This window comes from Zhihengliuella alba, from assembly GCF_039538765.1.
Taxonomy (GTDB): Bacteria; Actinomycetota; Actinomycetes; order Actinomycetales; family Micrococcaceae; genus Zhihengliuella; species Zhihengliuella alba.
The window spans coordinates 688749-746419 of record NZ_BAABCJ010000001.1 but is presented as its reverse complement, the minus strand read 5'-3'; the positions used below and the strand labels follow the sequence as shown (position 1 = coordinate 746419).

The following is a 57671-nucleotide window of genomic DNA, read 5'->3' as shown; positions in this document are numbered from 1 at the left end:
GAGAAGAGCCGCCAGACGCTGAACGCGCTCGAGGTCCAGAAGACCGAGCTGCAGCAGAAGGTCGACTCGCTCCGCACCTTCGAGCGGGACTACCGCGGCCGTCTCAAGGCCTACATCGAGGGTCAGCTGCGCGACCTCGAGGCCAAGGGCTCGTCGGCCCCGGACAGCAACGACAAGGCGTAACGACGCTTCGACCCATCGGCGGCCGGTGATCCGGCCGCCGATGGTGCGTTAACCATCGCACCGGGGCGGCCCGCCGTCCCCCCATCCGAGGCGGAGGACCCGTGGAAACCCCCGAGCACACGACGGCGCGGCCAGGCCGCCCGGGAGCAGGACGCTTCGTCGTCCCCGCCGCGGCGGTCTTCGCCCTCGCCGTCGTTCTCGACCAGGCCACGAAGGCCCTCGTCGAGCACACCATGACCCTCGGGCAGAAGATCCCGGTGATCGACCCGATCCTGTCGTGGCACTACATCCTCAATCCGGGGGCGGCGTTCTCCATCGGCACGGAGGTGACCTGGGTGTTCGCCCTCCTGCAGGCCGCCGTGGTGGTCTATGTGGCGATCCTGCTGCGCAAGGTCCGCCATCTGCCGTGGGCGCTCGCGCTCGGCGGGGTCGCCGGGGGTGCGGCCGGGAACCTCATCGACCGACTCTTCAGGGAGCCCTCGTTCGGCATGGGCCACGTCGTCGACTTCATCGCTCTACCGAACTTCGCCGTGTTCAATGTCGCCGACTCCTTCGTCGTCTGCTCCATGGTCGCCGTCTGCCTGCTCATCTTCCGCGGCGTGAACCTCGACGGCTCGCGCGAGGGCGCCGGCGCGTCCGGCAGCGGCGCGGATCAGCCGGAGCGGGAGCACCCGTGAGCGGACAGGAGTTCCTCGAGGTCTTCGAGGAGGACGACGGCGTGCGGGTCGACGCCTTCGTGGCGGACTCCCTCGGCGAGTCGCGGACGCGGACCGCCCAGTGGTGCCGTGACGGGCTCGTCGCCGTGGAGGGGCGGCCCGCAGCCAAGTCCCGTCGGCTCGCCCGCGGGGAGATCGTCGAAGTATCGGTGCCGGACCGGGAAGACCCGCTGGCCGTGAAGGTGGAGGCCGTGGAGGACCTGAAGATCGTCGCAGAGGATCCCGACTTCGTCGTGATCGACAAGCCCGTGGGCGTCGCCGCGCACCCGTCGCCGGGCTGGGTCGGGCCCACCGTCGTCGGCGCCCTGGCCGCCGCCGGGTACCGCATCAGCACGTCGGGCGCGGCGGAGCGCCAGGGGATCGTCCACCGGCTGGACGTCGGTACCTCCGGGCTGATGGCCGTCGCGACGAGCGAGCGCGCCTACACCGCCCTGAAGCAGGCCTTCCGGGATAGGACCCCGACCAAGGTCTACCATGCGGTGGTGCAGGGCATCCCGGACCCCATGCGCGGGACGATCGACGCCGCGATCGGTCGCCACCCCGGCCACGAGTGGAAGTTCGCCGTCACTGAGGACGGGCGCCCCTCCATCACGCACTACGAGGTCGTCGAGGCGTTCGGACGCGCCTCCCTCGTCGAGGTCCACCTGGAGACGGGCCGCACCCACCAGATCCGCGTGCACTTCTCCGCGCTGCGCCATCCGTGCGCAGGCGACCTGACCTACGGCGCGGATCCGCGTCTGGCCTCGACGCTCGGTCTGACCCGACAGTGGCTCCACGCCCACCGCCTCGGCTTCCCGCACCCGGTCACGGGGGAGTGGGTCGACTTCGAGAGCGGTTACCCCGCGGACCTGCAGCAGGCCCTCGACCTCCTGCGTGACGGAGCCGACCTCGCCTGAGCGCCCCGCGCCGGGTCGATGGCGCCAACACGTCGGAGCTGGCTCCTAGACTGTACGGGTGGCTTCAACACGAGACGGTTTCGTTCATCTGCACACCCATACCGAGTACTCGATGCTCGACGGGGCGGCGCGCCTGCCGGAGCTCTTCAAGGAGGCGGACCGCCTGGGGATGGACGCCATCGCCACCACGGACCACGGCTATCTGTTCGGCGCGTTCGATTTCTGGAACAAGGCCCGCCAGGCGGGCATCAAGCCGATCATCGGCGTCGAGGCGTACGTCACCCCCGGCACGCACCGCACCGACAAGCAGCGCGTGAAGTGGCGCACCGACGAGTCCCAGAAGCGGGACGATCTCTCGGGTGGCGGCCTCTACACGCACATGACGCTGCTGAGCTACAACAACACCGGGATGCGGAACCTCTTCCAGGCGTCCTCCCGCGCCTCGCTCGACTCCCCGCTGGGCAAGTACCCGCGCTGGGACCGCGAGCTGTTGAACGAGTATGCCGAGGGCCTCATCGCCACCACCGGCTGCCCGTCGGGAGAGATCCAGACGCGACTGCGTCTGGGCCAGTACGACGAGGCGAAGAAGGCCGCGGCCGAGTTCCGGGAGATCTTCGGGGCCGAGAACTACTTCTGCGAGATCATGGACCACGGCCTCGAGATCGAGCGCCGGACCACGGCGGACCTCCTGCGACTGGCCAGGGAGCTGAAGCTGCCGCTCGTGGCGACGAACGACCTCCACTACACCCACGAGCACGATGCGAAGGCGCACGAGGCACTCCTCGCCATCAACTCCGGATCCACGCTCGACGAGCCGACCTACGACGAGGGCGGGTCCCGCTTCGCCTTCTCCGGCACGGGCTACTACGTGAAGAGCCCCCGCGAGATGCGCGAGCTCTTCAAGGAGCTGCCCGAGGCCTGCGACAACACCCTGCTCATCGCCGAGCGCGCCGACGTGTCGTTCGACATGGACGCCAACTACATGCCGAAGTTCCCCTGCCCCCCGGGGGAGGACGAGACGAGCTGGCTGATCAAGGAGGTCGACAAGGGGCTGCACTACCGGTACCCGGACGGCATCCCGGACGACGTCCGCCAGCAGGCGGACTACGAGCTGGACATCATCATCAAGATGGGCTTCCCCGGGTACTTCCTCGTCGTCGCCGACTTCATCAACTGGTCCAAGGACAATGGCATCCGCGTGGGGCCGGGCCGTGGCTCCGGTGCCGGCTCGATGGTCGCCTATGCCATGCGCATCACCGACCTGGACCCGCTGCGCCACGGACTCATCTTCGAACGCTTCCTCAACCCGGACCGCGTGTCCATGCCCGACTTCGACGTCGACTTCGATGATCGCCGCCGCTCCGAGGTGATCAAGTACGTCACCGAGAAGTACGGCGACGAGCGCGTGGCCATGATCGTCACGTACGGCTCCATCAAGACCAAGCAGGCGCTGAAGGACTCCTCGCGCGTGCTGGGATACCCGTTCTCCATGGGGGAGACGCTGACCAAGGCCCTGCCGCCGGCGGTCATGGCCAAGGACATCCCGTTGAAGGACATCGAGGACCCCTCCGCCAAGCGCTACGGCGAGGCGGCCGACTTCCGGGAGCTCGTCTCCACCGATCCCGAGGCCAAGCGCGTGTTCGAGACCGCCAAGGGCCTCGAGGGGCTGAAGCGGCAGTGGGGCGTCCACGCGGCCGGCGTCATCATGAGCTCGGACCCGATCATCGACGTCATCCCGATCATGCGGCGTCTCCAGGACGGCCAGGTCATCACCCAGTTCGACTACCCGACCTGCGAGGGCCTGGGCCTGATCAAGATGGACTTCCTCGGGCTCCGGAACCTGACCATCATCTCCGACGCCATCGAGAACATCCGGGCCAACCGGGACGAGACCCTCGATCTCGAGACCCTGGACGTGGGGGACCGAGAGGCGTACCAGCTGCTCGCCCGGGGCGACACCCTGGGCGTCTTCCAGCTCGACGGCGGCCCCATGCGCTCGCTGCTGCGCCTGCTGCGGCCGGACAACTTCGAGGACATCTCCGCCGTCATCGCCCTGTACCGTCCGGGCCCCATGGGCGCGAACTCGCACAACAACTACGCCCTGCGCAAGAACGGACTGCAGGACGTCACCCCGATCCACCCGGAGCTCGAGGAGCCGCTGAAAGAGATCCTCGACACCACCTACGGCCTGATCGTGTATCAGGAGCAGGTCATGGCCATCGCCCAGAAGGTGGCGGGCTACTCGCTGGGGCAGGCCGACATCCTCCGCCGCGCCATGGGCAAGAAGAAGAAGGAGGAACTGGACAAGCAGTACGCCGCCTTCCACCAGGGCATGGTGGACAACGGCTTCTCCGAGGCGGCCATCAAGTCCCTGTGGGACATCCTCCTCCCGTTCTCCGACTACGCCTTCAACAAGGCCCACTCGGCCGCTTACGGCCTCGTGTCCTACTGGACCGCCTACCTCAAGGCCCACTATCCGGCCGAGTACATGGCGGCACTGCTGACCTCGGTCGGCGACGACCGCGACAAGCTCGCGATGTACCTCAACGAGTGCCGGAGGATGGGCATCACCGTCCTGCCGCCGGACGTCAACGAGTCCGCCCTGAACTTCACCCCGGTCGGCGGCGACATCCGCTTCGGCATGGGAGCCATCCGCAACGTGGGCAGCAACGTCGTCAACGCGATGGTCGAGGCCCGCCGGGAGAAGGGGGCCTACCAGTCGTTCAGCGACTTCCTGCAGAAGGTCCCCGCCGTGGTCTGCAACAAACGAACCATCGAGTCGCTGATCAAGGCCGGGGCCTTCGACTCCATGGGACAGCCGCGCCGTGCGCTGGCGATGATCCACGAGGAGGCGGTCGACTCCGTGATCGTCCTCAAGCGGAACGAGGCCGCCAACCAGTTCGACCTCTTCAGCGGCATGGACGGCGTCGACGCCGGCTCGAGCCTGACCGTCGAGGTGCCGGATCTGCCCGAGTGGGAGAAGAAGGACAAGCTCGGCTTCGAGCGGGAGATGCTCGGCCTCTACGTCTCCGATCACCCGCTCCAGGGTCTCGGCGGCGTCCTGGAGCAGCACGCCGACATGCCCATCGACCGGCTGCTCGGGGATGACGGTCCCCACGACGGCCAGCCGGTCAAGATCGCGGGCATGATCACCTCGCTGCAGCGCCGGATCGCCAAGACCAGCGGCAACCCCTACGCGCGGTGCGAGATCGAGGACATGACCGGTTCCATCGAGGTGATGTTCTTCGGGCAGGCCTACGGGCCGATCGCCTCGGTCCTCGCAGAGGACCTCATCGTCGTCGTCAAGGGCCGCTTCCAGCGGCGGGACGACGGTGCGATCAGCATCTCGGCCCAGGAGATGACCATCCCCGAGATCAGCGAGGACGGGCTGGCCGGCCCCGTCGTCATCTCCCTGCAGCACCACAAGGCTACCGAGCCGGTCGTCAACGCACTGGGGCAGGTCCTGAAGACGCACCCCGGGAACACGGAGGTCCGGGTGAAGCTCGCCGGCACGAGGACGGTGCAGCTCATGCGGCTCGGCCCCGATTTCCGCGTCAACCCGAACCCGGCCCTGTTCGGCGATCTCAAGGTGCTGCTCGGCCCCGCCTGCCTCGACGTCTGATCGGCCCGCCCGGAGCGGCGGGACCGGGGCCGCGGCCCGGACGCGGCAGGTCGCGCGCGTCACAGTCGCGGGCACCGTCCGGGTGCCGCCGCGCAGGCGTCGTAAGCTGGTGGGGTGAGTGAGATGAACCTGAATGCCAGCCCCAGCAGTGCCGCCGACGCCCCGCTCGTCCGCCGCCTCGATCTGCGTCGCGCCGCCACCGGGCATCCGCTCACGCATGCCGAGCTGAAGGCCGTCATGCCCCGGCCGGAGCAGGACATCGCCGGCGCCACGGAGGCGGTCGAGGGCATCATCCGTCGCGTCCGCGCCGAGGGCTTCACCGCCCTCGCCGACCTCGCCCAGCAGTTCGACGGCGTCGTCCAGCAGACCACGCTGGTGCCGGCCGTTGAGCTGCGCCGGGCCGCCGAGCAGCTCGATCCGGAGATCCGGGCAGCGCTCGAGGAATCCATCCGGCGCGCGCGGATCTTCGCCCGCGCCCAGCGTCCGGAGGACACGGTCGTCGACTACGGCGACGGCGCCAGCGTCACCCAGCGCTGGGAGCCGGTCCGCCGCGTCGGCCTCTACGTGCCGGGCGGGCTGGCCGTCTACCCGAGCTCCGTGGTGATGAACGCCGTCCCCGCCCAGGCGGCCGGCGTCGGCTCGCTCGCCCTCGCCTCCCCGCCGCAGCGCGAGTTCGGCGGTCTTCCGCATCCGACCATCCTCGCGGCCGCCTACCTCCTCGGCATCCAGGAAGTGCACGCCATCGGCGGTGCGCAGGCGATCGCGGCGTTCGCCCACGGCATCGATCCCACCGGCGAGGCTGCCGAGATCGAGCCGGTCGACGTCGTCACCGGCCCGGGCAACGTGTACGTCGCGACGGCGAAGCGCCTCGTCAAGGGCCTCGTCGGCATCGACGCCGAGGCCGGACCGACCGAGATCGCGATCCTCGCCGACGACTCCGCCGACCCCGACTTCGTCGCCGCCGACATGATCAGCCAGGCCGAGCACGACCCCAACGCCGCCGCTGTCCTCATCACGGCGTCCGCGGCGCTCGCGGACCGCGTCCAGGAGGCGCTCCGGTGGCAGACGCTCCGGACGAAGCACAGTGACAGGGTCCGCACGGCGCTGACCGGCGAGCAGTCCGCCGTCATCCTCGTCGACGACCTCGCCGAGGGGATCCGGGTCGCGGACGTGTATGCGGCGGAGCACCTCGAGATCCTCACGGAGGAGGCGCGCAGCGTGGCCGCGCGCATCACCTCCGCCGGCGCCGTGTTCGTGGGCCCCTACAGCCCGGTGAGCCTGGGCGACTACGCCGCGGGATCGAACCACGTCCTGCCGACCAGCGGCACGGCCGCGTACGCCTCCGGGCTCAACGTGGCCACCTTCCTCAAGGCCATCCAGGTCATCGAGTACGGGCGGGCCGGCCTGGGGCAGGTGGCCGAGCACGTCGAGGTCCTGGCCCGGGCGGAGGACCTGCCCGCTCACGGGGACGCCGTCGCCATCCGCCGACGCGCCGAGGCCCGCTGACCCCCGGGCACTGCCCGGGCACAGCCCAGACCCCGGCGAGGCGACACCTGCGGCGGGCGGACTCCGCCGACGGACGGCTGCCGATCCCGTTGCGACTACACTGGATCCAGCTGTCCGCCGTACGAGTTGGAAGAAAGGTCCGCCGGTGCACTGTCCCTACTGCCGCCATTCCGACTCCCGCGTCGTCGACTCCCGTCTGACCGAGGACGGCTCCGCGATCCGCCGGCGGCGCCAGTGCGCCGAGTGCGGGCGCCGCTTCACCACGCTCGAGACCACCAGCCTGTCCGTGATCAAGCGCTCCGGCGTCGCCGAGCCGTTCAGCCGCGCGAAGGTCATCAACGGGGTGCGCAAGGCGTGCCAGGGCCGTCCGGTGACCGACGACGATCTCGCCGTCCTGGCCCAGGAGGTCGAGGAGCAGGTCCGTTCCTCCGGCGCCGCCGAGATCGATGCCCACCAGGTGGGACTCGCGATCCTCGGGCCGCTGCAGAAACTCGACCAGGTCGCCTACCTCCGGTTCGCGAGCGTCTACCAGGACTTCGAGTCCCTGGAGGACTTCGAGCAGTCCATCGCGGCGCTCCGCGCCGGAGCCGAGGACGGCCCGCAGGGCCGGCAGCGTCCTCTCACGGCCGACTGACGACGCCGGCAGGCCCTCTCCTCGTTCCGATACCGCAGCGCCCCGGCCTCCCGTGACACGGGAGGCCGGGGCGCCGTCGTCTGGGCCGGGGTCCGGAGTCTAGTCGACCAGGTCGAAGTGCAGGGCTGCCTGCAGGGCGGCCCCGACGATGCCCGCGTTGTTCTTCAGCTCCGCGACCACCGTGGGGGTCCGCAGGTCGAGATTCGGCAGGAAGTCCTCCGCGCGCTTCGAGATGCCGCCGCCGATGATGAACAGCTTCGGCGAGAAGAGGAACTCGACGTGGGAGAAGTAGCGCTGGAGCCGCTCGGAGTACTCCGGCCAGGGCAGATCCTCGCGCTCGCGAGCCGACGCCGAGGCGCGGCTCTCGGCGTCGTGCCCGTCCACCTCGAGGTGGCCGAGCTCGAAGTTCGGGATCAGCGTGCCGTTGTAGAGCATCGCGGAGCCGATGCCGGTGCCCAGCGTGATGGCCAGGACGGAGCCCTTGACGCCGCGACCGGCGCCGTAGCGGGCCTCGGCCAGCCCGGCCGCGTCGGCGTCGTTGATGATGTGGACTTCTCGGCCCAGACGGGCCGTGAAGATGCCGTCCACGTCCGCATCGATCCAGGTCTTGTCCACGTTCGCCGCCGAGCGGGCCACGCCGTCGTCGATGATCGCCGGGAAGGCGGCGCCGACCGGCGTGCTCGGATCCGGGGCAGCGTCCCGCTTCATGAGCTCCTCGACGATCTCGCCGACGACGTCCGCCACGGCCTCCGGAGTGGAGGGCTTCGGCGTGGGGATGCGGAAGCGCTCCCCGATGAGCTTGCCCTGCTGGAGGTCGACGATGCCGCCCTTCATCCCGGTGCCACCGATGTCGATGCCGATCGCGGTGGCCGGGCTGGCGGTCTTGTTGTCCTTGGCCATGTGGGTTCCTCTTGTTTTCTCGGGCGGAGTGGACTGAACAGGGCGGGGCTAGGGGAGCGTCAAGACATCGGCACCGGACTCGGTGACCACGAGGGTGTGCTCGAACTGGGCGGTACGCCGGCGGTCCCGGGTCACCGCGGTCCAGCCGTCGTCCCACATCTCCCACTCGTGCGTCCCGAGCGTGAGCATGGGCTCGATGGTGAAGACCATGCCCGGTTCCATCAGTTGGCTGTAGCCAGGGGCGGCATCGTAGTGGGGGATCACGAGACCCGTGTGAAAGGCCTTGCCCACGCCGTGGCCGGTGAAGTCGCGGACGACGCCGTAGCCGAAACGCTTGGCGTACGCCGAGATGGTGCGCCCGATGACGTTGAGCTCACGGCCGGGCGCGACGGCGCGGATCGCGCGGCGCAGGGACTCCTCGGTGCGCTCGACCAGCAGCCGGGACTCCTCGCCGACATCGCCGACGAGGAACGTGGCGTTGGTGTCGCCGTGGACGCCGTCGAGGTAGCCGGTGATGTCCACATTGACGATGTCGCCGTCCTCCAGCCGCGTGGTGTCCGGGATGCCGTGGCAGATGACCTCGTTGATCGAGGTGCAGACGCTCTTGGAGAAACCGCGGTAGCCCAGCGTCGAGGGATAGGCGCCGTGGTCGAGGAGGTACTCGTGGCCGACCCGGTCCAGCTCGTCCGTCGTGACGCCCGGCTGCGCCGCGCGACCGACCTCGACGAGTGCCTGGGCCGCGACGCGTCCCGCCCGCCGGATGCGCGCGACGGTCTCGGCATCGTGGACGTCCGACCCCTCGTAGGGGGCCGGTGCCGGCTTGCCGACGTACTCGGGGCGCGGGATCGACGCGGGGACGGTCCGGGAGGGCGTGGGGCGGCCGGGCTCGAGGCGCCCGGCAGGTGCGGTGGGTGCGGCCATGCTTTCGATCCTATCCGCGCGCCCAGAAGGCGTGCGAGTATGGTGGCTGACAACGGGTGACGCGAGCCCCATTGCACCGCGGATCCACATGGGAGGAGAAACCGATGAGCGAGCCCACCGGAGATTTCTGGTTCAACGTCGAAACACATCAGGTCGAGGACGGGCCCCAGTCGGACTGGACCAAGCTGCTCGGTCCGTACCCAACGCGGGCGGAGGCCGAGCAGGCCCTCGAGAAAGTGCGCCGCCGCAACGAGGCGTGGGACGCAGAGGACGAGTAGCCCGGGTCGGCACCCGTCCGTGATGCACCTTACATCATGGACGGGTGGCGCCGCATCCGGCCGCCGGGCGCCGCGGGGTGCGGCGACTCAGAACGATTGCCCCTGCGCGGGGAACGCGCCCGAGACGACGTCCTCGCGGTAGGCCGTGGCGGCGTCGTGCACCACGGACCGCAGGTCCGCGTACTGCTTCACGAAGCGCGGCAGGCGCCCACGGCGCAGGCCGAGCATGTCCTGCCAGACGAGGACCTGGCCCGTCGTCGCACTTCCGGCCCCGATGCCGATGGTGGGGACGTCCAGTGCGGCGTCGACCTCCGCCGCCACCTCGGCGGGGACCATCTCCATCAGGACGCAGAACGCGCCGGCGGCCTCGAGGGCGCGGGCGTCGTCGATCAGGGCCGTCGCCGCATCGCCACGCCCCTGCACCCGATAGCCGCCGAGCGCGTGCTCGCTCTGCGGGGTGAAGCCGATGTGGGCGATCACGGGCACGCCGGCGTTCACCAGGGCGCGGACGTGGTCCGCGTAGTAGGCGCCGCCCTCGATCTTCACCGCGTGCGCCCCGCCCTCCTTCATGAAGCGGACCCCGGTGCGAACCGCCTGCTCCACGGACTCCTCGTAGGAGCCGAACGGGAGGTCGCACACGACGAGCGCCCGTTGGGCGCCTGCCGCCACCGAGCGCGAGAAGACCAGCATCTCGTCCACCGTGATCGGCAGCGTCGTCGCGTGCCCCATCATGTTGTTCGCCGCCGAGTCCCCAACCAGCAGGGTGTCGATCCCGGCCGCATCGAAGACCTCGGCCATCAGGGCGTCGTAGGCGGTGAGCATCGTGAACTTCCGGCCTTCCTCCTTGGCGCGCGCGAGGTGGTGGATCCGGACCTTCGCGGGACGCTCGGAGGGGGTGCCTGAAGCGGGCGCGTTCTCCTCGTGTGTCATAGGGGCAAGGGTAGTTTGAAACCCGCCTGACATGTGAGCCGGTCATACTGGTCCGCGAGTAGAGTGACATCGGCGGCGCCCCGCGGCGCCGGTCGGCCGGACGGAAGGAGACGCACGTGGATCGTCAGCAGGAGTTCGTGCTGAGGACTATCGAGGAACGGGACGTCAGGTTCGTCAGACTGTGGTTCACCGACGTCGTCGGATCGCTCAAGTCCGTCGCACTCGCCCCGGCCGAGGTCGAGGGGGCCTTCGAGGAGGGCCTCGGCTTCGACGGCTCCTCCATCGAGGGGCTGTCCCGGATCTATGAGGCGGACATGCTGCTGCAGCCGGACCCCTCCACCTTCCAGATCCTGCCCTGGCGCGGTCAGACGGAGCCGACGTCGCGAATGTTCTGCGACATCCTCACGCCAGACGGCTCGCCGTCGCCGGCCGACCCGCGCCACGTGCTCAAGCGGCAGCTGGCCGCCGCCGCCGACATGGGCTTCACGTGCTACACCCACCCGGAGATCGAGTTCTACCTGCTCGAATCGGACGACCTCAATGCGGCCGGCGACCCCGTCCCCGTCGACCAGGGCGGATACTTCGACCACGTGACCGGCGGCGTCGCGCAGGATTTCCGGCGCAACGCCGTGACCATGCTCGAGGCCGTGGGCATCTCCGTGGAGTTCAGCCACCACGAGAACGGCCCGGGCCAGAACGAGATCGATCTGCGCTACGCGGACGCGCTGCAGACGGCCGACAACATCATGACCTTCCGGACCGTCGTGAAGGAGGTGGCGATCCAGCAGGGGATCTACGCGACGTTCATGCCCAAGCCGTTCTCCGAGCACCCCGGCTCCGGGATGCACACGCATTTCTCGCTCTTCGAGGGCGACACCAATGCCTTCTTCGAGGCCGGGCACGAGTACCAGCTCTCCCAGACCGCACGGCAGTTCATCGCCGGCGTGCTCAAGCACGCACCGGAGTTCACCGCCGTGACGAACCAGTTCGTGAATTCGTACAAGCGCCTCTGGGGCGGGGGAGAGGCGCCGAGCCACCTGTCCTGGGGGCACAACAACCGCTCCGCCCTGGTGCGGGTCCCGCTGTACAAGCCGAACAAGGGCCAGTCCGCGCGGATCGAATACCGCGGGATCGACTCCGCCGCCAACCCCTACCTCGCCTACGCCGTGCTGCTGGGCGCGGGCCTCAAGGGCATCCAGGAGGGCTACGAGCTCGCACCGGCGGCGGAGGAGGACGTCTGGAGCCTCTCCACGGCCGAGCGCCGCGCGCTGGGGCACAGCCCGCTGCCCGGCAGCCTGCACGACGCGATCCGGGTGATGGAGGAGTCCGAGCTCGTCGCCGACATCCTCGGCGAGCAGGTCTTCGAGTCGTTCCTGCGCAACAAGCGCGACGAGTGGGCGGACTACCGGCAGAACGTCTCGCCGTTCGAGATCAACCGGTACCTCGGCATCCTCTAGCCGTGTTCTCCACTCGCCAGTTCCTCGGCACGGGGTTCGACGACGTCGAACGGGCCCGGCGCTTCCTCGCGGCGCCGGAGCTCTCGGCCTGCGACCCGGCCGCTCTGCTCGACGGTTTCGCCCAGGCGCCCGATCCGGATCTGGCGCTGCTCTCCCTGGTGCGTATCGCCGAGCGCGCGCCGGAGGTGGCCGCGATGGTGGAGGCCCCGACGGTCCGCGTCCGCCTCTTCCGTCTGCTCGGCTCCTCGGAGGCACTCGCCGAATTCCTCCTGCGCAACCCGGGCCAGCTCGACCTGCTGCGCCTGGGCGGCACAGATCTCGCCCAGCAGGAACCGGCTGCTCTGCGCCGGAGGCTGCTCGCCTCGGTCGGTGCGGCCGGTCAGGACGGCGCCCCGGTCGCGCGGCTGGCCGGGCAGGAGGGCATGATCGCCCTGCGCGTGGCGTACCGCGCCGAAGTCCTGCGGATCGCCCTGCGAGACCTGACGGCCGAGGACCCCCTCCGGGCGATGCCCGGGGTCGGGGCCGAGCTCGCCGACGCCGCCGGGGCGGCACTCGACGCGGCGCTCGCCGTCGCCCGTGCCGATGCAGCCGACCGCTTCGACCCGACGGAGATCGCGGCTGTCTCCCTCGCCGTGATCGGCATGGGCAAGTGCGGCGCCCGCGAGCTGAACTACATCTCCGACGTGGACGTGGTGTACGTCCATGCCGGCGACGACCTCGACGAGGAGCGAGCCGGCGCCATCGCCGGCTACCTCGCCGGGCACCTGGCGCAGCTGGCCAACGCGCCGGCCCAGGAGCCGGGCCTGTGGGAGGTCGACCCGAATCTTCGGCCGGAGGGCCGCGACGGCGTCCTGTCCCGAACGCTCGAGTCCCACCTCGCGTACTACGAGCGCTGGGCGCAGAGCTGGGAGTTCCAGGCGCTGCTGAAGGCCCGGTGCATCGCGGGGGACACCGAGCTCGGGGCGGCCTACGAGGCCGGCGTGGCCCCGCTGATCTGGTCCTCGCCGGAACGCGACGGATTCGTCGAGTCGGTCCAGTCGATGCGCCGGCGGGTCAGCGACAACATCCCGGCCGCAGAGGTCGCCCGTCAGATCAAGCTCGGCCCCGGAGGGCTCCGCGACGTCGAGTTCACCGTCCAGCTCCTGCAGCTGGTGCACGGCAGGATCGACGAGACCCTCCGTGTCCGTGACACCACGACCGCCATCGACCGACTGGCCGAGGCGGGCTACATCGGGCGGGGCGACGCCGCGGACTTCGACAACGCGTACCGGTACCTGCGCGTCCTCGAGCACCGCATCCAGCTGGTCAGCCTCCGCCGGACGCATTTGATGCCGACCAGGGAGCCGGCCCTCCGCGCGCTGGCCTGCGCGGCCCAACCGGCGGGGGCGCCGAAACGGCAGCCGGCCAGTGCCCTCACCGAGCGCTGGCAGCAGACCAAACGGCAGGTACGGTCTCTGCACGAACGGATCTTCTATCGTCCGCTGCTCGCCACCGCGGCCAACCTGAGCACGGATGAGGTGCGGCTCAGCCCCGAGGCGGCCGCGGCCCGTCTCGCCGCACTCGGCTACCTCGACCCGCCCGGGGCGATGCGCCACATCGAGGCGCTCACGGCAGGCGTCAGTCGGCGCGCGTCCCTGCAACGGCAGCTCCTCCCCGTCCTGCTCGGCTGGTTCGCCGAGGGCGTCAGCCCGGATGCCGGCCTCCTGGGCTTCCGGCGGCTCAGCGAGCGGCTCGGCCAGAGCCCCTGGTATCTGGGCCTCCTGCGCGACTCGAACGCCGCAGCCGAGCGCCTCTGCCGCATCCTGTCCTCCTCGCGTCTCCTCACCGACTGGCTGGAGGTCTCGCCGGAGTCCGTCGCCTGGCTCGGCAACGACGACGAACTGGAGCCGCTCACCCATGGACAGCTCCTGCGCGAGAACGCGGCCAAACTCCGTCGCCAGGCCACGGCCGAGGCGGGCATGCGCCTCGTCCGGCTCAACCGGCGCCGGGAGATGCTGCGCACCGCACTCGCGGACGGCGCCGGGCTGCTCGACATCGACGGGGTGGGCGAGGCGCTGTCCAACGCCGACGCGGCCTGCATCCAGGCGGCTGTCGAGCTCGCCGAGAACGAGGTCGTCGGCGGCGAGGAGGCAGCCACCCGCGTGCTCGTCGTCGCCATGGGCCGCCAGGGCGGGAGCGAGATCGGCTACGGCTCCGACGCGGACGTCATGTACGTCCACCAGCCCCTCGACGGCGCGGACAACGCCCGCGCCCAGGAGCAGGCCACACGGATCGTCACCCGCGTCGGCCAGCTCCTCACGGCCAACCTCAAGCCTCCGGTGCCGGCCGAGCTCAAACTGACGGTGGACGCCGCGCTGCGGCCGGAGGGCAAGCAGGGTGCCCTCGTCCGGACCCTGGAGTCCTACCGTGAGTACTACGGCCGCTGGGCCTCCGTCTGGGAGCGGCAGGCCCTCCTCCGGGCCCGTCCGATGGCCGGCGATGCAACGCTGGGCCAGCAGTTCCTCGAGATGATCGATCCCATCCGCTACGACCGCGGGCTGGAGGAGACCGAGCTGCGCGAGATCCGGCGCATCAAGGCCCGCGTCGAGTCCGAGCGGCTGCCCCGGGGAGCGGACCCGGCCCTGCACGTCAAGCTCGGCCGCGGAGGCCTCAGCGATGTCGAGTGGCTCGTCCAGGTGCTGCAGCTCCAGCATGCGGCGAGCCATCCCGAACTGCGCACGCCGTCGACACGCCCGGCATTGGAGGCGATCGCCGGGGCCGAGTTGATCCCCTCGGAGGAGGTCGTCCTGCTGGACGACGCGTGGACGCTCGCGACCCGCATCCGCAGCGCAACCCTCATCACCACGGGACGTGCCTCTGACGTGGTGCCCCGCGGCTGGCAGGACCTGGAGATGGTCGCCCGCTGGTGCGGCTACGAGGCGGGGCAGGGGGCGCAGTTGGAATCCGAGTACCGCCGGGCAACGCGCCGGGCACGTCACGTCTTCGAGCACCGGTTCTACGGCATCGACTAGGCCGCGGGGCTCCGGGGGCGGCGTCGGGGCGGGTTGGACACCCCGCTCACAGGCTTCGGTAAGGTGGACATGTTCTGACCAAAGCTCGACCCCTAGTGGAAGGACCAGCGGGACAGCGCACGACCTCGGTTCGTGCCGGCTGCCCGCCCTAACTTATGAGCACACCTGAAACAACCAAAGACCTACTCCAGACGCTGCACAAGGCAACCAAACGCAAGCACCGGCCCCACCGCGAGACCGGGCTGGACAAGACCGTGTTCTACATCGCCGCGGTCCTCGCGGTGGGCTTTGTGGTCTGGGGGTTCGTGACCCCCTCGGGCCTCGGCTCCGTCGCGGAGACGCTCCTGAACGGGACGATCCAGAACTTCGGCTGGCTGTTCATCGTCGCGGCCTCCTTCTTCATGATCTTCGTGATCGTCGTCGCCGCCAGCAAGTTCGGCGGCATCAGGCTCGGCCGTGACGAGGAGTCACCCGAGTTCCGCACGTCCTCGTGGATCGCCATGATGTTCGCCTCGGGCATGGGCATCGGACTCGTCTTCTACGGCGTGGCCGAGCCGCTCTGGTACTACATGGCTCCTCCGCCCCGCACGGTCGACCCGCAGACGGCGGAGGCACTGCACACGGCCATGGGCACCACGCTGTTCCACTGGACTCTGTACCCGTGGGCGATGTACGCCATCGTCGGCCTGGGCATCGCCTACGGCACGTTCCGGCTGGGGCGCCGCCAGCTCTTCTCCTCGATGTTCATCCCGCTCTTCGGCCAGAAGGCCGCCGACGGCATCGGCGGCAAGATCATCAACATCCTGGCGATCCTCGCGACGCTCTTCGGCTCCGCCTGCTCGCTCGGACTGGGCGCGCTGCAGATCGGCGGCGGCATCCAGGCAGTCGGACTCCTGGAGTCCGTGACCACCACCATCCTGGTGGCCATCATCGCCGTCCTCACGGCAGGCTTCGTGGCCTCCGCGGCATCCGGTGTGGCCAAGGGCATCCAGTTGCTCTCCAACATCAACATGGTGCTGGCGATCGTCCTCGCCGTCCTCGTCTTCATCGGCGGGCCGACCCTGTTCATCCTCAACGTGCTGCCGAACGCGGTCGGCTCCTTCATCGGGGACCTGCCGGACATGGCCTCCCGCACGTCCGCCTCCGGCGGCGAGGCCCTCGAATCCTGGCTGTCCTCGTGGACCATCTTCTACTGGGCCTGGTGGGTCAGCTGGACGCCGTTCGTCGGTCTGTTCATCGCCCGCATCTCGCGGGGCCGCACCATTCGCCAGTTCGTGACCGGTGTCCTCGTCGTCCCCTCGGCGATCTCCCTCGTCTGGTTCTCCATCATGGGTGGCGGCGCCATCGGTCTCCAGCGTCGCGCCGAGGGCTCCGAGGGTGCCATCGACCCGATCACCAGGCTCGTCGACGGCGCTCCCGATCTGAACTTCGATACCGCGCTGTTCGACTTCCTGGGCCACCTCGCGGCCCCGGGCTGGCTCATCATGGTGATGACGATCATCGCCGTCGTGCTCATCGGCATCTTCTTCATCACGAGCGCCGACTCGGCCTCCATCGTCATGGGCACGCTGTCGGAGAACGGCGTCATCGAGCCCTCCAAGAAGATCGTTGTCTTCTGGGGTCTGGCCGTCGGCGCCGTCGCGGCCGTCATGCTCTTGGCCGGGGGCGACGATCCCGCGGCTGCTCTCACCGGGCTGAAGAACATCACGATCGTCTCGGCCCTGCCGTTCCTGGTCGTGATGATCATGCTGTGCGTGTCCCTCTGGAAGGACTTGTCCAAGGATCCCTACGTGCTCCAGGGTCAGCTGGCCCGCCAGGTGCTCGTAGAGTCCGTGGTCACGGCCGTCGACAAGTACGACGGCGAGGCCTTCGAGCTGCACACGCTCGAGACTCCGGAGGACGAATCGGCGGATTCGTCTGCGGCTGACAGTGCGCGCACTGGGGACGCGGACGCCGAGGCGTCCACGGACGGCCCGGCTCGCCGGGAAGACGCGTCAGACGACGAGCCCTCCCGGACCGGGGCCTAGCCAAGGTCACATTCCCAGAAGGGCATTGCCGACGGCCGGCGACCCCCGCGCGACGAGCAGTCGAGCGGGAGGTCGCCGGCCGTCGGCGCGTCTGGGGCAGCCGGAGCGGTTCGAGGCCCACCCGCACGTGGAGCACCGTTCACCGTCTCGTCCGCAGGGGCACCGTCCGCTGGCCCGCCGCGTTGATCAGGTGGGAGGGATGCTGGCGCGGCCGGCCCCACGCAGGCTCGCTCCGGAGGCGGAGGGCACACGAAGGGGCCCCGCCTCCTTCCGGCACAGTGGTGCGGGGAGGAGGCGGGGCCCTCGCTGTTCGCGGTGCGCGCCGGGCGTCCGGTCCCGGATCAACGGGCTCGGACGGCCGACGGCCGGGCTAGCAGCTGAAGTACAGCTCGAACTCGTAGGGGTTCGGGCGCAGGGACAGCGGCTCGATCTCGAATTCGCGCTTGTACGCGATCCACGCCTGGATGAGGTCCTCCGTGAAGACGTCACCGGCGAGCAGGAACTCGTAGTCGTTCTCCAGTGCCTCGAGTGCCTCGTCGAGTGAGCCGGGCGCGACCTGGATGTCCTTCGCCTCCTCGGCGGGGAGCTCGTAGAGGTCCTTGTCGATCGGAGCGGCGGGCTCGATGCGATTCTTGATCCCGTCCAGCCCGGCCATGAGCTGGGCGGAGAACGCCAGGTACGGGTTGCAGGAGGGGTCCGGCGCGCGGAACTCGATGCGCTTCGCCTTCGGGTTGGAGCCGGTGATCGGGATGCGGATGCCCGCGGAACGGTTGCCCTGCGAGTACACCATGTTGACCGGTGCCTCGTAGCCCTTGACCAGGCGGCGGTAGGAGTTCACCGTCGGGTTGGTGAATGCGAGGACGGCCGAGGCGTGCTTGAGCAGACCCCCGATGTACCAGCGGGCCAGATCCGAGAGTCCGGCGTAGCCCTTCTCGTCGTAGAAGAGAGGCTCGCCGTTCGCCCAGAGCGACTGGTGGCAGTGCATGCCGGAGCCGTTGTCGCCGAAGATCGGCTTGGGCATGAACGTGGCGGTCTGTCCGAAGGCCTGGGCCACGTTCTTGACGATGTACTTGAACTTCAGGATGTCGTCAGCGGCATGCGTGAGCGTGTCGAACCGGTAGTTGATCTCCGCCTGGCCGGCAGCACCGACCTCGTGGTGGCTGCGCTCGACCTCCAGACCGGCGGCGTCGAGCTCGACGCAGATCGCATCGCGCAGGTCCGCCTGCTTGTCGATCGGTGCGACCGGGAAGTAACCGCCCTTGACCGGGGTCTTGTGGCCGAGGTTGCCGCCCTCCTCCTTGCGACCCGTGTTCCACGGCGCCTCTTCGGAGTCGACCTTGTAGAAGGACCCCTGGGGCGTCGACGCGTACTGGACATTGTCGAAGATGAAGAACTCGGCCTCGGGAGCGAAGAAGGCGGTATCGGCGATGCCGGTCGAGGCGAGGTAGGCCTCGGCGCGCTCTGCAACGCCGCGCGGATCGCGGTGGTACGGATCTCCGGTGCGCGGGTTGATGATGGAGAAGTTGATGGCCAGGGTCTTCTCGACCCGGAAGGGGTCGATGAACGCCGTCGAGACGTCGGGGATCAGCTGCATGTCCGATTCGGCGATGCCCTGGAAGCCGCGGATCGAGGAGCCGTCGAAGAGCTGGCCGTTCACGAAGAAGTCGGCGTCCACGGACTTGGCCGGGACGTTGAAGTGCTGCTGGACACCCGGGAGATCGGTGAATCGGATGTCGACGAACTTCACTTCTTCGTCGGCAATGTACTTGAGGACTTCGTCCGGATTCTTGAACATCTAGAACTGCTCCTTGTGTGCAATCAGCGCACGTGTCTCGAACGGCATGCGCCTCGGGTGTCGGGCCCCGATGATGTAACGATCCTAACGAACCGGCGTTACCCGGCAGTGTCGCAATTGTTTCACCGGTGTAACACGCTGAAGGACCGACGGTGCGTCCGGGGCCGCTGCGGCCGCCGGATCGCGTCGCCCACGGTAGGCTGGGCCGGTGGAGAGAAGAGACCTCGGATCCTGGCTCGAAGGGCCGCCTCAGTTGAACAGCGAGGCCTGGCCGGGCCAGCGCCTCGGTCGCCCGGAGGCCGGCCCCGGCAGCGTCGCCCGCATCGGTCCGCGCGTCGTTGCCCTCTGCATCGACTGGGCTCTCGCCATGGTCATCTCGCACTTCTTCTTCGGCGGGGACGCGGTCGCCAACTTGCTCGTCTTCGCTGCCGCCACATTGGTGCTCGTCAGTCTCACGGGCCACACCATCGGGCACCGCCTCCTGGGTCTGCAGGTGCAGCGTCTGAACGGTGGGGCAGTACGCCCGCTCGACGGGGTGGTCCGCACGCTCCTGATGTGCCTTGTCGTGCCCGCATTCGTGACCGACGCCGATCAGCGCGGTCTCCACGACAGGGTGCGCGGGACCATCCTGGTCAGGATCCGCTGAACCGAACTGCCGGTGGCCGCGCCGGAGGTTCCTCGCGCAGTACAGAAAGGGCCGTCCCCGAGTGATTCGGAGACGGCCATTCAGTCATCGCGGGCGGATTCGCCTAGCGGCCGCGCATGGCGCGCCGGTCCGGGCGTGCACGGGTCGGGTCGATGCCCTTCGGCACCGGCATCTTGTTCATGTTCAGTGAGCTGATGCGACGGTCGACCGTCTGGACCTCGACCTTGTTGAGGGCCTTGGGCAGCTTCTTCATCTTCTTCGAGACGCCGCCGAGCTTCGTCTGGTCCTCAGCGGATCCTGCATTGATGATGTGGATCGGCACATTCGGCAGGACCCGCGCCAGACGCCGCTTCTCTCCCTCGACCAGCGGACGCACCCGGTTCGTCGGCCCCTCGGTCACGAGCACGACACCGGGTCGGCCCACGGCCATGAACACCAGGTCCTGGGTCCGGGGAGAGATCGCTACCGGTTCCTCCTTGATGATCCAGCCCCGGCGCAGGACGCTCATCGCCGCGCCGGCTGCTCCTTGACGACCCTCGATCTGAGCGAAGGCGGCCGTCTCAGCCCTGCGGGAGAGGATGATGGTGGCCAGGAGAAGGCCAACCGGAATCGCGATGAGCACGGCTGTGATCCAGTTGTTGATCAGCAGGCCGATGGCGAGCCCGATCGCAATGGTGCCGAGGAATGCCAGTAACATCCACCACACGACGCTGGGGTCGTGGCGGCGGGTCATCTGGAAGACCTGGCCCATCTGCTTCAGGCGGCCCGGCTCCTTGGCAGACTTCTCAGCCTTCGGTTTACGGGTGAAGAGGCGGCGCTTCTGCGGCTCCTCTGCGGATGCGTCGGTGGGGGTTTTGGCCATAATAGGTCAATTCTACGTGATCTGGAGTTCCTTCTTCCGCACGGCCTCGCTCCACAGAGTGCCTGCACGGTAGGAGGAGCGCACGAGCGGGCCGCTCATGACGCCCAGGTAGCCGATCTCCTCGGCTTCCTGCTTGAGCTCGATGAACTCCTGCGGCTTGACCCAGCGGTCCACCGGCAGGTGGCGCTCCGTGGGACGGAGATACTGCGTGATCGTGATGAGGTCGCATCCGGCCTCGTGGAGGTCACGGAGAGCCTCCGAGATCTCAGCGCGGGTCTCGCCCATGCCGAGGATCAGGTTCGACTTCGTGATCAGACCGCGCTCGCGGCCGTGCGTGATGACGTCGAGGGAGCGCTGATAGCGGAACGCGGGCCGAATGCGCTTGAAGATGCGGGGCACTGTCTCGACGTTGTGGGCGTACACCTCCGGCGCGGAGTCGCAGATCGCATCCAGGAACTCTGGGTTCCCCGAGAAATCAGGGATCAATAGCTCGACCCCGGTCTCGGGGTTCATGCGGTGGATCTGGCGGACCGTCTCCGCGTAGAGCCACGTTCCCTCGTCCTCGAGGTCATCGCGTGCCACGCCCGTCACTGTCGCGTACCGCAGCTCCATCTTCTTGACGCTCATCGCGACCTTGAACGGCTCGGCGCGGTCCAGGGCCGCTGGCTTGCCCGTGTCGATCTGGCAGAAATCGCAGCGCCGGGTGCATTCGGAGCCTCCGATGAGGAAAGTGGCCTCGCGGTCCTCCCAGCACTCGAAGATATTGGGGCAGCCAGCCTCCTGGCAGACCGTATGGAGACCCTCGGACTTCACCAGGTTCTTCAGCTCCACGTACTCGGGGCCGATATTCACTTTGGCCTTGATCCAGTCGGGCTTGCGCTCGACGGGCGTCTCGGCATTGCGCTGTTCGATCCTGAGGAGGCGACGGCCTTCGGGTGCCAGTGTCATGCATTTACTCCATGTGTCGGGTGCTGGGCGGGGGATGAACCGGACGCGGCGGTAGCCGGCGTGGGATCACCGAGTGCGGGCGGGAGGATGTTCTCGAACTCCCGTTGCACGCTGGGGAGGACGTCTGCGGGTGCGACCGCACGTCCGGCCTCTGCGCTGATGCTGGTCACGGAGGCATCCGTGATGCCACAGGGGATGATATTGCCGTAGGGGTCCAGGGAATTGGAGCAGTTCAGGGCGAATCCGTGCTGGGTCACGCCACGGAGAACCCTGATCCCGATGGCTGCGATCTTGCGGTCCTGCCGGATGCCGTCGCCGAGCACCCAGACACCGGCCCGGCCGTCGACGCGCGTCGCGTCGATGCCGTACTCGGCGACGACGCGGATGAGTACCTCCTCGAGGCGCCACACATAGTCCTTGACGGCGGACTTGTCCGCCAGACGGACGATCGGATAGGCGACCAGCTGGCCGGGCCCGTGCCATGTGATCTTGCCGCCCCGGTCGACGTCCACCACCGGCGTTCCGTCGACGGGGAGGTCCTCCGGCTTGGTGCGTTTGCCGGCCGTGTAGACGGGGGCGTGCTCCAACAGCAGGATCTCGGGCTCTCGTTCCCCGGCGAGGATCTCGCCGTGGAGAGTCCGCTGGAGCTCCCAGCACTGCCGGTAATCGACGAATTCGGGCGCGAACCCGAGGGGGCGGAACTTGAGTGGCATAACGGTCAGCCTACGCGGCGGCGTGGGGTGATTCCACTCACCGGCGACTGCTACGCGGCCGACCGGCGGAGCCTGTGGATAGTTTCTGCGCGTTACGTCGGAAAGGACTACAACGGGTACATGGAGTCCCGAGAACCTGAACCGCAGTTGGAGCATCCGCTATCGCGGCGCCGGCGCGCACGGCACGCCGCCGACCGTCCCGTATCCGGCACTCTCGACGCGGGCGAGCCGTGGGGCGGCGGGGCCGAGCGATTGGCCGGGCCTGATGATGGGGCCGAGGAGGAGCCGGGCCTGGAGCGGAAGGCCGGGGTGGGCAACGACAGCTCCGGAGGCCGTCCCGTGCTCCGGTCCTTCGAGCAGCCGCGGATACCGGAAGTCGGTCCTGCGGGCCGTGCACCGGGAGGACTGGGCGGCCCGCCGGAGCACGTGGAGATCGTCAGGACGGTCGGCAGGGGCAGCACGGGGGCGGTGTACGAGGTCCGCGCCGCGTCCGGCGAACCCCTGGCGTTCAAAGTCGTCGCCGACGACACCTGGGCAGGGCTCCGCCGCCGCGAGTCCGAGGTCCTTCAGAGCCTGCGACACGAGCACTTGGTGGAGGTGCACGGCACGGCCCGCTCGGAGGTCGGAGGCGGACTGCTGATGGAGATGCTCCCCGGCGGCTCTGTGGAGGCGCTGGTGGAGAGAGACGGGGTCTTGACGCCCGGGCAGGCGGTGACCGTGCTCGCCCCGATAGCGGCGGCTCTCGCCTATCTCCATAGCGAGGACGTGTCCCATGGCGACATCAGCCCTGCGAATGTGCTGTTCACGGCCTCGGGCATGCCGAAGCTGACGGACTTCGGGCTCGCCGGTCTACTGGGCCGGCCTGGAAGGCCCGGGCGTTCTGCCGGCTACACAGCACCTGAGCTGACGAACGATCCAGAGGCATCCGCCGGTCCCCTGCAGGACGTCTATGCCTGGGGAGCCGTCGCCTGGTATGTGCTCACCGGCAGCCCTCCCGGACCGACGCCGACGCGCCCGCCCCTCCCGAGCCTCGTTTCGGGTGTCGAGGCCGGTGTCGCCGGTCTGATCGAGGCCGCTCTCTCCGAGGATGCCCGGCGCAGACCGAGCGCCGCCGAGGCGCATGTAGGGATCTTCGACGCGGGGACGCCGGAACCTGTGGATCTCGTTCGGTCAGTCGACGACATCGGATTGTCGCGTCTGGTCACACAGATGCCTGCTGCGCTGCCGGGAGGTGCCGGGCCGTGGGCCGCGTTCCGGATCAAGAGGAGAGCGTCGGAGCAGGGATTGTTCCGTGCTGGCCGGCCGTTCCGGCGGCGTGACCTGAAGCGGAGTCAGGAGAAGCGCGGGGCTCGGCCGAATCGAGGACGGTTGCTCCGGCGGGTCGCGTTGTGGAGTACGGCAGCGGTCATCCTGATGGCGGCGCTGCTGGCCGGTTCCGCGCTCGTCGAGGACGGGCCGGGGACGATCTCGCCGCACGGTCCGGAGGCCGCCTCGAGCGATGCAGCCCGCGGTGCCGGCAGCCCTCCATCCGAGGCCTCCCCATCGGCGGTCCCTGGAACGGCGGAGCCCGTAGTCACACCGGAAGAAGCAGTCGTGCGGCTGGCCGAGGAACGGGACGCAGCCCTCGGGGCAGCCGACTCCGACAGGCTGGATCTCGTCTACGCGGGGGAGGAGGCAGCGGCACGGGACCGGGAGATCATCGCGCAAATGGCCGCAAGGGATCTGCGGTACGCCGGTCTCCGGACATCGCTGAGCGGCGTCCGGCTAGTTGCTCGGGAAGGCCGGACTGCCACCGTCGAGGTCCTGGCCGCGGTCGGACCCTACAGGGTGGCTCCGGTGGACGGAGGGGCCGCGGAGAGCGTTCCGGCAGGGGAGCCCGTCGCCTTGATCATGGACTTGCAGTGGGAGGAGGAGGGCGGCTGGAAGATCGCGGGGGTACGCGAAGGGCCGCTCCCGGAGTCCTGAAACACCGGGAGCGGCCCTTCGGCAGCCAGATTCATGGGGCTTCAGCGGCGGTGAACTCGCACGAGCCTCGGGGGGCGGCCTACCAGAACACAGCCAAGGCCACATTGATCAGCGAGAAACCGCCGACCGTGTGGGCAATGCCGGTCGGGACCGGCTCCCCGTTCTTCACCTTGCGCCTGCCGATGACGGCTGCGACCAAGACTGCGACGAGAAGGACCAGCTTCACGCCGATCTTGGCATGGTTCACCGGTCCGCCGTCGGAGGACATCTCGGCCAGGACGGTGAGGCCCAGACCGGTGATCAACTGGACCCAGGCGCCGATGTGCTGCCAGGTACCGACCGTCGGCGTCTTGAAGGACGCGAGCCAGCCGCCGACGAGTGCAGCCGCACCGAGGATGTGAAAGAAGACCAGAAGGAGGTGCAGGAATTCCATGCGACCAGCCTACGCCAGTTCGACGCGTTGTCGAAAAGCGGCCAGCGGTCGCTCTGGAGCCGAAGACGCCCGTGGGGCGGAACCCTGGACCAGGGTTCCGCCCCACGGGCGCTGTGCCGATCGACGGTTCGTCGGCGCTAGTGCTAGAGCCCGAGCTCGCTCTCGAACGCGCCACCCTCGAGGCGCGCCTTGAGGGTCTGCAGGAAGCGACCGGCGTCCGCGCCGTCGACCAGCCGGTGATCGTAGGTCAGCGACAGGTACATCATGTGCCGGATGGCAATCGTGTCATCGCCCTCGTCGTTGGTCACCACGACCGGGCGCTTGACGATCGCGCCGGTACCCAGAATGGCCACCTGCGGCTGATTGATGATCGGCGTGTCGAACAGGGCGCCGACGGAACCGATGTTCGTGATCGAGAACGTTCCGCCCGAGAGCTCGTCCGGACCGATCTTGCCGTCACGGGTTCGGCCGGCCACATCGGCGATCTTCCCGGCCAGACCGGCGAGGTTCAGATCACCGGCGTTCTGGACCACGGGAACGAGGAGCCCCTTCTCCGTGTCCACGGCGAACGCCAGGTGCTCGGCTCCGTGGTACGTGATTTCCTGCTTGTCCTCGTCGTACTCTGCATTCAGCTTCGGGTGCTGCTTGAGCGCCTCGGTGACGGCCTTCGCGATGAACGGCAGGAAGGTGAGGTTCGTGCCGTTGGTGGCCTTGAAGCCTGCCTTGGCCTTGGTGCGCAGCTTGGCGATGCGGGTCATGTCGACCTCCTGCACCTGCGTGAGCTGCGTCGAGACGTCGAGCGACTCGCGCATCCGGCGTGCAATGACCTGCCGGATCCGGGGGGCCTTGGCGGTGGTGCCGCGCAGCGACGACGCCTCGACCTTGGGTGCGCTCGCGGCGGCCGGGGCCGGGGCGCTCGCGGGGGCCTCGGCGGGCGTGCTCTGCGCCTTCTTGGCCTCGATGGCCGCCTCGACATCCTGCTTGCGGATGCGGCCGCCAACGCCGGTCCCCTCGACAGTGCTGAGGTCGACGTCGTTCTGAGCAGCGAGGCGACGCACCAACGGCGTCACATAGCCGTCTCCAGTCCCACCGGCGGGGCTGTCCTTCGGCTTCTCGGCCTGGGACGCCTCCTGCTTGGGAGCTTCCTGCTTCGGGGCCTCCTTGGGTGCCTCCTCCTTGGGAGCTTCCTGCTTCGGGGCCTCCTTGGGCGTCTCTTCCTTGGGGGCTTCCTCCTGCTTCGGGGCCTCCTTCGGTGCGGCCGTCTCCCCGCTCGAATCGGACGGAGCCCCGGAACCGACGAGTGCGAGCACGGAGCCGACCTCGGCCACCTCGTCCTCGCCGACGCGGATCTCGAGCAAGGTGCCTGCGACCGGCGACGGGATCTCGGTGTCGACTTTGTCGGTGGAAACTTCAAGCAGGGGCTCGTCCACGGCGACGTCGTCGCCGACGGACTTGAGCCAGCGGGTGACCGTACCCTCGGTCACGGACTCGCCGAGAGCCGGCAGGGTCACCTCTGCGGCATCTTCCGCCGCCTGATCCGACGAGCCCGAGCTCTGCTCCTGCGCCGGGGCGGGCTCGGCGCTCTCCTCGGAGGCCTCCTGCGCGGGCTCCTCCTCGGCGGGGGCTTCTTCGTCGGAGGACTCCTCGGCCGAAGCCTGGTCCTCAGCCGGGGCCCCGTCGTCGGAGCCGTTGCCGTCGCCGATGCGCACCAGCGGTGCACCGACCTCGGCCTCTTCGTCTTCACCGACGAAGATCTCCTCGATAACGCCGGCTACCGGCGAGGGGACCTCGGTGTCGACCTTGTCGGTGGAGACCTCCACCAGCGGCTCGTCGACCTCGACGCGGTCGCCGACGGCTTTCAGCCAACGTGTGACGGTACCTTCGGTGACGCTTTCACCGAGGGCGGGCAAGTTCACGGTTTCAGACATTTCGTCCCCGTTCTCCTTAGGGCTAGCAAACTGTTCGAGGTACGACGGCGTGGGCTGGCGGCCTCGGACGACTATGGGTGAGCTTAGTTCACCGGCTCGGGCAGCGCCCGTCGCGGAACGGACGTGACGGGCCCTGCCCGAGCCGGTGCTGCGCGGTCTAGCCGTGCAGCGGCTTGCCGGCGAGGGCCAGGGCGGCCTCGCCGAGTGCTTCGTTCTGCGTCGGGTGCGCGTGGATGAGCGGCGCGAGATCCTCCGGGTAGGCCTCCCAGTTCACGATCAGCTGCGACTCACCGATCTGCTCGCCGATTCGGCCGCCGATGCCGTGCACGCCGACGATGGGACCGTCCTTGAGCCGGACCATCTTGACGAGTCCGCTGGTGCCGAGGATCGAGGACTTGCCGTTGCCCGCCAGGTTGTACTCGATCGTCTCGATCGCATCCTTGCCGAACTTCTCGGCCGCCTTGGGCTCGGAGTAGCCGACCGACATAATCTCCGGCTCGCAGAACGTGACCTTGGGGATGTTGATGTCCTCGACGACCACGGGGTTGAGGCCGGCGATCTCTTCGGCGACGAAGATGCCGTGCTGGTAGCCGCGGTGGGCGAGCTGCACGCCCGGGACGATGTCACCGATGGCGTACACGTTGCCGACCCCGGTGTGGAGGCGCTCGTTCGGGATGACGAAGCCACGATCGAGCTTGACGCCCTGATCCTCGAAGCCGAGGCCTTCCGTGACGGGTCCACGGCCAACGGCCACGAGGACCAGATCGGCCTCGAACTCCTTGCCGTCCGCGAGCGTGACCTTCGCGCCCGAGTCGTTCTGCTCGACCTTCTCGAAGAAGGTGCCGGTGTTGAACTTGATGCCGCGCTTCTTGAAAGCTCGCTCGAGGCTCTTGATGATCGCCGGGTCCTCGTTGGGGACCAGGCTCGGGAGGCCTTCGATGATGGTCACGTCGACGCCGAAGGACCTCCACACGGAGGCGAACTCGACGCCGATCACGCCGCCGCCGAGGACGATGGCGGACTTCGGCAGATCCTCCATGTTGAGGGCCTCGGTCGAGGTCATCACCCGGCCGCCGATCTCGATGCCCATCGTCTTGGACGTGGAGCCCGTGGCCAGAACGATGTTCTTGCCCTTGTAGGAGACGCCGTCGACATCGATGGTGTCCGGGCCGACGAGGCGGCCGTTGCCCTCGATGACGGTGACCTTCTTCATCTTGAGCAGGCCGGTCAGACCCTTGAACTTGCCAGCGACGACGCCGTCCTTGTACTCACGGACCTTGGCGATGTCGATCGACTCAAGCGTGGAGTTGATGCCGTATTTGGCACCCTCTCGCGCATTCTCGGCGAGCTCTGCCGAGTGCAGGTACGCCTTGGTCGGGATGCAACCGGTGTGCAGGCAGGTGCCGCCCAGCTTGGCCTTCTCGACGAGGCCTACGCTGAAGCCGAGCTGTACGGCACGCAGCGCGGCCGAGTAGCCGGCACTGCCGCCGCCGAGGATTAGGACGTCAAACTCTTGCGGTGTTGCCGATTCGGCCACGTGAACGCTCCCTCGCGATGTGATCTGCTCCCGACAGGACGGGATTGCAATGGGCGAGCAGGATCAGGCGGCTGCCGTCACCAGCTCTTTTCTGTGTTCTGTCAAAAGACACCTTAGCCGGATTGGGTGGAGCCCGGCATTCGGGTCGGACGTGCGTCGGAGCACCTCCGGCGTCGCCCCGACCGCTGGCGCATCCGCACAGGACGTCGCCAGCGGCCCCTGCCGACGTTACTCCGCCAACCGCTCCGCATAGGCAACCAGCGTGCGGAGCATCGTTCCCGTGCCGTTCTTGGGCGTGTAGCCGTACGGCGACGCGTCATTGAAGGAGGGGCCGGCGATATCGAGGTGGGCCCAGGGGATCTGTCGCCCCTCGGTGGAACCGACGAACTCCTTCAGGAAGACGGCGGCGGTCATCATGCCGCCGTTCCGCTCGCCGATGTTGGCGATGTCGGCCACTTCGGACTTGATGGACGGGCGCAGCTCCTCCGGGAGCGGCATCCCCCACGCGGTCTCGCCCGCGGCCCGGGAGGCCTCCACGAGGGCGTCGCGGATCTCGTCGTCGCCCATGATCCCCGTCGTGCGTCGTCCCAGGGCCACCATCTGCGCGCCGGTGAGGGTCGCGATGTCCAGGACCACGTCCGGCTTCTCCTCGCTGGCGGCGACGAGTCCGTCGGCCATGACCAGGCGGCCCTCGGCGTCGGTGTTCAGAATCTCGACTGTCTTGCCGTTGAGCATGGTCACCACGTCGCCCGGTCGGGTCGCCGAGCCGGACGGCATGTTCTCGGCCAGGCACAGCCAGGCGGTCGTCTTGATCGGGAGGCCGAGCTCCGCGACGGCGAGGACGGTCTCGAGCGCGGTCGCCGCACCGGCCATGTCCGACTTCATGTGGTGCATGTTCTGAGCCGGCTTGATGGAGATCCCGCCGGTGTCGAAGGTGATGCCCTTGCCGACGATCGCCAGGTGCTTGACCGGCTTCGACGGCGAGTACTCCACCTTGACCAGGCGCGGCGGGCGCGTGGAGCCACGTCCGACGCCCATGATGCCGCCGTACCCGTCCTTCTCGAGCCGCTTCTCGTCCAGCACGGTCACCTTGACGCGGGATGCCTTGCCGGCGTCGTAGGCGATCTGCGCGAACGCCTCGGGATACAGGTCGTTCGACGGCGTGTTCACGAGGTCGCGCACTGCGCGGACCGCACGCCCGAGCACCGCCGCGCGCTTGAGGGCTGCCGGCAGGCCGGCTGCAGTGGAGGCCTCCGTGGCGACGATGCCCTCGGAGAGCACGGTCTCCTCCGGCCTCTCGGACCGGTACGCGTCGAAGCGGTAGGCGCCCAGCGCGATCCCCTCGGCCACAGCCGCCGCGCTCTCCGCGTCCTCGGCGGGGAGCGCGAAGAGGAGCTTGCCCAGCCCGGTCACCTGCCGCGCCACGGAGCCCGCGGCACGGCGCAGCGCCTCCCGCTCGACGCCCTCGTCGCCGACGCTGCCGAGGCCGACCAGCACGACGACGTCGGCCCGCGTCCCGTCCGGTGCCCCGAGGCGGACGAGCTCATCCGCCCCGCCCGTTGCCCCCACGGCGGCCAAGGCGCGGTCGAGCGCCGCGGTCTCGGCGGCCGGGAGCGGGGACGAGACGATCCGCGCGGGGCGCTTCGCCTGCTTGTCGGCCGCAGCGACCCCGAGCACCAGCGCGTCCGCGGAGACGCGCTTGATGTCGGTCGATACGGCGGTCAGCTTCAGGTCGGATGGGGTGATCACAGAATCTGGGTCCTTAATGCCCGGCACGGGGCCGACGGCGATGACGACGCCCGTGGGCGCCTTCGAACGGTGATGGGTCGTCTGCATCGTAACGTGTGGGCCCCCCGATTTTGGTGGCGGCGCTAGGATGTTCGCGGTTCCCGGCGGCTCCTGCCGAGGGAACAAACGGGCCGGGCCCGCGGTTGAGCAGGACAGGCCGGAAGGCCGCCGCGCAGAGAGCCGAAGCGGTGGGGAGAGGAGAGAACGTGCTGGACCCGTTGACACTTGTTCGTCTCAACGACGAGATCATCGACGACGTCGAACTGCAGGGCCGCGACCTCGTGGTCGCGCTCGACGGCCACGCCGACGCAGGGCATGTCATCCCGCAGGTGCGCGCCGCGCTCCTCCAGGAACTCGATTCCGTGCTGGTCGCGAGCTTCGACGCCGACCAGCTGATCGACTACCGCGACCGGAGACCGCAGATCTCCTTCCTCGGCGACCACTTCGCCGCCTACCAGCGGCCCCGGATCGAGCTCTACCGCCTGGTCGACGGGCTCGGTACGCCCTTCCTCCTCCTGACAGGCCCCGAGCCGGACCTGCAGTGGGACCGCTTCGTGGCCGCCGTCGTGCGCCTCGCCGTCGGGCTGAACGTCCGCCTGACCGGGAGTTTCAGCGGCATCCCGATGCCGGTGCCGCACACGCGCCGGCTCGGTGTGACCGTCCATGGCACGCGACCGGACCTGGCCGAGGGGATCACCACCTGGAACCCCCGGGCCGAGCTGCCCGCGTCGGTCACCCATCTGATCGAGGTCGAGCTGGCGAAGGCCGGACGCGACGTCGTCGGCTACGCCCTGCACGTCCCGCACTACCTCGGCGATGCGGAGTACCCGCAGGTCGCTGTGGCGGCACTCGAGCACCTCGGCGCGGCCATGGGGCTCGGCCTGCCCACGGACCGGCTCCGGGAGGCGGGCCGGGCGGTCGAGGGGCAGATCCACGAGCAGGTGGCGGGATCGCCGGAGATCCAGCGGATGGTCCACGCGTTCGAACGCCGGTTCGATGAGTTCGTGCCCGCCGAGCGGCGTCGCTCGCTGCTGCTCGACGCCGGGGAATCCGTTCCCGACGGAGAGGACCTCGCCGACGCCGTCGAGGCCTATCTGTCCGCCCGGGACGTCGACGACGACTGACTCGTCCTCCACACGCGCGAGGCGTCGCGGGGCGATCCACAGCGCGTCCGTGCGTCCGGCCGGCGGCCGCCGCGGACGGGCAGGGTCGGTGCATGACGCCGACACCCCAGCACCCGGTCCCCAGCGACCCCATCACCGTGTCCGACTCCGAGAGCGTCCTCGCGCTCGTGCCGCACCTGCTCGGATTCGAGCCCCGCGACGCCCTCGTGACTCTCGTCCTCGACGGCAAGCGGCTCGTCGCGACCCTGCGTACCGGCCTGCCTCCGGTCGCGTCCTCCGTGGCGGAGCAGGAAGAGGAGAACTGCACTCACGCACTGAGGCATGCCTCCCTGCTGGAGCGGATCCCCGACGCCGACGGCGCGATCGTCGTGGTCTACAGTCCCGAGGCGCCCGGGCCGGGCATCCCGTACGGGGACCTCCTCGAGCAGGTCGAGGTCGTTCTCGCACTGCAGAACGTCGCGATGCGAGGGGCCTGGCACGTCGGGGCGGAGACCTGGCGGCACTACGGCTGCCCACGACCCGCCTGCTGCCCCGAGGAGGGCCATCCCCTGGCCGCCCTCGAGAGCACGGAGACGCACCTCGAGCTGACGGTGCGCGGGAGCGCGCCGAAGGCCGGCCTCTGGGACGGCACGAACACGGCTGCCTGGCCGGACCCGGACCGTGTCCGCAGCGGCGTGGACGCCATCGTCGCCGGGCAGCCTCCGGCCAGAACGCTCCGCTCCCTGATGCTGTTGTGGAACGAGGTGCTGAGCCATCCCTCCGCGACGGTCGGGGCCCGCCTCCGCGCGGACCCGACGACGACGTCTGCGCTCCTCGCCGGCATGCGGCGGCTCCAGAGCCGCAATTTCCTCCTCTACATCGCCGCAGGAGCCGAGCGGGCCGATCGTCTGCCGCGGGAGGAGGGGGACCCCGGCTATACGCCCCGGATGCAGTCGAGCCTGCTACGCAGATCTCGTCTGCTGGCCTCGGGGGCCGTCGAGCTGATCATCGGTGAACTGGACCTCGCCCCCGATTGGCTGACGCTGGACCGGTTGTGGACCGCCGGCTACGAGCTCGTGGCGGTGGCCGACCCGACGGAGCGCTCCTCCCTCCTGACCATGATGGCCTGGATCGAGTGGGCCCGCGGTCGCAGCTCGGCAGCGAGCCGACTGCTGCACGCGGGGCGGCCGTTCCTCCAGGACGATGATGTGGCGCAGGTGCTGATCACGATGCTCAACCGGGGCGCACTCGCCGCCTGGGTGCACAACCCGCGGCGGGCGTGGCGACGTGCCGCGCTCGATGCCGCCGCATGACCGGCGGACGTCGACGCCGCCGTCCGGGGGAGTGCTGGCCGCAGAGGGTGTCGGGAGGGGCGACGAATCGAGCCGCCCGGGTGCATCATTCACCGGGTTTCGTGAGACACTGGGACGCAGACCCGGTTGGGTCCGAGTTCTCCTGGCGGCGCCGAGAGGTCCGCAAGCGGTTCCAGCACTCCTCTGGAGGCGGGAACACAGGGACGACTGCAGACGTTCTCTTGAACGAGACCCTGCGGTCGGGATCGTCGCGAGCGATCAGCCGGACTTGACAGGGTCATAGTGGCGTTACCCACCCGGCGACTCCACGGATCTCACGTGAGGAAGGTAATTCGTGCCAGCTACCGAGACCAGCTCTCAGACCGGCCGAGGCCGGGCGAAGACGACCGCGGCCAACAGCGCAGAAGAGACGACCCAGGCGGCCCAGGAGGAGGAGCACCTCACGCCGGGGCAGAAGAGCGCGCGCACGCGCAGGCTCAACAAGGCGAAGGCCGAGGCGGCCGCCGGCGGGCCCGAGGCCGACGAGGAGGCGCCGAAGAAGACTCGCGCCAAGTCGACCCGCGGCGCGGCGAAGAAGGCAGCGGCCGACCCCGAGGCGGGCGCAGAGCCGGCCGAGACGGAACTCGAGGAGCCCGAGGCCCCGACCGTCGATCCCGAGACTCCGGAGGCCGAGAAGCCGGGCAAGCCCGAGGAGGAGAGTCGCGGGTTCGTCCTCTCCTCGGACGACGACGACGCCCCGCAGCAGCAGGTCCTCGTCGCTGGCGCCACCGCGGACCCCGTGAAGGACTACCTCAAGCAGATCGGCAAGGTGGCCCTCCTCAACGCGGAGCAGGAGGTGGACCTGGCCCTGCGCATCGAGGCGGGCCTCTATGCGACGCACAAGCTCGCCGCCGAGGGCGACTCGATGGATCAGCGCCTGCGCTGGGACCTCGAGCAGATCGTCCACGACGGCAAGATCGCCAAGAACCACCTCCTCGAGGCGAACCTCCGCCTCGTCGTCTCGCTGGCCAAGCGCTACACCGGCCGCGGAATGCTGTTCCTGGACCTCATCCAGGAGGGCAACCTGGGCCTGATCCGCGCGGTGGAGAAGTTCGACTACACCAAGGGCTTCAAGTTCTCGACCTACGCCACCTGGTGGATCCGTCAGGCCATCACCCGCGCCATGGCCGACCAGGCGCGCACCATCCGCATCCCGGTGCACATGGTCGAGGTCATCAACAAGCTCGCCCGCGTGCAGCGCCAGATGCTCCAGGATCTGGGCCGCGAGCCCACCCCGGAGGAGCTGGCCAAGGAACTCGACATGACGCCCGAGAAGGTCATCGAGGTCCAGAAGTACGGCCGCGAGCCGATCTCGCTGTCCACGCCGCTGGGCGAGGACGGGGACTCGGAGTTCGGCGACCTGATCGAGGACTCCGAGGCGGTCGTCCCGGCCGACGCCGTGAGCTTCACGCTGCTGCAGGAGCAGCTGCACTCGGTGCTGGACACGCTCTCGGAGCGGGAGGCAGGGGTCGTGGCGATGCGCTTCGGCCTGACCGACGGACAGCCGAAGACTTTAGACGAAATCGGCAAGGTCTACGGTGTGACGCGCGAGCGCATCCGGCAGATCGAATCGAAGACGATGTCCAAGCTGCGCCACCCGTCCCGCTCACAGGTGCTGCGGGACTACCTCGACTAGGAGTCGAGCCAACGGCGAAGGCCGCCCGGTCCCGGACCGGGCGGCCTTCGCCGTATCCGCACCTGCCTGCTGCCGTTCGCGGGGTCGGCCTGCCTGGAGAGCAGGGTCGGTGCGGACAGCGAAGCGGCCGGCCACCCGAGGGTGGCCGGCCGCTTCTCATTTCTTCCATCCGCAGTCGGCGGGTCCGCGACCGGGTCGCGGAGCCGGATCAGTCCACTTCTGCGAAGGACGGCTTCTCGTGGAGCTTGCTGGTCTCGTCCTGCCAGCCCGAGGTCTGGGGACGCAGCTTCGACTCGACTTCGCGGGCGTGGTGCCCGCAGAAGAGGAGTTCTCCGCCCGAGGTCGCCAGCACGGCCCGCACATACGCCTGGGCACCGCAACGATCGCAGCGATCAAGTGCGGTGAGTTCGCGTTCTGCCACTGTAGTTGCACTCATGACGACCTCCTCTAGTCGGTATGCACTCCATCAAACCAGTTCGCGCCCGCATTCCATGCCGTTGGAGCGTGTCTTTCGCTGACCGCGTAGCACACCCGGCGTTCCCTGTGGCGCCCGGCACAGCAACGGGCATCCGCCCGAGGGCCCGCTCGGTACTCCCCGGCGGGGCAGCTCGGTTCCGGGCCCGCTGGCCCGTAAACTTGCTGGGATTGCAATCCGTTTCCCAGTTCGACCCCCGAAGGAGTTGCTGCCGCGTGGCACCGAGTTCTGAGTACAGCGCACGGCACCTGTCCGTGCTCGAAGGCCTGGAGGCGGTCCGCAAACGTCCCGGCATGTACATCGGTTCCACGGACTCCCGCGGCCTCATGCACTGCCTCTGGGAGATCATCGACAACTCGGTGGACGAGGCGCTGGCCGGCTTCGGCCAGAGCATCACCGTGGTCCTCCATCCCGACGGGTCCGTCGAGATCCGCGACGACGGCCGTGGCGTGCCCGTGGACATCGAGCCGAAGACCGGCCTGTCCGGCGTCGAGGTCGTCTTCACCAAGCTGCATGCGGGCGGCAAGTTCGGCGGCGGCTCCTACACCGCCTCCGGCGGCCTCCACGGCGTCGGCGCCAGCGTGGTCAACGCCCTCTCGGCACGGCTCGACGTCGAGGTGGACCGCGGTGGCAAGACCTACCGGATGCAGTTCCGCCACGGGGAGCCCGGCCGGTTCAAGGACACCGGCAAGGCGAAGCCGGACGCGCCGTTCGAGCCGTTCGTCCAACAGTCCGAGCTGGACGTCGTCGGCAAGGCCAAGCGCGGCGTCACCGGGACGCGGATCCGCTACTGGGCGGACCGGCAGATCTTCACGCCGGACGCGAAGTTCTCCTATGAGGAGCTGCAGGCCCGCGCCCGCCAGACCTCCTTTCTCGTGCCCGGGCTGCGCATCGAGCTCCGCGACGAGCGTCGCCTGCCGGGCACCGCGGGCGCCGATGCGCCCCTCACCGAGGTCTTCCAGCACGACGGCGGCATCTCCGAGTTCGTGGAGTTCCTCGCCCCCGATGCCGCCGTGACGGACGTGTGGCGGTTCCACGGGAGCGGGACCTTCCACGAGTCCGTCCCCGTCCTCGACGCGAACGGGCGCAGCAAGATCACCGACATGGAACGGGTGTGCGAGGTCGACGTGGCCCTGCGCTGGGGCGTCGGCTACGACACCACGGTGCGCAGCTACGTGAACATCATCGCGACGCCCAAGGGCGGCACGCACCAGACCGGCTTCGAGCAGGCGCTCCTGAAGACGTTCCGCAAGCACATCGAGGCGAACGCGCGGAAGTTGAAGGCCGGCAACGACAAGGTCGAGAAGGACGACGTCGGTGCCGGCATGACCGCTGTGCTCACCGTCCGCCTCGCCGAACCCCAGTTCGAGGGGCAGACCAAGGAGATCCTCGGCACGTCGGCCGTCCGGCAGATCGTCTCCAAGGTGGTCGAGAAGGAGCTGAAGGCCAAGCTGTCCTCGACGGCACGGGCCGACCGGCAGCAGACCAGTCAGCTGCTGGACAAGGTCGTCAACGAGATGAAGTCGCGGATCTCGGCACGCGTGCACAAGGAGACGCAGCGGCGCAAGACGGCCCTGGAGGGGTCCTCGCTGCCGACGAAGCTGGCGGACTGCCGCAGCAACGACGTCGAGAAGTCGGAGCTCTTCATCGTCGAGGGCGACAGCGCCCTCGGCACGGCGAAGCTGGCACGCAGCTCCGACTTCCAGGCGCTGCTGCCCATCCGCGGCAAGATCCTCAACGTGCAGAAGGCCTCCGTCGGCGACATGCTGAACAACGCCGAGTGCGCCGCCCTGATCCAGGTCATCGGTGCCGGATCGAGCCGCAGCTTCGACCTCTCGGCGGCCCGCTACGGAAAGGTCATCCTGATGACCGACGCCGACGTCGACGGCGCGCACATCCGGACGCTGCTGCTCACGCTCTTCTTCCGCTACATGCGCCCCATGGTGGAGTCCGGCCGCGTCTTCGCGGCCGTGCCTCCGCTGCACCGGATCGAGGTGGTCAACCCGGGGTCGAAGGCGAACGAGATGGTCTACACGTACAGCGAGACCGAGCTGCACCGGGTGCTGGAACGGCTCGAGTCCGAGGGCCGGAAGTACAAGGAGCCGATCCAGCGCTACAAAGGACTCGGCGAGATGGACGCCGAGCAGCTGGCGGAGACGACGATGGACCCGCGGCACCGGACGCTGCGCCGCGTCAACATCGAGGACGCCGAGCGGGCGGAGCGCATCTTCGAGCTGCTCATGGGCAGCGACGTGGCTCCCCGCAAGGACTTCATCATCACCGGTTCCCAGCGGCTGGACCGGGAGCAGATCGACGCCTGACCGGAAGGCCGCCTCCGCCCGGGGTGTGGCGGAACGCCTCCAGCGCGGCCGGAGGAGGCCTCAGTCGAAGGCCGCCTGGACGAGGACCAGTCCTGTGGGCACGAGGACGAGCAGTGCCGATGCCGATGCGAGGCCGGCCACCGCGAGGCGGGGGAGCGGGACCGGCGCCGTGATCAGTCGCTTGAGCCGATGCGTCGAGAGTCCTCCCTCCGGGAGGCCGGCCTCGGCGCCCGCCACGGGGGACTCACCGGTCGCCGCGGTGACCACGGCCCGCAGCAGTGTCCGGCGGGGCACCTGCTGCAGGGCGGCGTCGTCGGCCAGCATCTCGATGAGCTCGTGCACGGCCGAGCGCGCGAGGCGCGAGGTCGGCAGCCACGGCAGGGCCTGGTGCCAGGACTCGAAGGCCAGGACCAGCAGATCGTGGCGCTGGTCCAGATGTGCGCGCTCGTGCGCGAGCACGGCGGCGAGGCCCTCCTCGTCCAGGGCCTCCATGAGGCCGCGGGAGACGACCGTGACCGCGCTGGTCACCCCCGGCACGCAGTAGGCCACGGGGGTGTCGTGCTGGACCACCACGGTCTTCGGGAGGGTCGGCGACGGGTTCGAGAGCAGCGACAGGAGCCGACGGTGCCGCAGGCGGTGCCGGTGCACCCGGATCCACGTCAGCAGGAGCGTGAACACCAGGTGCACGCCGAGCAGGGCGGCCGTGCTCAGCGCGAACAGGTGCAGGGCCCCGAGCCCGTCGGCGGAGCTGCGCCCGGTGACGATCCGCCAGAACTCGACGAGGCTCTCCAGGAGATTGTCGCCGAGCGGGGCCAGCCCCCAGAGGGCGAATGCCCCGATCATGGAGAGCCCGCCGGCCAGGGCGATCGCCTGCCAGAGCACCAGCGTGGCGATGGGGGAGCGGGCGACGAACTCCGCCCTGGACAGCCAGACGGGAACGGGCCACGCCAGAGCGATGGCGAGGCCCGCGAGGAGGTAGGAGGTCAGCAGCATCGGCGCCGCGGCCGGCGGTTAGGCGGGCTGCTCGTCGGCGCGGCCGCCGTCGAGGAGCCGACGCAGCGCCGCGGCCTCGTCGTCGGAGATCCCGCCGATGAAGCGGGCGAGCACGGCCTCCCGGTCCATGACGGTCCCGAGGGCATCGTTCATCAGCTCGACCGTGTGCTCCTCCCGGGTCATGACGGCCCGGTAGCGGTGCGGCCGGGTATCGCGCTCGCGGCTGACGAGGTTCTTCTTCTCCAGGCGGGCCAGGACCGTGAGCACCGTCGTCACCGCCAGCTCCTTGCCGTCCGCGCTGGCGGATTCGGCCAGCGCGTCGCGCAGGCCGTTCGCGGTCTGCGCCTCCGGGCTGTCCCAGAGCAGATCCATGACTGCGCGTTCGAGGTCGCCGAGTGTGGCCACTTGTCTGTAGTCCTTCGTGTTCTTGAGCGTGGTGCAGGCGGCACGGGGCGTTCACCCCGGCCGCTGCTGAGACCAATTTACCGCCTCGCGAGCCAAGTTTCTACATTCAGTAGAAACCTTGCGTGGATCTGCAGGGAACGGTCAGCCCGCTCGGGGCTCCAGAGTGGCGTCAGTCGACGTCCACCACGCCGGGGTCCCCGAACGGGATCGAGTCCTGCACGGGGGCGGCGAGGGGCGCGCGCGCTGGCTCGGGGGCGGGGAGGCCCTCGGCCATCCCCGACGCGGCGGCTGCGGCCGGCGACGGGGAGCCCGACGCGCCGGCGGGCGGGGTTGCGGCCGCCGCCCCGGCTCCGGCGGCGTCGGGGCCGTCCGAGCTGCCGCTGGTGCCCGCTGCGCCGAGTGACCCGCCGAGCACGTCGACGCGCTGCGCGAGTGGCGCACCGGACCCGTCCCGCCGTCCGAACTCGACCGGCAGCGAGCGGGCCACGCCGGCCTGGGACGACGCCCGGGCGGGCCCGTGCCCTGCGAACGCGAGCATCAGGCGGTCCTCGCCCTTCAGGAACCGGTGGGCGCGCACGCCGGCCGTCGCTCGGCCCTTGACCGGGAACTCGGCCAGCTCCGTGATCTTGACCGTGCCGGCCTCGGTCCCCGGCAGGACGTCGTCGCCCGTGGCGACGGTGACGACGACGGCGTCGGGATCCTCCGGGGCGGCGACCCCGAAGGAGACCACCTCGTCGCCGGCACCGAGCTTGATGCCGGCCATGCCGCCCGCGGTGCGACCCTGCGGGCGCACCGCGGACGCGGGGAAGCGCAGCAGCTGCGCCTTGGCGGTGACGAAGACGAGCTCGGCGTCGTCGCCTGCAGGGGCCGCGCCGACGACGGCATCGCCCGCCTTCAGCGTGACGGCCTCGAAGTCGTCGCGGTTCAGGGGATAGTCGGGCGTGACGCGCTTGACGATGCCGTTGCGGGTGCCGAGCGCGAAGACCTCGCTCATCGGCACGAGCGCCACGACGCTCTCCTTCGGGGCGAGCTGGACGAACTCGCCGACCTTGACCCCCTGGGCCAGGGCCGGGAACCCCGGGGCCTGGGGGAGTACGGGCATATCGACCACCTGGAGGCGGATGAGCCGGCCCGTGCTGGTCAGGGCACCGACCTCGCCCCGCGCGGTGGCCGCGACGCTGGACCGCACGACGTCGTGCTTCACGCGGGTGCCGGAGTGGTCGAACGGCGTGCGGTCCGCCGTCCGGGCGAGCTGGCCGGTGGCCGAGAGCAGCACGAAGCAGGGGTCGTTGGCGATCTCGAGCGGCATCGCCGCCTTGGCACCCTTGCCGGCCGGCTCGGGGGAGGGCAGCGCGCTGCCCTTGAGCGGTTTGCCGTCGTCCTTCTCCAGGAGCACGGTGCGGCGCGGCTGCGCGAACTGCTCCCCGACCGCGGCCAGCTCCGCGGAGACGGCGTCCCGCAGCCGCTGCTCCGAGTCCAGGATCGCCTGGAGCTCGTCGATCGCCCGCTTGAGCTCGTCGCGCTCGGCCTCCAGCTCGACCTGCGAGTACTTGGTCAGCTGGCGCAGGCGCAGCTCGAGGATGTGGTTGGCCTGTACCTCGGAGAGGTCGTAGATCTTCATCAGCCGCTCGCGGGCCGCGGCGGTCTCGTCCGAGGTCCGGATGATCTGGATGACCTCGTCGATGTCGAGGATCGCGATGATCAGACCCTCGACGAGGTGGAGGCGGTCGCGCTTGCGGCCCAGCCGGTAGGCGGTGCGCCGGCGGACGACGTCGATCCGGTGGCCGACGTAGACCTGCAGCAGCTCGACCAGCCCCATGGTGCGCGGCTGGCCGTCGACGAGCGCGACGTTGTTGATGCCGAACGAGTCCTCCATCGGCGTCAGCCGGTAGAGCTGCTGCAGGACCGCGTTGGGGTTGAAGCCGTTCTTCAGCTCGACGACGAGGCGCAGGCCGTGCTTGCGGTCGGTGAGGTCGACGACGTCGGAGATGCCGGAGAGCTTCTTGGACGTCACGGCGTCCTTGATCTTCTCGATGACCTTCTCCGGCCCCACCATGTAGGGCAGCTCCGTGATGACGAGGCCCTGTTTTCGCGCGGAGATCTGCTCGAGGGCGACCTTGGCCCGCGTCTTGAAGGAGCCGCGCCCGGTCCGGTACGCGTCCCGGACGCCGTCGAGCCCCACGATCGTTCCGCCGCCGGGCAGGTCCGGCCCCGGCACGAACTTCATCAGGTCTGCCAGATCCGCCTCGGGGTGCTCGATCAGGTGGCGGGCGGCCGCGATGACCTCGCCGAGGTTGTGCGGCGCCATGTTGGTCGCCATGCCGACCGCGATGCCGGTGGTGCCGTTGACCAGCAGGTTCGGGAACGCGGCGGGGAGCACGTCCGGCTGCTGGAGCTGGTTGTCGTAGTTGGGGACGAAGTCGACGACGTCCTCGTCGAGGCTGTCCGTCATCGCGAGCGCCGGCGCGGCCATGCGCGCCTCGGTGTAGCGGGCGGCGGCCGGGCCGTCGTCGAGCGAGCCGAAGTTGCCGTGCCCGTCCACCAGGGGCAGGCGCATGGCCCACGACTGGGCCAGCCGCACCATCGCGTCGTAGATGGCGCCGTCGCCATGCGGGTGCAGCTTGCCCATGACCTCGCCGACCACGCGGGCGCTCTTGACGTGCCCCCTGTCCGGGCGGAGGCCCATCTGCGTCATCATGTAGAGGATGCGCCGCTGGACCGGCTTCAGCCCGTCGCGGGCGTCCGGCAGGGCACGGGAGTAGATGACGGAGTACGCGTACTCGAGGAAGGACTCCTCCATCTCGGACGTGACATCGATGTCGACGATGTTCTCGGTGAAGTCCTCGTCCAGGATCGAACTCTGTCGACGCGGCATTGGTGAGCGGTTCCCCTTGGGTCGGCGGGTTTGGGACGTAGGCTAAGCCTATGGCGGAGACGAGCCGAAGTGCCGAATATCCGGACCACTGGGAGGCCGATGTCGTCCTGCGGGACGGTACCACGGCGCACCTGCGGCCGATCGCGCCCGCCGACGCCGAGGAGCTGCAGCGCTTCCACGTGACCCAGTCGGAGACGTCGATCTACCTGCGCTTCTTCACCTACAAGTCGGAGCTGACGCCCCGCGAGCTCGCGCGCTTCACCCGGGTGGACCACCGCGACCGGGTGGCCTTCGTGGTCCTGCGCGGCGGCCGGATCATCGGCGTCGGGCGGTACGACCGGCTCGACGACCCCGCCGAGGCCGAGGTCGCCTTCAACATCGCCGACGAGGCCCAGGGCCGCGGCGTGGGCTCCATCCTCCTCGAGCACCTCGCCGCCGCCGCCCGGGAGAACGGCATTGCCCGCTTCAGCGCCGAGGTCCTGCCGGAGAACCGCAAGATGCTCGGCGTCTTCGCCGAGGCCGGCTACGAGGTCGCCCGCCGGTTCGACGACGGCGTCGTCATGCTCGAATTCCCGATCGACCCCACCGACCGGTCCCGCGCCGTGATGGAGGCGCGCGAGCACCGCGCCGAGGCGCGCAGCGTGGCCGGCCTCCTGGCGCCGTCGTCCGTGGCGGTGGTCGGAGCGAGCCGGGAATGGGGCTCGGTCGGCCACACGCTGCTCGAGAACCTCACGGACGGCGGCTTCCCCGGGCCCGTCTACGCGGTGAACCCCGACGCCCTCGAGCTCGCCGGCCGGCTCTCCTACGGCACCCTCGCCGAGGTCCCCGGGTCCGTGGACCTGGCAGTGGTCGCCGTGCCCGAGGCGGCGCTGCTCGACGTCGTCGCCGACTGCGGGGCCAAGGGCGTCAAGGGGCTCCTCGTGGTCACCGGCGGGTTCGACGGCGACGCGGCCGGCCCCGCGCGGCAGCGTGAGCTCGTGCGGCTGGCGCGGAGCAACGGCATGCGGCTCGTCGGCCCCGCCTCCCTCGGTCTGATCAACACGGACGCGCGGGTGCGGCTCAACGCCTCCGTGGCCCCGGCCATGCCCCGGCACGGCGCCCTCGGCCTGTTCTCCCAGTCCGCAGCGATGGGCATCGTCATGTTCTCCGCCGCCAGCCGCCGCGGACTGGGCGTCTCCAGCGTCGTCTCCGCCGGGAACCGGGCGGACGTCTCCGGCAACGACGCGATGCAGTTCTGGGAGGACGACCCGGCGACGAGCGCCGTCGGCCTGTTCCTCGAGAGCTTCGGCAACCCGCGCAAGTTCTCCCGCATCGCCCGCCGTCTGGCCCGCAGCAAGCCCGTCATCGTGGGCAAGAGCGACCACATGGGGCTCCGCCTCCCGCCGGGTCACGCGGTGCGCACCACCCAGGCACCGCTCGGCGCCGTGGACGCGATGCTCCGGCAGTCCGGCGTGATCCGGGTGCGCACCAACGAGGAACTGATGGACGTCGCCCAGATCGTCGCGACCCAGCCCCTGCCCGCCGGTCGGCGCCTCGCCGTGCTCTGCAACTCGACCGCTCTCGCCGGCATCGTCGCCGACACCGCCCTGGAGGCCGGACTCGAGCCGGCCCTGACGCGCGGGGACCTCCAGCTGGACGACGGCCAGTCCCGGGCCCTGCCCCGGCTGGCCCGCGCGGTGGGGGAGGCGCTCGCCGACGAGCGCGTCGACGCCGTCGTCGTCGCGCTGCTGCCGGTCCGCGGGCTGTCGGTGCCGTCCCTCGCGACGGCGCTCCACGAGGCCGGCCGGGCCGCGGGCAAACCCGTGATCGCCTCGTTCGCGGGGCAGGCCGGCCGGGCCGCACCGCAGGGCGTGCACGAGCCCGCCGGCGCAGCAGCACCGGCGGACAGCGCCGACGGGCCCGCGCTGCAGCCGGCGCTGCCCTACTTCTCCAGTCCCGGGGACACCATCCGCGCGCTGGGCCAGGTCGTGGACTACGCGCGCTGGCGGCGCCGGGACTTCGGCGAGTTCGCGGCCCCGACCGGGATCGACGTCGAACGGGCCGAGCGGCTGCTCGAGGGGCACCTCGGCGGAGTCGTCGACGCGGAGCTGCTCCGCCTCGCTCCCGCCGACGCGGCGGAGCTCCTGGCCTGCTACGGCGTCGACGTGCTGGTGTCGGTGCCGTTCGAGCACGAGGACGAGGCAGCGGCCGCGGCGGCCCGCATCGGCTACCCGGTGGCCCTGAAGACCACCGATGAGAACCTGCGCCACCGGCTGGACCTGGGCGGCGTCCGCCTGAACATCTACGACGAGCCGAGCCTGCGCGGCAACATCCGCGACATGCGCCGCGTCCTGGAGCCCTACGGTGCCGTCGGCCTCGAGCTGCAGTCCATGGCGCCCTCCGGCCAGGGGTGCGTGGTCCGCGCCCTCGAGGACCCGCTGCTGGGGCCCCTGGTCTCCTACGGTCTCGCCGGCGACGCGGTGAACCTGCTGGACGACTGGGCGCACGGGATCCCGCCGCTGAGCAGTACGGACCTGGCCGAGCTGGTGCGGGCGCCCCGGGCCTCCCGGCGGCTGTTCGGCTACCAGGGGCTGCCCGCGGCCGATGTGGGGGCGCTCGAGGACCTGCTCAACCGGGTCGCGACGCTGAAGGACAACCACCCCGAGGTCGCCCTCCTCGAGGCCAACCCCGTCCTGGTCTCCGAGTGCGGGCTGACCGTCCTCTCCGTCGACGTGCGCGTCGGCAACCCGGCCGAGCGGACGGACAGCGCCCGGCGGGCCATGTCGTGACCGGCTATGTCGTGACCGGCCCCGTCGCCCAGGCGACGGCCCGGGGCCGCCCCGGGATGCGGCCCGGGGGATGCGGCCCGGGAGTCACTCGATAGACTGGAGCCCATGTTCTCCCGCACCCCCGACGCATTGAGCGCCCTGCGCGACGACCTGACCCGTTCCGGCTTCTACCCGCAGCTCGTGGAGGACGTCATCGTCGACGGCCTCGACGGCGCGGAACCGCAGGACCACTTCATCCACGTGGAGACGCACTTCGACCAGGACGAGGTCCACCGCCACGTCACGGGCCTGGTGGTCACGGGGGAGTTCCTCGTGATCGTGCACGTCGACGACCAGCAGCTGGACGAGCACGGGAACCATGTGATGGCCCAGGCCTCCACGGAGACCGTCCCGCTGGTCCGGCTCGGCACGGTCATGCTCAACTCCGTCTTCCGGCAGCCGCACGAGTACCGCCGGGGCGATCAGGCCCGCGAGCTGACGCTGGCCATCGCCTGGACGGGCAGCCTGCGCGCCGACCTGGTGCCGGCCGGGTGCCAGGACCCGCACTGCGATGCCGATCACGGCTACACCGGCAACCTCCAGAGCGAGGACCTGGTCCTGCGCATCAGCGCCGAGGCGGACGGTCCGCTCGCCGTGGAGAACGCGCGCCGCTTCGCCCGGACCCTGCGCCGACTGCACACCGGGGCCGCACTGGCCGGCCGTGCCTGAGCCGGCCACCGTGACGGGCGCCGACCTGCCGCCGGTGCCGCGCTACGCCGGTGCGCACGTGCGCCACGTGCTGCCGAGCGCGGCCGCCGCGCTCGGCGTCCCCGGATTCGAGAACTCGCTGGGCGTGCCGCGGGCCAGGCGGGTCTGCGTGGTCATGGTGGACGGGCTCGGTCTGGGCCTGCTGAAGGAATCGGCGGGTCATGCGCCGTTCCTGCGCTCCGTGCTCGGTACGAACCGCGCCCTCGACGCGGCCTTCCCGACGACGACGGCCGCCTCGCTGGCGTCGTTCGGCACGGGGGCCCCGCCCGTCGCGCACGGCGTGGTGGGGTACGACGTCGTGGACCCCGCCCGTCGCCGCGTGGTCAACCAGCTCGGCAACTGGCCGTCCGACCTCGACCCGGTCGGCTGGCAGCCCGTCCCGACCGTCCTGGAGCGAGCTGCCGGGACTCTCCACGTCGCCACCGTCAGCCTGCCCGAGTTCGCGGACTCGCAGCTGACCCGCGCCGCCCTGCGCGGCGGGGCGTTCGTCGGGGCGAAGACCATCCAGGCGCGGGTCCAGGCGGCGCAGCGAGAGCTGTCCGGCCACGAGCGCGCGCTGGTCTACCTGTACCTGAACGAGCTGGACAAGACCGGCCATCGGCACGGCGCGGACTCGGGCCGCTGGCGCGACCAGCTGGAGGAGATCGACTTCGCGCTGCGGACGCTCGTGAAGCGGCTGCCCGCGGGGACGCTGGTCCTGCTCACCGCCGACCACGGCATGGTGGACGTCTCCCGGGAGAACCGGATCGACTACTCCCTCGTCCCCGGGCTCGTGGACGGGGTCCAGCTGACCGCCGGCGAACCGCGGGCGGTCCAGCTGCACGTCGCCTCGGGGGACGCGGCCGCGGCGGACCGCGCGGCCGACGCATGGCGGGACGAGTTCGGCCGACGGGTCTGGGTGCTGCGCCGCGAGGAGGCGATTGGCGCCGGCTTCCTCGGGGATCCGGCGGACCTGCGTGGAGGGGTGGCAGAGAGGATCGGCGACGTCCTGGTACTGCCCCGCGACGCGGACCTGGCGCTCTACGACGGCCGGCGCGTGGCCCCCCACGCCTTCGACATGGTGGGGCAGCATGGCGGCCTCACCCGCGCCGAGCGGGAGGTCCCGCTCCTGACGCTGGCGCGGCCGGCGAAGTAGCGCCCGCGCCAGCGCGGGCGCTAGTCGTGCTTCTTGCCGAAGACGATCTCGTCCCAGCTCGGCACGGAGGAGCGCTTGGGCTTCTGGCGCTTCCCGCCAGCCTCGTCCTGCCCGGTGTCGTCGCCGCGGTTCTCCTCGGCGCGGTTCCGGCCGGTGGGGAGCTTCCGCCCGGCCGACGACGCGTCGGCCGATGGCTCGTCGTCGCGCCCGGCGAAGCGGAGCGTGCGGAGGTTCGGGACCACGGTGACATCGGAGGTCTCGGTGCTCACGCCGTCGTGCAGATGGGGGAGGTCCGTATCGTCGTCGGCGAAGCCGAGCCGCCGGGCCTCGGCCTCGTCGGCGAAGTCCTCGTCCCGCGGATGGGCCGCCGGGACGCCCTGGCTGAGCATGAGCGCCAGCTCGTCGTCGCCGTCCTCGTCCTCGCCGAGGCGCTGGCCGCGGCGGGCGCGCAGGATCTCGAGGAACTCGTCCTGGGCCCGCGACTCGTCGGTCTCCTCGCCCGGCGACGCCGGCGACCCCTCGTCCTCGGCCGCCTCGACGTCGAACGGGTGGTCGGCCACGGCGGTGAGCCGACGCGCGGCGAAGGGCGAGTCGAGCGGCTCCAGCTCGGAGAGGACCTGGGCCCAGCGGTTGCTGTTCTGGAGCAGCTTGCGGGTCGGGTGGAAGAGCCAGCGCGCGATCGGCTCCTCGCCGATCGAGACCCGCTCGGCGTCGGCGGGGGCGGCGAACTCCGCCGTCACGTTCCACCCGCCGTCGGAGCGGCGGGCCGCGTCCCACTCGAGCGTCTCCACGTCGATGCCGAAGCTCTCCAGGCGGACCTGGACCATCTCGGCGAGATTGGCGGGCTCGTCGCCGAAGGCCGAACGGTAGGCGTCGTGCCCCTGCGGTCCGGAGACCTCGATCCGCTGCGCCTGCTGGGCCATGTACTCGCGTTCGGCGAGCACTGGGCTCGCGTACCGCATGATGTGGTCCATCGGCAGCCCCGACTCGCGGACGAGCTCGTCGGCGGAGGCGCCGGAGCGGATGCGGGCCTGGATCTCGCGGGGCGAGAGCGTGCGGGGACCCTCCGAGCCGTCGGCGGCCCGCTCGCCGGCCGGACGGGCGGAGGGGCGGGTCACGGCCTGACGGAGCGCGTCGTCGATCGCCAGTTGAAAGGTCTCGCCCTCGGAAGCGAGTAACACGTGGCTGCCGTCCTCGTGGACGCCCACCAGTCGGAGCTGCTGCATTCCATTCCTCCACACCGTCGATTTCCTGGTGCAAACTCTGCCATCGAGGGCCCGGCAATCCCGTGATTTGCGCGGGTGTGGCGCGGCCTGCCGCGCCCTGCGCGGCGGAGTTCTTCCATCCGCCGGAATCGCTGTGCGCGAAAGATTGGCGTTTTCGGGTCCGATGGTGAACAATCTGTGCGTCATCGGGTGACAACCCCGTGAGGACAACGTCTACAGCAGCTAGCACCGGAGCGTGATTCATAGACCATGGCGACCGATTACGACGCGCCGCGCAAGAACGAAGATGAACTCAGCGAAGACTCGATCGAGGAGCTGAAGAACCGGCGCTCCGACAAGCAGTCCGCCGTCGTCGACGAGGACGAGGCCGAGACCGCGGACAGCTACGAGCTCCCGGGAGCCGACCTCTCCGGCGAGGAGCTGATGGTCCGCGTCCTTCCGGCCCAGTCCGACGAGTTCACCTGCAACTCCTGCTTCCTGGTCCGGCACCGCTCCCAGGTCGCCGTCCAGCGCGACGGGCTGCTGTACTGCAAGGACTGCGAAGGCTGATCATCCAGCGCCGCATCACGCACGGCCAGCGGTGAGCGACGGCGGCTCCCCACCGGACCTTCTGGGTCCGGTGGGGAGCCGCCGTCGTTTCGCGTCCCGCGTCGCCGGGCGGGGGAGGGGCCGCTAGGCGCGGGCGCCGGTCAGGACGGCCGCCAGCTCCTCGGGGCGGCGCGTGCTGGTGATCCAGTAGGGCGTCGCGTCCGCCGGGTCGGTGATCTCGATGGTGACCACCGGGTCGATCCATCCGCGGAAGCACATGAACGCGGTCCCGTTGAGGGCCGGACCCCGCTGCTGGGTGGCGTCCTCGCCGCGGAACGCGGCGACCTCGCCGACGTGCTCGCGCTCGATCCGGGCGCGCCCGACCCGCAGCGAGTCGCGGGTGACCTCGATCCGGCCCGACGCGAGCGTGTGGTTCAGAACGGCCACGGTCACGAGGACGGCCACGACGATGCCGGCGATCACGCCGACCCCGACCCCGATGGGGGCGAGCATCGCGTACCCGGCGCCACCGGCGCCGAGGACGATGATCCAGATCCACCAGGCGGGCCAGAGGTATTCGCGGTAGACGACGTCCGCGTCGGGTGTGTGAGAGGTATCTGCCATGGGGTCCAGTCTAGGTTCACCGGGGCCGGGGCGGCGCCGGAGTGCGGGTCCTCGGCGAAAGTGGCTAGAGTGATATGAGTCCCCGAACCAGCCCAACGGCAGGAGCAGCGCGGTCATGACCGCCGAACAGACCACTACTTGCGACGTCGAACTGAAGATGCTCGACGAGGGCATCGAACCGCCGTCGTACGCACATCCCGGCGATGCCGGAGCCGATCTCAGGGCGCGCGTCGACGTGACCCTCGAGCCGGGCGAGCGCCGCCTGGTGCCGACCGGCGTGGCGATCGCCCTGCCTGCGGGCACGGTCGCGCTGATCCACCCGCGGTCCGGCCTGGCCACGAAGCACGGCCTGACGATCGTCAACGCCCCCGGCACCGTGGACGCCGGGTACCGGGGCGAGATCTCCGTGACCCTGCTGAACACCGACCGCTCGGAGCCGATCCAGCTGCGCCGCGGCGACCGGATCGCGCAGATGGTGATCCAGCGCGTGGAGACGGCACGGTTCGTGCCGGTCCCCGAACTGCCCGACTCGGCGCGGGGCACCGGCGGCTTCGGATCCACCGGGGGCTTCGCCGCCGCAACCCGAGGAGAGGCATGATCTTCAAACGCAGGAAGGCCGCCGAACCGGCCCAGACCACCGAGCCGGACGAGGCCGACGCCGAGCGGGAGGCGGGGAGCGACGGCGCGGACCAGGAGTCCGCGGCGCGGCTCTCCGGTCCGTTCGACGGCGACGAGCTCACCGACCGCGGGGGCTACATCGACCTGGGCTCGCTGCTGATCGAGCCCGTCGAGGGGATGCAGCTGCGGCTCGAGGTCGAGGACAAGACGAAGCGCGTCATCGCGGTCGCCCTGGAGCTGGACGGCTCCCGCCTGCAGCTGCAGACCTTCGCCGCGCCCAAGTCCGAGCAGCTCTGGCCCGGCATCCAGCAGCAGATCACGGCCAGCATCGAGAAGCAGGGCGGCCGCGTGGACAAGGTCTCCGGCCGGTTCGGCGAGGAGCTCGTCGCCCGGGTTCCCGCGAAGCGCCCCGACGGCACGGCCGGCTTCATGGTCGCCCGCTTCCTCGGGTACGACGGCGGCCGCTGGTTCCTGCGCGGCGTCATCGGCGGCCCGGCCGCCCTCGACCGCGCCAAGGCGCAGGCCCTCGAGGAGATCATGGCCCGGGCCGTGGTCATCCGCGGCGACCAGCCCATGCCGCCGTCGGAGCTGCTTCCCCTGAAGGTGCCCGAGGGCGCCGTGGCCCGCCAGCCCTCGGAGGGCGCGGGGCCGGCCGAGGAGGCCGGAGCCACGGGTTCCCGCGACGGCGACGGCCCCGAGCCGCCCGAGCGCGGTCCCGAGACCACGCAGATCGGCTAGGAGGACGTCGTGCCCGCCTCGAGTCGCCCCGCGGGTACCGCCTGCGTGACGATCGCCGATCTGCCCGAGCGGGGCCGTCTGACCACGGGCGGCTTCGTCGAGTTCGTCCGCTATCCGCAGTCATCCGGGCCGCCGCGCTTCCAGGCCAGCCTGGTGGACCGGCCGGCTGCGCCCGGTGGCCGGCGCGCCGCCGCGCCCCGGCTCGACCTCGTCTGGCACGGCCGCTCGAGGGTGCCGGGCATCGTCCCCGGGGCCTGGGTCCGTGTCCGCGGGGCGGTCTCCACGGTCAAGGGCGTGCCGACCATGTACGACCCCCACTACGAGATCCTGGCCTCGCACCGCGAGCTCGTCGGGACCGAGCTCCCCGCCTGAGCGGGGAGCGCCAAGACCAGGAGGCGAGCGACGTGCAGTCGACATCCCACCAGCCCGGCCCGTCCGACGAGCCGGAGGACCAGCGCCCGCGAGCCAGGGCCACCGCCGAGTCCGTCGCGCGCCAGGTCGCCGAGAGCTCGTCGGTCCGGCACAAGGACAACGGCGAGGTCGACGTGCTGGCGACCATCGGCGGTTGGCGCGGTCTCGCGGAGGCCCTCGTGCCCGGGTCCGTCTTCATCGTCGTCTTCACCGTCTGGCAGGCCCTCGCTCCGGCGCTGATCGCCGCACTGGCATCGGCGGTCGCCTTCACTCTCCTCCGCCTCGTCCAGCGGCAACCGCTCACGCAGGCGCTGGCGGGTCTCGTCGGCGTCGTCGTCTGCGCCTTGTTCTCCGGCACCACGGGGGAGGCCCGCGGATACTACGTCCCGGGTTTCATCACCAACGCCGTGTACGGGGCGGCGCTGGTCCTCTCGATCATGCTGCGGTGGCCCCTGATGGGCGTCGTCTTCGGCTACATCCGCGGCGAGGGGACGGGGTGGCGCCGCGACCCGGCCCGGCTGCGGCGCTACGCCGCCGCCACGTGGACGATCGTGGCGGTCTTCGCTGCCCGCATGGTCGTCCAGATCCCGCTCTACGTCGCGGCGGAGTCCGACGCCGGCGCCCTCACCGCGCTCGGCTCGGCCCGCCTGATCATGGGCGTGCCGCTCTACGCCATGGGCCTCTGGCTCGCGTGGACCCTGTCCCGTCCGTCGCGGCGCCCCGGAGCCGACCGGGCGGGCTGAGTCCGGCCGGCTGCGGCCGCGGTCCGCCCGGACGACGGCCGGGCCGTGGTTCCCGGCCCGCCGTGACGGACGGGCCCGCCGTCGGGCTACTCGCCGCTGCGCAGGGAGCGCCGCAGCTCCGGCTCCGCGGAGATCGCGGTGATGAAGAAGACCTCGTCGCCGCCCTCGAGGACGTCGTCCGGGCTGGGGATCAGCGGGCTCTCGTCGCGCAGCAGCGCCACCACGGCGCACTCCTCGGGGAGCCGCAGCGATCCCAGCGTCCGGCCGACGAGCGGCGAGTCCTGCGGCATCGTGAACTCGACCATCGACGTCTCGCCGGTCCGCAGCGTCAGCAGCCGGACCACGTCGCCGATCTCCACCGCCTCCTCGACGAGCGCCGTCATCAGGCGCGGCGTGTTCACCGCGACATCGACGCCCCACGAGTCGTCGAACATCCAGTCGTTCTTCGGGTTGTTCACCCGGCCGACGGTCCGGCGGATCCCGAACTCGCTCTTGGCCAGCAGGGAGACCACCAGGTTGACCTTGTCGTCGCCCGTCGCCGAGACCACCACGTCCGCATCGCCGAGCCCCGCCTCCTGCAGGGTCGTCAGCTCGCACGCGTCGCCGAAGAACCAGCTGACGCCCTCGAGCTCGCTGCGCACCCGGACCTCCGGCTTCTCGTCGATGAGCAGCACCTCGTGCCCATGCGAGAGGAGCTCCCGGGCGATGGAGGCGCCCACGCTGCCCGCCCCGGCGATGACGACCTTCATGCCTGCTCCTCCGTGCTGGTCTCGTCGATGTTGCCCTCCGCCGCGGCCGCCGCCTTGGCCGGCGGCTTCGACAGCACGCGGTCCACCTCGCCGGTGGCGTCCACGTGCATCATCGCGTGGAGGATGTCGCCGTCCTGCAGGCGGGTGCCGGCCGCGGGCAGGATGCCCTGGCCGAAGCGCGTCAGGTAGGCCACGCGGACCCCCGACGCGGCCTCGATGTCGGTGACGAGCCGCCCGTACCACTGGCGGTGCACGTCGACCTCGCCGAGCACCAGCCGGCCGGAGGCCTCGCGGAAGTCCCCCTGCACGCCGGTCTCGGGCAGGATCCGGCGCAGCACCTGGTCGGCGCTCCAGCGGACGGCGGCGACCGTCGGGATGCCCAGGCGCTGGTAGATCTCCGCGCGGCCCGGGTCGTAGATGCGGGCCACGACGTGCGGCACGTTGTAGGTCTCGCGAGCCACCCGGGTGGACAGGATGTTCGAGTTGTCGCCGCTGGAGACCGCCGCGAAGGCATAGGCGTCCGCGATGCCGGCCTGCTCCAGCGTGTCCCGGTCGAATCCGACCCCGGTGACCGTCCTGCCGCCGTACCTGCTGGCGAGCCGCCGGAAGGCGTGCTCGTCCTGATCGATGATGGCCACCGAGTGGCCGGCCTCGTCGAGGGTGTGGGCCAGCATGACGCCCACGCGCCCGGCCCCCATGATGACGAAATGCGGCATCGACTTCCTCCGCGTCCGTAGTGGGCGGCCACCTCGGCCGCCGTCTCGGATCCAGTCTTTCACGCCCGCCGCGCCGCCGCCGCAGCGAGCGGCATGACACCGGGCGGGGGAGGGACTACCTTTGACGAAGTGTTGACGTTCCTGGAAGCGCTCAAGCGGGTCCTCGTCGGCCGTCCCATGCAGACGGAGAGCCTCAAGGTGGCGCCCCTCGGCCGGTGGGTGGCCCTCGGCAAGCTGAGCTCGAATGCCCTGTCCTCGGTGGCCTACGCCCCCGACGAGATCCTCCTGACCCTCGCCATCGCGGGGCTGAGCGCGATCCACTTCTCGCCCTACGTGGGGCTGGCCGTGATGGTCGTGATGTTCGTGATCATCGCGTCCTACCGCCAGTCGGTCCGCGCGTACCCGGGCGGCGGCGGAGACTACGTCATCGCCAGCACCAATCTCGGCCCCAAGGCGGGCACGACGGCGGCCGCGGCGCTCCTGATCGACTTCGTTCTGACCGTGGCGGTCTCCATGTCGTCGGCCGCGCACTACCTCGTCGCCGTCTTCCCGGCGCTGCAGGGCCACCGGGCCGAGATCGCGGCCTGGGGCGTGGTGCTCCTCGCCTTCGTGAGCCTGCGCGGCTTCGGGCGCTCCCGCATCGTCCAGGTCCTGCCCACCTACCTCTTCGTCGGCGCGGTGCTGGCCATGCTCGCCACTGGCTCCGTCCTGGCCGCGACAGGCCAGCTGGGCGAGGCCCCCAGCGCCGACTTCACGATCGTTCCGGAGGCGGGCTTCGAGGGCGGGCTCACCGGGTTCTTCGGCGCCCTGCTGCTGCTCCGGGCGTTCTCCACCGGCTCGGCGGCCCTGACGGGCATCGAGGCCCCCACCAGCAACGTCCAGCAGCTCCGCACGCCCCGGGCCCGGAACGCGGGCGCCATCCTCGTCTGGCTCGGCGCCGTCGCCGCGGTCCTCACCCTCGGGACGATCTTCCTCGCTGAGGCGACGCAGGTGCGCATGGTGGAGGAGCCGCAGCGGTTCCTCCGGCTCGACGGCGGGCCCATCCCCGCCGACTACTTCCAGGCCCCGGTGCTGGGCCAGTTGGCCTCCGCCGTGTTCGGGCCGGGCAGCCTCGGCGCCGTCCTGATCCTCCTGGTCACCATCTGGGTGCTGTGGACGGCGGGCGTCTCGACGTTCAAGTCCTTCCCGTTCCTGGCCTCGCACCTGGCGACCGACGGATACCTGCCACGCCAGCTCCGGCGGCGCGGCGATCGACTCGGCTACAGCAACGGCATCATCGCGCTGGCCGCCGCGGCGATGGCGCTGGTCCTGCTGTTCGACGCGCACCTGCCGGCCCTGATCCAGATGTACGTCGTCGGCGTGTTCGTGGCGTTCACGCTCAGCCAGGCCGGCATGCTCAAGCACTGGAAGCGGAAGTTCGTCCAGACCCCCGACCGGCAGGTCCGGGCCAGGATCGTCCGCGCCCGCCTGCTGAACCTCGTGGGCTTCCTGCTCTCGCTGGCCGTCCTCGTCGTCGTCCTGGTCACCAAGTTCGTGCACGGGGCCTGGCTGGCGCTGCTGGGCATCGCCTGCCTGTACCTGATCATGTACTCGCTCCACCGGCACTACGAGGAGGTGGACCGCGAGCTCGCCGTCGACTTCGCCTCCGAGACGAAGGCCCTCCCGGCCCGCGTGCATGCGCTCGTGCTGGTCACGAGCGTCCAGAAGCCGGTGCTCCGCGCACTGTCCTTCGCCCGCGCCAGCCGGCCGTCGAAGCTCGACGCGGTCGCCGTCGACATCGACGAGGACCGCACCGAGCGGATCGTCGAGGACTGGGACCGCCTCCGGCTGCCCGTGCCTCTGACCGTGCTCGCGTCCCCCTACCGTGAGGTCGCCTCCCCGCTGCTCGACTACATCAAGAGCATCAAGCGCGACGCCCCCCGCGACCTCGTGGTCGTCTACGTCCCGGAGTACGTGGTGGGCCGCTGGTGGGAGCACCTCGTCCACAACCAGACCACCCTGCGCGTCCGGACACGCCTGCACTTCGAGCCGGGCGTCGTCGTCGCGTCTGTGCCCTGGCAGCTCTCCGAGCGCACCCACGGGCGCGCGCTCTTCGGCCCGGAAGCGCCGGAGGGCGAGCCCGCCGCCGCGGAGCCGTCCTCCGGGGCCCGCACCCACCGCGACGCCGCGGGGCCGCCCGCCGACGGCCCCGCGCCCACCCCCACCACCACCGCTGAGGACCGCCCGTGACCGATTCGCCCACCGCCCCCGTCGTCGAACTGTCCGTGGGCCCCGTCGCCCACGGCGGGCACTTCGTGTCCCGTCTCGAGGGCCGGGTCGTCTTCGTGCGGCACGCCCTGCCCGGCGAGCGGGTGCGGGTGCGCCTCACGGAGCACGACGACGCCGCACGGTTCTGGCGCGGCGACGCCGTGGAGGTGCTGGAGGCCTCCGACGACCGGCGGGAGCACGTCTGGGCCCCGGCCGACGCCCTGGCCGCGCATGCCGCCGGACGCCTGCCGGCCGGCGGCGCCGAGTTCGGCCACATCGTGCTGCCCCGGCAGCGCGGGCTGAAGTCCGACGTCGTGGCGGAGCACCTGGCGCGGACGGCCGGCCTCGACGCGGCGGACGTGGGCTTCGAGGGTGTCGAGGCGGTGCCGGGGGAGGACGCCGACGGCCTCGGGTGGCGGACCCGGATGGCCTTCGCGGTCTCGGCCGCCGGCCGCCCGGCCATGCACGCGCACCGCTCCGACCGGCTCGTGGAGATCTCCGGGATGCCCCTGGCCACGGCCGGGATCCAGGACTCGGCGCTCTGGGAGGTCGATCTGAGCGGTTTCGAGCGCGTCGAGGTCGCAGCACCTGCCGCCGGCGGGCAGCTGCTGGTCCTGCTGGTCCCGGCCGAGGGCACGGCCCCGGCCGCGGCACAGCGGCAGGCCAGGCGGGTGGCGCAGGGCCTCGGAACGGACGCCTCCGTGGCGCTGCTCGCCCAGGCCGACGGGCCCGCCGCCGACGGGCGCGGCGCCCTGCAGCGGGTCTCGGGACGGACCTGGCTGCGCGAGACGGTTGAGGTCGCTGCCCCCGGCGCCCCCTACGAGTACCGGGTCACCGGGGAAGGATTCTGGCAGATCCACCGCGGTGCCCCGGCCCTGCTCACGGAGGCCGTGCTGGACATCGTCGCCGCCGCCCCGGGACACCGGGTCGCCGACCTGTACGCGGGGGCCGGTCTGTTCACGCGGCCCCTCGCCGAGCTGGTCGGCCCGTCCGGCGCGGTCCTGTCGATCGAGGGCGCCCCCGGCACCAGCAAGGACGCCCGCCGCAACCTCCACGACCATCCGCAGGCGCGCATCGTGCAGGGCCGGGTCGAGCGCCGGCTGGGTCCCGCGCTCGCCGAGCTGCCCGACGCCGGCGGGCTCGACGCCGTCGTGCTGGATCCGCCCCGGGCCGGCGCGGGCAAGGAGGCCGTGCGCCGGATCGCGGCGGCCGCCCCCCGGAGCGTCGCCTACGTCTCCTGCGATCCCGCCTCGTTCGCCCGCGACGCCGCCTATCTCGCCCGCGAGGGCTACCGGCTGCGGGGCCTCCGGGCCCTCGACCTGTACCCGAACACCCACCACGTGGAGGTCGTGGGCCACTTCGCCGCCGAGTGAGGCCGGCGTGTGACGCCCGCGTGACGGCGGACACCCGTCCGGCGCACCGGACCCTCCGCCCGGCCGCCGGGGAGGCGGGGGAGCCCCTACCGCCGTGGGTTTCGATCCACCGAGCGGATAGGATGGCCGCAGCTCTGCCGCGAACTACCATCTGTGCCGGTTAGGCACGCCTAACTGGCGTCGGGTCCAGCGTGCAACAAAGATGAAAATCTGGCGAGAGGAGTCCCAATGAGCAATGTGGACAGCTTTGGTGCCAAGGGCGTCTTGAACGTCGAAGGCAAAGACTATGAAATTTTCCGGCTGAACGCCGTCGAGGGTGCCGAGAGCCTTCCGTACAGCCTGAAGGTTCTGTTGGAGAACCTGCTGCGCACCGAGGACGGTGCCAACATCACCGCGGACCACGTCCGCGCCCTGGCCGGCTGGGACAAGGACGCCCAGCCCTCCACCGAGATCCAGTTCACCCCTGCGCGCGTCATCATGCAGGACTTCACCGGCGTCCCGTGCATCGTCGATCTCGCCACGATGCGCGAGGCCGTCCAGGAGCTCGGCGGCGACCCGAAGCGCGTGAACCCGCTGGCCCCGGCCGAGATGGTCATCGACCACTCCGTGCAGATCGACGCGTTCGGCAACGCCGGCGCACTCGAGCGCAACATGGAGATCGAGTACGAGCGCAACGGTGAGCGCTACCAGTTCCTGCGCTGGGGCCAGACGGCCTTCGACGACTTCAAGGTGGTCCCCCCGGGAACCGGCATCGTCCACCAGGTCAACATCGAGTACCTGGCGCGCACCGTCATGACCCGCGAGGTCGACGGCGTGCTGCGGGCCTACCCGGACACCTGCGTCGGCACCGACTCGCACACCACCATGGTCAACGGCCTGGGTGTGCTCGGCTGGGGCGTCGGCGGCATCGAGGCCGAGGCCGCGATGCTCGGCCAGCCGGTCTCCATGCTGATCCCGCGCGTCGTCGGATTCAAGCTCTCCGGCTCCATCCCCGCCGGCGCCACCGCCACCGACGTCGTGCTGACGATCACCGAGATGCTGCGCAAGCACGGCGTCGTCGGCAAGTTCGTGGAATTCTACGGCGAGGGCGTGGCCGAGGTGCCGCTGGCCAACCGCGCCACCATCGGCAACATGAGCCCGGAGTTCGGCTCCACGGCCGCCATGTTCCCGATCGACGACGTCACCCTCGACTACCTGCGCCTCACCGGCCGGTCCGAGGAGAACGTCGCCCTCGTCGAGGCGTACGCCAAGGAGCAGGGCCTCTGGCACGACCCCTCCCGCGAGCTGCGCTTCTCCGAGTTCCTCGAGCTGGACCTGTCGACGGTCGTGCCGTCGATCTCCGGCCCGAAGCGCCCGCAGGACCGCATCCAGCTGACGGACGCCAAGGAGCAGTTCCGAAAGGACATCCACAACTACGCCGCCGGCGAGGCGGACGAGCTGGGCATCGGCCGTCCGTCGAAGGCCGTCGACGTGGAGATGGAGGACGGGCGCGAGTTCACGCTCGACCACGGCCTGGTCTCGATCGCCTCGATCACGTCCTGCACCAACACGTCCAACCCGTCCGTGATGCTGGCCGCCGCGCTGCTGGCCCGCAACGCCGCGGAGAAGGGCCTGACCTCGAAGCCGTGGGTCAAGACCTCCGTCGCCCCGGGCTCGAAGGTCGTCACCGACTACTACGAGAAGTCCGGCCTGACCCCGTACCTGGAGAAGCTCGGCTTCTACATCGTCGGCTACGGCTGCGCCACGTGCATCGGCAACTCGGGCCCGCTCGAGGCGGAGATCTCAGAGGCCATCCAGGCCAACGACCTCGCGGCCACCGCCGTCCTCTCCGGCAACCGCAACTTCGAGGGGCGCATCAACCCGGACGTGAAGATGAACTATCTGGCGTCCCCGCCGCTGGTCATCGCCTACGCCCTGGCCGGCACCATGGACTTCGACTTCGAGACCGACGCCCTCGGCCAGGACGCCGACGGCAACGACGTCTTCCTGCGCGACATCTGGCCGTCCCCGACCGAGGTCGAGGACGTGATCGGCCGGTCGATCGACAAGGAGATGTTCGCGAAGGGCTACGAGGGCGTCTTCGACGGCGACGAGCGCTGGAAGAGCCTCGAGACCCCCACGGGCGCCACCTTCGAGTGGGCCGATGACTCCACCTACGTCCGCAAGCCCCCGTACTTCGAGGGCATGCAGGC

The 57671-nt window shown here is 70.3% G+C and carries 46 protein-coding genes (2 of these 46 cut by a window edge); 27 read left to right on the top strand and 19 right to left on the bottom strand.

Annotated features, from left to right (window positions below; translation table 11 throughout):
- The 6 genes from ABD784_RS03335 to nrdR all read left to right on the top strand — a co-directional run.
- Positions 1–183 carry the 3' portion of a DivIVA domain-containing protein gene (locus ABD784_RS03335; protein ID WP_344879889.1) on the top strand. The gene continues 522 nt to the left of window position 1, outside the view, so 183 of the gene's 705 nt are visible here — the last part of the coding sequence; the start codon falls outside the window, past its left edge; it ends in the stop codon at positions 181–183.
- A gap of 101 nt (positions 184–284) precedes the next feature.
- Positions 285–860, top strand: coding sequence for a signal peptidase II (gene lspA / locus ABD784_RS03330; protein ID WP_344879886.1), 576 nt, complete (start codon positions 285–287; stop codon positions 858–860).
- Positions 857–1795 carry an RluA family pseudouridine synthase gene (locus ABD784_RS03325; RefSeq protein ID WP_344879883.1) on the top strand — a complete coding sequence of 313 codons (939 nt, stop codon included), beginning with the start codon at positions 857–859 and terminating at the stop codon, positions 1793–1795. The genes lspA and ABD784_RS03325 overlap by 4 nt, the downstream gene beginning before the upstream one ends.
- A 58-nt stretch (positions 1796–1853) precedes the next feature.
- Positions 1854–5417 carry a DNA polymerase III subunit alpha gene (dnaE, locus tag ABD784_RS03320; RefSeq protein WP_344879880.1) on the top strand — a complete coding sequence of 1188 codons (3564 nt, stop codon included), beginning with the start codon at positions 1854–1856 and terminating at the stop codon, positions 5415–5417.
- A gap of 123 nt (positions 5418–5540) precedes the next feature.
- A complete protein-coding gene (gene hisD, locus ABD784_RS03315; protein ID WP_344881281.1) occupies positions 5541–6923 on the top strand; it encodes a histidinol dehydrogenase in 1383 nt (460 codons plus the stop codon).
- A gap of 145 nt (positions 6924–7068) precedes the next feature.
- Entirely contained in the window at positions 7069–7557 is a 489-nt protein-coding gene (gene nrdR / locus ABD784_RS03310) for a transcriptional regulator NrdR (RefSeq protein ID WP_344879877.1), read from the top strand.
- A 99-nt stretch (positions 7558–7656) separates the two neighbouring features.
- Here the strand turns inward: nrdR and ppgK are convergent, their stop codons facing one another.
- Together ppgK and map are read right to left on the bottom strand one after the other, a co-directional pair.
- Positions 7657–8457, bottom strand: coding sequence for a polyphosphate--glucose phosphotransferase (gene ppgK / locus ABD784_RS03305; RefSeq protein WP_344879874.1), 801 nt, complete (start codon positions 8455–8457; stop codon positions 7657–7659).
- Between the two features lie 48 nt (positions 8458–8505).
- Positions 8506–9378 carry a type I methionyl aminopeptidase gene (map, locus tag ABD784_RS03300; protein ID WP_425582911.1) on the bottom strand — a complete coding sequence of 291 codons (873 nt, stop codon included), beginning with the start codon at positions 9376–9378 and terminating at the stop codon, positions 8506–8508.
- Positions 9379–9482: 104 nt separating this feature from the next.
- Here map and ABD784_RS03295 point away from each other — a divergent pair, with 104 nt between their 5' ends.
- A complete protein-coding gene (locus ABD784_RS03295; protein ID WP_344879871.1) occupies positions 9483–9656 on the top strand; it encodes an SPOR domain-containing protein in 174 nt (57 codons plus the stop codon).
- A gap of 87 nt (positions 9657–9743) precedes the next feature.
- Here ABD784_RS03295 and panB read toward each other — a convergent pair whose 3' ends face one another.
- A complete protein-coding gene (gene panB / locus ABD784_RS03290) occupies positions 9744–10586 on the bottom strand; it encodes a 3-methyl-2-oxobutanoate hydroxymethyltransferase (RefSeq protein WP_344879868.1) in 843 nt (280 codons plus the stop codon).
- Between the two features lie 116 nt (positions 10587–10702).
- On the opposite strand from panB, the gene glnA (ABD784_RS03285) reads away from it, so the two are divergent.
- The 3 genes from glnA (ABD784_RS03285) to ABD784_RS03275 all read left to right on the top strand — a co-directional run bounded on the left by glnA (ABD784_RS03285) (position 10703) and on the right by ABD784_RS03275 (position 17081).
- Positions 10703–12043 (top strand): type I glutamate--ammonia ligase, encoded by a 1341-nt coding sequence (gene glnA / locus ABD784_RS03285; protein WP_344879865.1) that lies wholly within the window; start codon positions 10703–10705, stop codon positions 12041–12043.
- A gap of 2 nt (positions 12044–12045) precedes the next feature.
- Positions 12046–15054: a bifunctional [glutamine synthetase] adenylyltransferase/[glutamine synthetase]-adenylyl-L-tyrosine phosphorylase gene (locus ABD784_RS03280; protein WP_344879862.1), complete on the top strand. Its 3009-nt coding sequence runs from the start codon at positions 12046–12048 to the stop codon at positions 15052–15054.
- A gap of 155 nt (positions 15055–15209) precedes the next feature.
- Complete coding sequence (locus tag ABD784_RS03275; RefSeq protein ID WP_344879859.1) at positions 15210–17081, top strand: BCCT family transporter; 1872 nt, start codon at positions 15210–15212, stop codon at positions 17079–17081.
- A 370-nt stretch (positions 17082–17451) separates the two neighbouring features.
- Here ABD784_RS03275 and glnA (ABD784_RS03270) read toward each other — a convergent pair whose 3' ends face one another.
- On the bottom strand, positions 17452–18876 hold the full coding sequence (gene glnA, locus ABD784_RS03270) for a type I glutamate--ammonia ligase (protein ID WP_344879856.1): 1425 nt from the start codon (positions 18874–18876) through the stop codon (positions 17452–17454).
- Positions 18877–19084: 208 nt separating this feature from the next.
- On the opposite strand from glnA (ABD784_RS03270), the gene ABD784_RS03265 reads away from it, so the two are divergent.
- Positions 19085–19522 (top strand): RDD family protein, encoded by a 438-nt coding sequence (locus ABD784_RS03265; RefSeq protein ID WP_344879853.1) that lies wholly within the window; start codon positions 19085–19087, stop codon positions 19520–19522.
- A 103-nt stretch (positions 19523–19625) separates the two neighbouring features.
- Here ABD784_RS03265 and ABD784_RS03260 read toward each other — a convergent pair whose 3' ends face one another.
- The 3 genes from ABD784_RS03260 to lipB are packed head-to-tail and all read right to left on the bottom strand — an operon-like array spanning position 19626 to position 22045.
- On the bottom strand, positions 19626–20384 hold the full coding sequence (locus ABD784_RS03260; RefSeq protein WP_344879851.1) for a DUF4191 domain-containing protein: 759 nt from the start codon (positions 20382–20384) through the stop codon (positions 19626–19628).
- Positions 20385–20396: 12 nt separating this feature from the next.
- Positions 20397–21332 (bottom strand): lipoyl synthase, encoded by a 936-nt coding sequence (gene lipA / locus ABD784_RS03255; protein ID WP_344879848.1) that lies wholly within the window; start codon positions 21330–21332, stop codon positions 20397–20399.
- Entirely contained in the window at positions 21329–22045 is a 717-nt protein-coding gene (gene lipB / locus ABD784_RS03250) for a lipoyl(octanoyl) transferase LipB (protein ID WP_344879845.1), read from the bottom strand. Before lipB ends, lipA begins: the two co-directional genes overlap by 4 nt.
- Positions 22046–22471: 426 nt before the next feature.
- On the opposite strand from lipB, the gene ABD784_RS03245 reads away from it, so the two are divergent.
- A complete protein-coding gene (locus ABD784_RS03245; RefSeq protein WP_344879842.1) occupies positions 22472–24010 on the top strand; it encodes a serine/threonine-protein kinase in 1539 nt (512 codons plus the stop codon).
- A 79-nt stretch (positions 24011–24089) separates the two neighbouring features.
- Here ABD784_RS03245 and ABD784_RS03240 read toward each other — a convergent pair whose 3' ends face one another.
- The 4 genes from ABD784_RS03240 to ABD784_RS03225 all read right to left on the bottom strand — a co-directional run bounded on the left by ABD784_RS03240 (position 24090) and on the right by ABD784_RS03225 (position 29657).
- Positions 24090–24443 carry a hypothetical protein gene (locus tag ABD784_RS03240; protein WP_344879839.1) on the bottom strand — a complete coding sequence of 118 codons (354 nt, stop codon included), beginning with the start codon at positions 24441–24443 and terminating at the stop codon, positions 24090–24092.
- Positions 24444–24586: 143 nt separating this feature from the next.
- Positions 24587–26371 carry a 2-oxoglutarate dehydrogenase, E2 component, dihydrolipoamide succinyltransferase gene (sucB, locus tag ABD784_RS03235; RefSeq protein ID WP_344879836.1) on the bottom strand — a complete coding sequence of 595 codons (1785 nt, stop codon included), beginning with the start codon at positions 26369–26371 and terminating at the stop codon, positions 24587–24589.
- 157 nt (positions 26372–26528) lie between these two features.
- Positions 26529–27908: a dihydrolipoyl dehydrogenase gene (gene lpdA / locus ABD784_RS03230; RefSeq protein ID WP_344879833.1), complete on the bottom strand. Its 1380-nt coding sequence runs from the start codon at positions 27906–27908 to the stop codon at positions 26529–26531.
- Between the two features lie 228 nt (positions 27909–28136).
- Positions 28137–29657, bottom strand: coding sequence for a leucyl aminopeptidase (locus tag ABD784_RS03225; protein ID WP_344879830.1), 1521 nt, complete (start codon positions 29655–29657; stop codon positions 28137–28139).
- Positions 29658–29902: 245 nt separating this feature from the next.
- Here ABD784_RS03225 and ABD784_RS03220 point away from each other — a divergent pair, with 245 nt between their 5' ends.
- The 3 genes from ABD784_RS03220 (at position 29903) to ABD784_RS03210 (ending at position 33787) form a co-directional block, all read left to right on the top strand.
- Positions 29903–30820, top strand: a complete 918-nt coding sequence (locus tag ABD784_RS03220) for a proteasome assembly chaperone family protein (protein WP_344879828.1) — start codon at positions 29903–29905, stop codon at positions 30818–30820.
- Between the two features lie 92 nt (positions 30821–30912).
- Positions 30913–32112 (top strand): DUF4192 family protein, encoded by a 1200-nt coding sequence (locus ABD784_RS03215; protein WP_344879825.1) that lies wholly within the window; start codon positions 30913–30915, stop codon positions 32110–32112.
- Positions 32113–32446: 334 nt separating this feature from the next.
- Positions 32447–33787, top strand: coding sequence for an RNA polymerase sigma factor (locus tag ABD784_RS03210; protein ID WP_344879822.1), 1341 nt, complete (start codon positions 32447–32449; stop codon positions 33785–33787).
- 208 nt (positions 33788–33995) lie between these two features.
- Here ABD784_RS03210 and ABD784_RS03205 read toward each other — a convergent pair whose 3' ends face one another.
- Entirely contained in the window at positions 33996–34223 is a 228-nt protein-coding gene (locus tag ABD784_RS03205) for a DUF7455 domain-containing protein (protein WP_344879819.1), read from the bottom strand.
- Positions 34224–34477: 254 nt separating this feature from the next.
- Here ABD784_RS03205 and ABD784_RS03200 point away from each other — a divergent pair, with 254 nt between their 5' ends.
- Positions 34478–36583, top strand: a complete 2106-nt coding sequence (locus ABD784_RS03200; RefSeq protein WP_344879816.1) for a DNA gyrase/topoisomerase IV subunit B — start codon at positions 34478–34480, stop codon at positions 36581–36583.
- Positions 36584–36643: 60 nt separating this feature from the next.
- Here the strand turns inward: ABD784_RS03200 and ABD784_RS03195 are convergent, their stop codons facing one another.
- The 3 genes from ABD784_RS03195 to ABD784_RS03185 all read right to left on the bottom strand — a co-directional run bounded on the left by ABD784_RS03195 (position 36644) and on the right by ABD784_RS03185 (position 40856).
- Positions 36644–37576, bottom strand: a complete 933-nt coding sequence (locus ABD784_RS03195; RefSeq protein WP_344879813.1) for a M56 family metallopeptidase — start codon at positions 37574–37576, stop codon at positions 36644–36646.
- Positions 37577–37594: 18 nt separating this feature from the next.
- A complete protein-coding gene (locus tag ABD784_RS03190; protein WP_344879810.1) occupies positions 37595–37981 on the bottom strand; it encodes a BlaI/MecI/CopY family transcriptional regulator in 387 nt (128 codons plus the stop codon).
- Positions 37982–38150: 169 nt separating this feature from the next.
- Positions 38151–40856, bottom strand: a complete 2706-nt coding sequence (locus ABD784_RS03185; protein ID WP_344879807.1) for a DNA gyrase/topoisomerase IV subunit A — start codon at positions 40854–40856, stop codon at positions 38151–38153.
- A gap of 50 nt (positions 40857–40906) precedes the next feature.
- Here ABD784_RS03185 and ABD784_RS03180 point away from each other — a divergent pair, with 50 nt between their 5' ends.
- The 3 genes from ABD784_RS03180 to ABD784_RS03170 all read left to right on the top strand — a co-directional run bounded on the left by ABD784_RS03180 (position 40907) and on the right by ABD784_RS03170 (position 45506).
- Positions 40907–43624 (top strand): bifunctional acetate--CoA ligase family protein/GNAT family N-acetyltransferase, encoded by a 2718-nt coding sequence (locus tag ABD784_RS03180; protein WP_344879804.1) that lies wholly within the window; start codon positions 40907–40909, stop codon positions 43622–43624.
- A 105-nt stretch (positions 43625–43729) separates the two neighbouring features.
- The gene (locus tag ABD784_RS03175) at positions 43730–44332 is read left to right on the top strand and encodes a DUF5998 family protein (protein ID WP_344879801.1); all 603 of its coding nucleotides are present in this window, start codon (positions 43730–43732) and stop codon (positions 44330–44332) included.
- The gene (locus ABD784_RS03170; RefSeq protein ID WP_344879798.1) at positions 44325–45506 is read left to right on the top strand and encodes an alkaline phosphatase family protein; all 1182 of its coding nucleotides are present in this window, start codon (positions 44325–44327) and stop codon (positions 45504–45506) included. Before ABD784_RS03175 ends, ABD784_RS03170 begins: the two co-directional genes overlap by 8 nt.
- Positions 45507–45526: 20 nt before the next feature.
- On the opposite strand, the gene sepH is transcribed toward ABD784_RS03170, so the two are convergent.
- Positions 45527–46732, bottom strand: a complete 1206-nt coding sequence (gene sepH, locus ABD784_RS03165; protein WP_344879795.1) for a septation protein SepH — start codon at positions 46730–46732, stop codon at positions 45527–45529.
- 249 nt (positions 46733–46981) lie between these two features.
- Here sepH and ABD784_RS03160 point away from each other — a divergent pair, with 249 nt between their 5' ends.
- Positions 46982–47281 carry a DUF4193 domain-containing protein gene (locus tag ABD784_RS03160; protein ID WP_309079978.1) on the top strand — a complete coding sequence of 100 codons (300 nt, stop codon included), beginning with the start codon at positions 46982–46984 and terminating at the stop codon, positions 47279–47281.
- A gap of 123 nt (positions 47282–47404) precedes the next feature.
- Here ABD784_RS03160 and ABD784_RS03155 read toward each other — a convergent pair whose 3' ends face one another.
- Positions 47405–47884 carry a DUF3093 domain-containing protein gene (locus ABD784_RS03155; protein ID WP_344879792.1) on the bottom strand — a complete coding sequence of 160 codons (480 nt, stop codon included), beginning with the start codon at positions 47882–47884 and terminating at the stop codon, positions 47405–47407.
- Positions 47885–47999: 115 nt separating this feature from the next.
- On the opposite strand from ABD784_RS03155, the gene dut reads away from it, so the two are divergent.
- Genes dut through ABD784_RS03135 form a run of 4 tightly spaced genes read left to right on the top strand, consistent with a single transcriptional unit; the run spans position 48000 to position 50394 of the window.
- The gene (gene dut / locus ABD784_RS03150) at positions 48000–48482 is read left to right on the top strand and encodes a dUTP diphosphatase (protein WP_344879789.1); all 483 of its coding nucleotides are present in this window, start codon (positions 48000–48002) and stop codon (positions 48480–48482) included.
- Positions 48479–49240 (top strand): DUF3710 domain-containing protein, encoded by a 762-nt coding sequence (locus ABD784_RS03145; protein WP_344879786.1) that lies wholly within the window; start codon positions 48479–48481, stop codon positions 49238–49240. The genes dut and ABD784_RS03145 overlap by 4 nt, the downstream gene beginning before the upstream one ends.
- Positions 49241–49249: 9 nt before the next feature.
- Positions 49250–49612: a hypothetical protein gene (locus ABD784_RS03140; RefSeq protein WP_344879783.1), complete on the top strand. Its 363-nt coding sequence runs from the start codon at positions 49250–49252 to the stop codon at positions 49610–49612.
- Between the two features lie 32 nt (positions 49613–49644).
- The gene (locus ABD784_RS03135; RefSeq protein WP_344879780.1) at positions 49645–50394 is read left to right on the top strand and encodes a DUF3159 domain-containing protein; all 750 of its coding nucleotides are present in this window, start codon (positions 49645–49647) and stop codon (positions 50392–50394) included.
- An 86-nt stretch (positions 50395–50480) separates the two neighbouring features.
- Here ABD784_RS03135 and ABD784_RS03130 read toward each other — a convergent pair whose 3' ends face one another.
- Together ABD784_RS03130 and ABD784_RS03125 are read right to left on the bottom strand one after the other, a co-directional pair.
- Entirely contained in the window at positions 50481–51143 is a 663-nt protein-coding gene (locus ABD784_RS03130; protein WP_344879777.1) for a potassium channel family protein, read from the bottom strand.
- Complete coding sequence (locus ABD784_RS03125) at positions 51140–51859, bottom strand: potassium channel family protein (protein WP_344879774.1); 720 nt, start codon at positions 51857–51859, stop codon at positions 51140–51142. Before ABD784_RS03125 ends, ABD784_RS03130 begins: the two co-directional genes overlap by 4 nt.
- A 129-nt stretch (positions 51860–51988) precedes the next feature.
- On the opposite strand from ABD784_RS03125, the gene ABD784_RS03120 reads away from it, so the two are divergent.
- The 3 genes from ABD784_RS03120 to acnA form a co-directional block, all read left to right on the top strand.
- Positions 51989–54088, top strand: coding sequence for an APC family permease (locus tag ABD784_RS03120; protein WP_344879771.1), 2100 nt, complete (start codon positions 51989–51991; stop codon positions 54086–54088).
- Positions 54085–55479, top strand: a complete 1395-nt coding sequence (locus ABD784_RS03115) for a class I SAM-dependent RNA methyltransferase (protein WP_344879768.1) — start codon at positions 54085–54087, stop codon at positions 55477–55479. Before ABD784_RS03120 ends, ABD784_RS03115 begins: the two co-directional genes overlap by 4 nt.
- 228 nt (positions 55480–55707) lie before the next feature.
- On the top strand, positions 55708–57671 hold the 5' portion of the coding sequence (gene acnA / locus ABD784_RS03110; protein WP_344879765.1) for an aconitate hydratase AcnA. The gene runs 742 nt beyond the window's last position; the window shows 1964 of its 2706 coding nt (coding positions 1–1964); it begins with the start codon at positions 55708–55710; its stop codon lies beyond the right edge, outside the window.

What these genes read in the sequence shown, in the direction of transcription:
- hisD (WP_344881281.1), top strand. Translation starts at nt 5,541, where the DNA reads ATGAACCTGAATGCCAGCCCCAGCAGTGCCGCCGACGCCCCGCTCGTC.
- ppgK (WP_344879874.1), bottom strand. Translation starts at nt 8,457, where the DNA reads ATGGCCAAGGACAACAAGACCGCCAGCCCGGCCACCGCGATCGGCATC.
- map (WP_425582911.1), bottom strand. Translation starts at nt 9,378, where the DNA reads ATGGCCGCACCCACCGCACCTGCCGGGCGCCTCGAGCCCGGCCGCCCC.
- ABD784_RS03295 (WP_344879871.1), top strand. Translation starts at nt 9,483, where the DNA reads ATGAGCGAGCCCACCGGAGATTTCTGGTTCAACGTCGAAACACATCAG.
- panB (WP_344879868.1), bottom strand. Translation starts at nt 10,586, where the DNA reads ATGACACACGAGGAGAACGCGCCCGCTTCAGGCACCCCCTCCGAGCGT.
- ABD784_RS03275 (WP_344879859.1), top strand. Translation starts at nt 15,210, where the DNA reads ATGAGCACACCTGAAACAACCAAAGACCTACTCCAGACGCTGCACAAG.
- glnA (WP_344879856.1), bottom strand. Translation starts at nt 18,876, where the DNA reads ATGTTCAAGAATCCGGACGAAGTCCTCAAGTACATTGCCGACGAAGAA.
- ABD784_RS03260 (WP_344879851.1), bottom strand. Translation starts at nt 20,384, where the DNA reads ATGGCCAAAACCCCCACCGACGCATCCGCAGAGGAGCCGCAGAAGCGC.
- lipA (WP_344879848.1), bottom strand. Translation starts at nt 21,332, where the DNA reads ATGACACTGGCACCCGAAGGCCGTCGCCTCCTCAGGATCGAACAGCGC.
- lipB (WP_344879845.1), bottom strand. Translation starts at nt 22,045, where the DNA reads ATGCCACTCAAGTTCCGCCCCCTCGGGTTCGCGCCCGAATTCGTCGAT.
- ABD784_RS03240 (WP_344879839.1), bottom strand. Translation starts at nt 24,443, where the DNA reads ATGGAATTCCTGCACCTCCTTCTGGTCTTCTTTCACATCCTCGGTGCG.
- sucB (WP_344879836.1), bottom strand. Translation starts at nt 26,371, where the DNA reads ATGTCTGAAACCGTGAACTTGCCCGCCCTCGGTGAAAGCGTCACCGAA.
- ABD784_RS03215 (WP_344879825.1), top strand. Translation starts at nt 30,913, where the DNA reads ATGACGCCGACACCCCAGCACCCGGTCCCCAGCGACCCCATCACCGTG.
- ABD784_RS03205 (WP_344879819.1), bottom strand. Translation starts at nt 34,223, where the DNA reads ATGAGTGCAACTACAGTGGCAGAACGCGAACTCACCGCACTTGATCGC.
- ABD784_RS03195 (WP_344879813.1), bottom strand. Translation starts at nt 37,576, where the DNA reads ATGCTGCTGACCTCCTACCTCCTCGCGGGCCTCGCCATCGCTCTGGCG.
- ABD784_RS03185 (WP_344879807.1), bottom strand. Translation starts at nt 40,856, where the DNA reads ATGCCGCGTCGACAGAGTTCGATCCTGGACGAGGACTTCACCGAGAAC.
- ABD784_RS03180 (WP_344879804.1), top strand. Translation starts at nt 40,907, where the DNA reads ATGGCGGAGACGAGCCGAAGTGCCGAATATCCGGACCACTGGGAGGCC.
- ABD784_RS03175 (WP_344879801.1), top strand. Translation starts at nt 43,730, where the DNA reads ATGTTCTCCCGCACCCCCGACGCATTGAGCGCCCTGCGCGACGACCTG.
- sepH (WP_344879795.1), bottom strand. Translation starts at nt 46,732, where the DNA reads ATGCAGCAGCTCCGACTGGTGGGCGTCCACGAGGACGGCAGCCACGTG.
- ABD784_RS03160 (WP_309079978.1), top strand. Translation starts at nt 46,982, where the DNA reads ATGGCGACCGATTACGACGCGCCGCGCAAGAACGAAGATGAACTCAGC.
- ABD784_RS03155 (WP_344879792.1), bottom strand. Translation starts at nt 47,884, where the DNA reads ATGGCAGATACCTCTCACACACCCGACGCGGACGTCGTCTACCGCGAA.
- dut (WP_344879789.1), top strand. Translation starts at nt 48,000, where the DNA reads ATGACCGCCGAACAGACCACTACTTGCGACGTCGAACTGAAGATGCTC.
- ABD784_RS03145 (WP_344879786.1), top strand. Translation starts at nt 48,479, where the DNA reads ATGATCTTCAAACGCAGGAAGGCCGCCGAACCGGCCCAGACCACCGAG.
- ABD784_RS03130 (WP_344879777.1), bottom strand. Translation starts at nt 51,143, where the DNA reads ATGAAGGTCGTCATCGCCGGGGCGGGCAGCGTGGGCGCCTCCATCGCC.
- ABD784_RS03125 (WP_344879774.1), bottom strand. Translation starts at nt 51,859, where the DNA reads ATGCCGCATTTCGTCATCATGGGGGCCGGGCGCGTGGGCGTCATGCTG.